The sequence below is a fragment of the Photobacterium sagamiensis genome, from assembly GCF_050337085.1.
Lineage (GTDB): Bacteria > Pseudomonadota > Gammaproteobacteria > Enterobacterales > Vibrionaceae > Photobacterium > Photobacterium sagamiensis.
This window is the reverse complement of record NZ_JAKJSP010000060.1, coordinates 1-40,847: the sequence shown is the minus strand read 5'-3', so window position 1 is coordinate 40,847 and position 40,847 is coordinate 1. Positions and strand designations below refer to the sequence as shown.

The following is a 40,847-nucleotide window of genomic DNA, read 5'->3' as shown; positions in this document are numbered from 1 at the left end:
GAGTCTTATCATGCTGGTTTTCAAGTTCTTGTTTCTGCTTTTGGGTTAGAGTCATTTTCATAGTGTGTAGCATGATCCTCATTATTAAAGAAATCAAGCATCATCAATGATCACGGGTATATATATTTTGTTAAATCATTTGTTGTTTACTATTTGCATGTCGAGTGTTTTCGAAATTTTGACGTTTTGATAAGAATAAACTTTTAATTATGATCGTTATCATAAGCCAATTATCATGGTTCAAATTATATTTCCACCATAGATTTTATTTCATGGAGGTTATTTTGGATATTATAACAAATCTTTTTCTAGATCTTTCTTTTTGGGATATAGCGATTAAATTGTTCTTTGGTGCGGTTATAGGCGTTTGCTTGGGTTTAACGGGTGTGGGAGGCGGCGTACTCATCATCCCAATCCTGCAAGTGGTTTTTGGTATGCATGCTGTGTTAGCTGTTGGTACTGCAAGTGTTATAGCTTCTCTTGTTAAACTTACTGCTGCATTTTCTCATATCCGAGTGGGAAATGTTGATTGGAAATATGTCATATATATGTTGATGGGAGCTATTCCAATCACATTAATTACTGCGCATTTTATTGTTGCTCTGAGTAATGCTCCTGAATATTCTGTCATCATGAATAATGTAATTGAAATACTAATTATATCAGTTATGTCATTTTCTATGATATCCATGATTATGAAAATGAAATCAATTAATGCAGAAGCGGTTGCTTCGACGCAAGATAACGGCTCACGATCTAAGGCTGTTTTTTCTGGTGCCTTTTGTGGTTCTGTATTAGGTTCAACAGGTATTGGTGGTGGAGTATTATTATTACCGATGCTCAATAGTGTGTTAGGTGTAAGTATCAAAAAATCGGTAGGTTCTTCAATTGTTATCGCGCTTGTGTTATCCGCAATTTGTGCATTTAACTACAGTCATGGTGGGCAAAGTGATATTCCAACAGCATTAATGTTGGTTTTGGGATCTTTGTTGGGTGTACCTTTAGCGATACGTTTGGTTTCTTGGTTTTCTGAGAAAGTGCTTTATCAAATTACTATTGCAATAATAGCCGTGAGCTTGTTTATTACTGTTATATATTAAATGACTTCAGACCAAATTATCATTGTACACTACATTTACACTATGGTTTGGTAGTGACTACAACTTGTTAATTATAGCTTTGGTTATTTTCTTATAGCCCTATTGTTCTCAGCTTGAGGTTAATCTCGAATTCAACTCCTAAGTGAGACACTCGCCAATATCAAGCAGCTAATGCCATTTCTTTGAAAATAACGGCTGACTGCTTGAACCATAAACACTTCTTTAGCCGATGATTTATCCTAGTTTGTGTAAATAGAATATTCTCGTTAGTTACCATTCTTAAGTCTGAAGTGGTCAAGTAAAACCGTGGCCAGTTTTACTTGATCACTTCAAAACCCGCAGCTACGCAGGGGTAACTCTCATAAATTTAACCGTGATAATGGTATGTGTAACTTTTTTACTCGACAAAAGTGAATTGAATTTTATGAAATTTGATGATCTAGATTTATTTCGTATAGTTGTTGACAACGGCAGCTATACTGCAACATCAAGAACAACTCAGGTACCAGTTGCAACCTTAGCCCGTCGAATACGGGTATTAGAAGAGTGCCTAAGCATTCGTCTGCTCAATCGCCATGCCCGAAAGTTATCTTTGACCGAAGCAGGTCAGAAGCTTTACGAGGAGTGTTCGCCATTACTCCAACAGCTAGTTCATACTACAGAATACATCAGCGAAGAGTGCGGTGGTGCAGCAGGTAAGCTCCGCATTGCAGCTCCTTCGAATATTACCAAGGTTATGTTGCAGCCAATGCTAAATGCTTTTATGACCAAGCATCCTGTAATTAACATCGAGTTGTTTATAAGCAACCAGTTTGAGCAGTTAAATCCAACGGACTGGGATGTGATCTTTTGGATCGGCCCCCAGCGAAACTCAACACTTATCGCCCGACGTATTACTGTTGTTGAAGACATTTTGGTTGCCAGCCCAAAGTACTTGGCACAGAATCCAGCACTCAAGCACGCCCATGATTTGTATTCTCATATGTTGCTTAAAGGTAATCCGCTGCTTCGTTGGCGCCTAGCTGACAATAATGGTGAAATCGTGACTATCAGTGGATGTGGTCGCTTTGAAGCAAGTCAACTCAATGTTGTACGTAAAGCTTGTATCGATGGTTTAGGGATCGCCCTAATGCCTGACGTGATACTGACAAAATATATAGAGCAGGGGCAGCTGGTACGCATATTAGATAACTGGTCAGCAAGCTCCCGTGAAGTTTACCTGCTTTATAACCATAGAGAATATAAGCCAGGGAAGCTGCGCTTATTTTTAGAGTTTGCAAGCCAGTACTTTGAGTTATAGGTCAGCAGGTATTCTCACCCATCGGGTTTAATGTAATGAACCATCCCACTCCATAACGTACCGCGAGGCTATGATTATGGTGAAAATAAAATCAGTCATTATTGATGGGTGGGAGGGGGCTGTTGCAAAAAAACTGATGAGGAAGATCTAGCCGGTAATTGACTTAAAATTACTAGTAAATCACTTCAACATTGAAGAGACGATTCATAAAGGCGGATCTTTCCCGCACAATGGTTTTACGTTCATCATGACGTAACCAGAAATCAAATTGCCCTTTGTTTAACATCCGCAATGACTCAAATCCCTGGAGGGTTGACCAGGCTCGCTTTCGTATTTTGAAACAACCAGTGGCTACAACGAGTTTCTTAATTGGGGCGTGATCGGATTCAATGCCATTATTGAGGTACTTAACTTGCCGCTGCTCAACATCAGCTCGCAGTCGTCCCTCCTTTTTCAAGCGGGCAATCGCATTGGCGTATGAGGGATTTTTGTCGGTATTTAACGTTTTAGGCTGATTATCTAAGTCATAATATATCAAGCACCGCCTTAGGAACTGATAAGCGGCTTCTTTATTACGTTTGTGAGAGAAATAGAAATCCAGCGTTTCGCCTTGTTTATTGATGGCTCGGTAAAGGTAGTGCCATTTCCCCTTCACTTTGACGTAGGTTTCATCGAGCTGCCACGAAGAGTCTGTCCGGATGAATTGATGGCGACGTAATTTCTTACGTAATGTCGGGGCATATTCAATGAACCAACGATAAATGGTCGAACGGTTAACCGAAATCCCTCACTCTCCCAGCATGCCGCTGAGGTTCGCGTAACTCATTGGGGTCGAACCATACCAACGAAGGCACCAAAGAATGATTTCAGGAGCAAAGTGTTTCCATTTAAATTCGGGGTTGGTCATTGAGTCGCTGGATTAGATGGGAAAGAAGGAATTCTGAGTCTTGGCTGAATTTTTTGCAACAAGCCCTAAGTAAGTTTTTCTATACTTTTGACATGACTAGTTCTAGGAGAGCAAGATGGAAAGTACTGATGATCAAATGCATGTAATTTTGTCGCCATCTGTAATTCGATGGGCAGGAGGAGAGTCTTTAGCGGAGAACTGGTATCTTACTCAGCCAATACCCCAGTTGGGAAACCTAACAGCGGAAGAAGCTGTACACCAGGGAAAATCTGCTTTAGTTATAAGCTATCTTGAGCAAATCATGCTTAACGGATACGCATAAGTATATGTTAATTATGTAGCTATAGTTAATGACTTTTAATGTTTGAGATAGGGCTTATTCGTGATTATTTCTCATTTAGCCTTATGAGAATATTGACAAAAAATATATTTTCTCGTAGAGTCAATTAGGTAAGTCAATCGTTTTTGTGATTTGACCATTTTAGATGAAAAAGCTTGATAAATAAGGCTTTTCTAAAAAGATTTCAGTAGAGATAGTCTTCAAATCCCTATCTCTCCGCCAAATTCAAAGAAGCCAGCTTAATTGCTGGCTTTTTTACGTCTATTGCTCGGAAGAACCAAGGGTTCAAATCCTCTAATACCCAAAGCACTCCGCCAAATTCTAAAGCCTCAGCAGAAATGCTGGGGCTTTTTTGCATCTGTTACTATCCCGTCCTGGTTCTTAACCTGACATAAAAACAGGCGGAGAGGTTTGTTTTTTAGGGTTTATCTTAGGCTTATGACACAAGCTCGTTTCTGACTTTAGTCGGACTGCTCATCAGGTTGTCGAGCACAAAGCGGTTAAAACTACTTTGAGAGTTAAAGCCGAGCATATCTGAAATTTCAATGATGGGTTTATTCGTCTCCCTCAATAAATTCCTGCTTTCACTCACTCTGACTGCCCGTAATAGATCCTGGAATTTAACCCCTTCTCTGGATAGTTTGCGGTTTAATGTCCAGCGGGAACAATTATTCAATTTACATATAAGCTCTAAAGAATTATGCAGCGAGTTGACATGAACCATCTCTTTTAAGTCACGGTATAACTTATCCTTTAGAGACGGTTGTTTAAAACGTGAATTAATGGATATAATTTTCTCATCGGCGATGTGTTTTAAAGTCGTATCTAAAAATGAGTTATGCTGTTCACTTGCCGTATATAACAATACAGTAGGAATGAATATTTCATCCTTTGAGCAATTGAGCTTAATAGCTGTAGCAAAGAAATCACTATACTCCCCTAAGTTATCAAGCTTTTTAAAAGCAAGCGAAACCGTGAGTCCTTGTATCGGTTTTGGAGAAAGGGAACGTAGTATTAAAATGATTATAACGAAATTTGCCAATGCTCTGAAGTCCTGACCTGGCATACAGCTATCTGAGATATAACGCAGAGCAATCCCGTCAGGTTGCTGAATTAAGAAGACATCGTCACAGTTACCAATAATAGTACGATACTGAATGAACCTCATCAGACAATCACGCAACGTGGGCCCATTAAAGACGTAGGCTAATTCACGAAAATCATCAAGAATAAAATCGACACCGTGCTCTAAAATCCTGGGGTGCTGAAGATTATTTTCAACGAGAAGCTGCGTTAGTTTATTTTGTCTGATCCCATCAATGTAACGTTCAGAGTTAAACAGCTCAACGTGATTTAATCCTGTGAACTTGTCAATATCATCGTCAGATAAGCCAATTCCTTTCAGTTTATTATATTGCAAGCACACGATCTTGCTATTGACGACCTTTAGCATAATCTCACGATATCCCATGAAAATAATATCAACAATCACTATGCTATATCAGAGCGAGAGATTGCTTTGTAACAAACAGTAACAAATCAGAACATTCCAGCCATTATTATAAATCGGTCACATTTTTGATTGTTGCACCCCAATGCAAAAAGTTTGCACCCAAATGTGAAGAGTGCATGCCGTGAGTCTGTAAATATTCTCACAACCCAATCAAGAGTTGTGTCACTCGGTGTTTTCAGTTGATAATCCTTATCGACTTTTATCGGGATTTCGTTATTTGTTTTGCGATGAGTTTCAGATCATGAAAGAAGCATTTTTCTGCCTTTTTGAATAAGACAGCGCTTAACACCCTGTCTAGGATAACCAATTACATTATGAAAAGAATTTCCAGTTTCGAATGGGGGCGACTGCTTGCCCTTTTGGCGATTATTACCATTCATGCCAAACCTTTTATGACCTTGCCCGTCATTGATGATCAACCATGGGCAGGCATGATCCTAAATCAACTTAGTCGTTTTGCCGTTCCGTTGTTTTTTTTGCTAGCAGGTTACTTCATTCAGCCTAGTTTAACGGTATCTCCCAAACAAACCCTGATCCGCTATTGTTCCCCTCTATTTAAGGTATGGGTAGTATGGAGCGTGATCAGCTTACTCACACCATTTAATTTAACGATAGTTGCAGAGCAAGGATACTTAGCGGAGCGTTCTGGCTACTGGAATTTTTTATTACAGAATCCGTTAAACACCCTTTTTGAAGGGGGCTTGGTTCACTTATGGTACATCCCGGCTCTGCTTTGTGCCGTCGCTATTGTCTCAGTACTCATGTCTTTCAAGCTTGAAAAATTGATTATTCCTGTTGCCTTGGCACTCTATGTATTTGGATTAATGGCGGGTAGCTATCAGCCGGTATTCGGGGTGGAACCTGCCATTATGACCCGCAATGGCCCCTTCTTCAGTACCTTGATTGTCGCATTGGGTTTTGAAATACGCCGTAACGACCTTCGGATACCATTACCTGCAGCGGTTACACTGTTATTTAGTGGCATGATACTGCACTTAACCGAAGCCTATCTGTTGATTGCAAAAGGTAGCCAATTCATCAGTCATGATTTCTTGCTGGGTACACCTATATGGGCGCTGGGGCTATTTTTTGTTCTCCAGGCAAAGCCTAGTTTCGGTGACAGCCCTCGGATCATGCAATGGAGCAAAGATGTGTTGGGAGTGTACTTGTGCCACCTTCTTATCATCATCTATCTCATGAATTTATCAGGGCTTCTGGGGATCAGTATACTGCTCAGAGATCTCACTATCATTCCACTGACTTTTGTCCTTTCGATGCTGCTGATCAAAGCTATCGACAAAACACCACTGAGAAATGTGTTACTGCGTTAACCATAACTCCGCGCTATTTAAGTTTTTCGCTGAAGAACAGCTCCTTCAAATTAGAATGGCCAGCAGAAATGCTGGCCTTTTTGCATAGTCAGCAGCCCACTGCCTCTCACTGCGTTATTGGCCTCTCAGGGGGCAATCAATGTAACTTGGGCCGACCGTGATTTTGCAATTTGTTGCTTCATGATTTATATATTTGCGAACCAGCCCGAAAAAGCGTGCGCTTACCATTGCCTTAGTTTGATGATAATGATGATCTTTGAGGTTTAAGGACAAAAGATATTTTTCTGCCTGAACCTTAAAGAGTCGTGAAATATATGAATCAAGAGGGTGGTTAAACTTAATAATGGTTAATAGCACCTTTGGGCAGCCTCTTGCCTACCATTTAAAACCAGTATCGAAAATAACTGGGCCTCCTAATGAATTGTACCGTTAAATGACGGCTTTCATATTTGTTCGGAGAATGCACCAGGCTGAGAAAATGACGTCACCTTCAATCGATGATTATATTTGGTCAGAATTGTTTCTTAATGGTCTGGATTATTTACACATGATGGTTGGAGTGATGGCTTCTCTTTAATGTTGCAGGCGTATAAATATAAAGACTATAGAGCTTCAAGGATGCTCAGTACAGATAAATCTTATTTCAATAGCGCGATATTGGAATGTGTTAAAAGAAATAGTTATTAACTTTGAAAATCTAATAGTAAAACTGAGGAATTAAATTAATGAGAAAGTTGGGCATATCTGTTTATCCTGAGCTGGCAAGTCTAGAGCGTAATAAGGAATATATCGAAACTGCGGGCAAATACGGTTTCAGCCGTATCTTTACCTGCCTGTTGTCTGTAGATGGTGATAAAGAGCAGATCATCGCAGAATTTAAAGACATGGTATTGTGTGCAAAAGAAAATGGTTTTGAAGTCATTGCTGATGTTGCGCCGCATATTTTCAAGGATCTGGGTATTAGCTACGATAACTTGAGCTTCTTTAATGATATGGGTGTTGACGGTATTCGTCTGGATGAAGGCTTCACTGGTAATGAAGAAGCCCTGATGACATTTAATCCATATGGCCTGAAAATCGAGCTTAATTCCAGTGTTGCAAATGGCTACCTGGACAACATTCTGTCTTTCCATCCAGATACTGATTACCTGATTGGTTGCCATAACTTCTACCCTAAACGTCGCTCAGGCCTGAGTCGTGACCACTTTATTGCCGGCTCAAAGATCTATAAACAGCATGGCCTGCGTGTCGCTGCTTTTGTTAGCTCGGGTGTAGAAGGCGCGAAAGGCCCTTGGCCGTTGGCAGATGGCCTGTGTACCATCGAAGAGCACCGTGACTTGCCGATTGATGTGCAAGCCAAAGATCTGTTTTATACAGGAGTGGTTGATGATGTGATTATTGCTAACTGCTTCCCAAGTGAAGAGGAGTTGAAAAAGCTGGGCGAGCTGCACAAAGGGTTAGTGACACTGGATGTCGAACTGGAAGTGGAGCTGAATGACGATGAGCAGGCTATCGCGTTTGAAGAGTTGCACTTCTTCCGAGGTGATCGTGGTGACTACACCGTTCGCTCTACCATGCCTCGCCTAAAGTTCAAGGATGCCGTTATCCCGGAGAAAAATGCCCGCAAGATCCGCAAGGGAGACGTGATCATCGAAAATGCAAACTTGCCACGCTATAAAGGTGAGCTGCATGTTGCACTGGTGGAATTTGAAAATGACGGCAACAGCAACGTGATTGGCCGTGTTTCTGATACTAACCTGCGTTTCATAGATCAAATCAAGCCTTGGCAGAAATTTAAACTGGCAAAAGCATAAGCTCGTTTAACCTAAACAGCACTTCAAGCTAGCGAATCGAGAATAGTTGTTAGTGGTGAAGTTATGTAAGGTGCGTTTTTTCATGAGAAGCAACCATACTGTCGTAATCTTACTCAAGCGTCGTACGCTGATTAAGCCGTTTCAAGTTATGGTTGCTTCTATTTCAATTTATGGTTGTTTCAACAACTTTTGTTGAAACAACCATAAGTTGATATTTGTGATTTGTTCACTATCAGTGCATTAGAAGAAAAACAACCATAACCTGATATGGGCTAAAACAACCATATGTTGATATTTTCTGACATTAATACGGCTGTCTCATATTTACATGAAAGTAAATTTCATACACTAGCTACTAAGTCGAGCTGATTTTTTAGTTGAGAAAAGATGGCTACTAGAAGTCGCCTCTAAGAAGTTGGTCAGGTACACCAAATCACTTCAATCAGAAATTTGCCAGCCATTCCTATAGCTCGGTTACTCCTATTTATAAGCGTTGCACAAAATTTTGTAGTTTTTGTGTCTTAGTGATTTTTTCGCTCGGTTTTGGGTAAATCGGGCGTGAGGAGCGACGACTCTCGAAGTTACGTTGAAGTGTTTCGGTAAGTTTCAATCCACGCCATCCTTGTTGGAAGCCACAGAGCCAGATAGCGAAGGAGTGTTAACCAGACCACAAAACGGATAGTTCGGATAAATAAATTATGGAATAAAAGTTTCATTTGACTATTATCTTGAACAGTTGGTTTTGTTTTGTGTCAATGCTGTGGTGGTGCCACAGCGCACTATGAGGTTTGATCATGTCTAAGCTGTTGTCGAAATACCAATCGCCTGATCACCAGGGCTGTAGCCAGAAGATCACACCGGCGTCCGCCGGTTGGGACTATGTAGGGTTTGAGACGTTTGAGCTGGACGCCGGCCAAAAACTACGGCTGGGCGGCTTGGATCAGGAGCTGTGTCTGGTACTGGTGGCGGGCAAGGCGACCGTTACCACGGCGTCACAGACGTTCGAGAATATTGGCGATCGTATGGATCCCTTCGAGCGGAAAAAGCCTTATGCGGTTTATGTCACTAGCGGGGAGGCTTGCACCGTGGTCGCCAACTCCCTACTGGAGCTGGCAGTGTGCAAGGCGCCCGGTAAAGGGACCTACCCAACCCGCCTGATCGCCCCGGAAGATATCGATGCCGAGCAGCGTGGCCAGGGTTTCAACAGGCGTTATGTTCACAACATTCTGCCTGACTATAAAGACGCAGACAGCCTGCTGGTAGTGGAAGTGTTCACCGATGAAGGCAATACCAGCTCCTATCCGAGTCACAAGCATGATCAAGATGCGGAGCCCAACGAAACCTACCTCGAGGAAACCTACTACCACCGTTTGAACCCGTCCCAGGGATTCTGTCTGCAGCGGGTCTATACCGACGATCGAGCGTTGGATGAGTGCATGGCGGTCTACGACAAGGATGTAGTGCAGGTACCTAGAGGTTACCACCCAGTGGCGACGGTGGCGGGTTACGATAACTACTACCTGAATGTGATGGCCGGGCCGGTGCGCAAGTGGCTGTTCAGTTGGGAGCCCGCTCATAACTGGATCAACGCGCAAGCCTATGCCGATAAGAACGGTAAATAGCCGCTGTTGCTGACGGTCGGTTACAGCCACAGAGAATAACAAAGAGTAGTCAGCGCTTGCCGCATGTTGAAGCGGCGAGCCCCCTTTTTTTAATTTCGTGAAATCAGACACCCAGTGTCATTAAGGAGTGAGCTATGTTCAATATCGCGCTGTTCGGTGCAGGCCGGATTGGTCAGGTCCATGCGGTCAATATTGCCAATCATCCGGAAACCACGCTTTATTCTGTGATTGATCCCTATCGTGAGGGGGCAGAAAAGCTGGCTGAGCGCTATCAAGCGCGGGTCCAGTCGGTTGAAGAGGCGATGGCGGATCCTAATGTCCATGGAGTGTTGATCGGCTCCGCTACCGATACCCATGCGGATCTGGTTGAGCTGGCAGCCCAACACGGTAAAGCGATCTTCTGTGAAAAGCCGGTTGATTTGGATATCAGTCGGGTGCGGGATTGTCTTGCCGTGGTTGCCGAGCATCAGGTGCCGTTGTTGGTGGGTTTCAACCGCCGCTATGATCCCCATTTCCGTCAGCTGAAACAGCAACTCAGCGCGGGCAGTATCGGCCAGGCGGAATCGCTGTTGATCACTTCTCGGGACCCGTCGCCGCCACCGGCAGAGTATGCCCAGGCCTCGGGAGGCATGTTCCGCGACATGACTATTCATGATCTGGATATGGCGCGCTTTATTATCGGCGAGGATCCTGTCACCATTTCGGCTCTCGGTAGTTGTATGGTGGATCCGGCTATCGGTGAGGCGGGGGACATTGACACTGCTGTGATCGTAATGGGCTTCCCCTCCGGGGCGATAGCCACTATCAGCAACAGTCGTCGTTCCGGCTATGGCTATGATCAGCGGATTGAGCTGCACGGCGAGAAGGGCTTGCTGCAGGCAGGGAACGTAACTGAGAATCTGGTACAGCATTGGGGCGAGCAGGGCTGTGTCAGCGCCAAACCGCAACATTTCTTCCTGGAGCGCTATCAGGCGGCATTCGTGGCTGAATGGCAGCACTTTGTCGATGTGCTGGCTGGCCGCTGTCAACCTGAGTGCAGCGGCGCTGATGGTGAATTGGCCCTGATGCTGGCCGATGCGGCGTTGGAATCGATGCGTACTGGCCAGACTGTCACCTTGTAAATCAAAGTGCTAGATACAATTAATCTGCGAGAGCATAAAACTGCTCTCAAGGTGAATAAGAAAAGATGTTTGCTATACACCTAAGCTAAGTTGAGTCTGAATTTCACAAAAAAGCCCGCCGGGCATAGACCGGGCGGGCTTTGTTTATCCGATACTGCTACTTCGCTGTTCGTTTTTCCAGTTCGAACGCCAGCGAGACCGTCAGGGTCTGTGCCAGACACAGTGAGGCGGATTGTGAGCGGAAGGCGTCGACCTGGGCCTCCTTTACCACAAAACAGACATCGCTAAACGAGGCCAGCGGGCTGATCTGGCTGTCGGTGATGGCGATCTGTTTGGCGCCCGCGTCGGCCGCGACTTCATTGAGCATTATTGTTTCCGGGGCGTATGGCGAGAAGCTGATGGCGATCACCGCATCGTTTGGCCCGATCATACTCAGCTGTTCCTTATACATCCCGCCCAACCCGTCGATCAGAAAGGCACGGCGCTCCAAGTGGCGCAGCGCATAGGTCAGGTAGGAGGCGATACTGAAAGAGCGGCGCAGACCGATCAGGTAGATGTTGTCGGCATTGGCCAGTAGCTCCACCGCCTGCTCTAGCTTTTCCTGTGGGGTGTGGGCCGCCAGCTGCTGCATCGCCTGGGCATTGGCGCGGGCGAACTCCTGCAGGATCGCTTGGGGCCGCTCCGGTGGCGTTTGCTCTGCTTCCAGCTCCTTAAACAGTCTGACCCGATCGGTATAGTTGGCCGTCTCCTCCACCAAGTTGCGGCGGAATAACTGTTTCATTTCGTTAAAACCACTGAAGCCAAAGGCATTGGCAAAGCGAATCAGGGTCGAGGGCGGTACATCCGCCTGCTGGGCGATCACTGCAACAGTATCAAATGCGATGCTATTGGTATTGTCGAGCACATAGCCGGCGACCTGCTGCAGGCGCTTGCTGAGGTTCCCGTAACGGCTGCGGATCTGATCTTGCAATTCGGTCAGGTTGGTTGCGGCAGACATAAAAAACTCCTTAAGGTGGAACCGCTCGATTGTATTGATTTCTGGCCGTGGATGAAATTAATTTTTTGAATGTCGGCCAAATCGGTCACAGTTTGGAATGGATATTTCGCTATGATGACGGCCTGAAGTGACGTTCCTACGGTCTTTGACTGGTTTGCCCAGACCCGCTCACGGGTTCAGCTTTTTCATATAACCTTTTCCTAACCAGTCGTTTCATAAGCTATTAATGGTGCGAATGGGACGTTGGGCGACGCGTTTCCCCTTAAGTCTGTAGGGCTTGCGGTTGACTTTCTATGATCGCCGCCGTGGTGCGGTGGAGAGCAGATGATAAGGATCACAGGCTCATGCTGCAGGAATAAATTCCAACCAGATCACATTGCAAACTTAATGTTTCATTTTAACTTGAAAATGAAACGAATGTTTCGTATAACTAGTGCATCTGCCGAGTAGCGGTAGAATGATCCGCAACAGACAACCCATGCACTGGTGTCGACGGCCATTAGCAGCCAGCCGGTATCGAATTGATTTTATAGGCAAAGCAGATTGGCTTTGCTTCGGGGAGGAGAAACAGATGATATCCAGCAGTAAGCCGTTAGATCTTATTTGTATGGGACGGGTAGCGGTTGATCTTTACGGTCAACAGATCGGCGCTCGTCTGGAAGATATGGGCAGCTTTGCCAAGTACCTTGGCGGCTCGTCGGGCAATGTTGCTTACGGTACTGCGCTGCAGGGGCTTAAATCCTCAATGCTGGCCCGCGTGGGCGATGAACACATGGGGCGTTTTCTGCGTGAAGAGCTTGAAAGTGTCGGGGTTGATACCAGTAGCCTGATCACAGACAAAGAGCGTCTGACAGCATTAGTCATTTTGGGCATTAAAGACGAAGACACTTTCCCGCTGATTTTCTACCGTGATAACTGTGCAGATATGGCCATTACTGCCGACGATGTAAAAGAGGAATATATCGCTTCTGCACGTTGCCTGGCGATCACCGGGACTCATTTGTCGAACCCTCAAACCCGAGAAGCGGTGCTGACCGCACTGAAATATGCCCGCCGCAACGGTGTTAAGACGGCGCTGGACATTGATTACCGCCCGGTATTGTGGGGCTTGACCTCTTTAGGCGATGGTGAAACCCGGTTTGTCGAATCGCAGCAAGTGACGGAGCAATTGCTTGAGGTGCTGGGCCTGTTTGACATCATTGTTGGTACGGAAGAAGAGTTCCATATTGCTGGTGGTTCTACCGATACGGTTGAAGCCTTGCGGGAAGTGCGCAAAGTATCTGATGGTGTGTTTGTCTGTAAGCGCGGTCCATTAGGCTGCTCGGTCTTTGAAAACGCGATTCCTGATGATCTGGATGATGGCATCACGGTTAAGGGGGTGCGTGTTGAGGTACTTAATGTACTGGGTGCAGGCGATGCCTTTATGTCTGGTTTACTTCGTGGCTACCTCAATGACGAAGGCTGGGAAAAAGCCTGCTCATATGCTAACGCCTGCGGTGCTTTGGTGGTCTCCCGCCATGGTTGTGCGCCTTCGATGCCGACAAGAGAAGAGTTGGACAACTACTTGTCTCGTGCCCATGAAGTGCCTCGTCCGGATTTAGATGAGCATCTTAACCACCTACACCGAGTTACCACCCGCAAGGCAGAATGGGATGAACTGTCCATTCTTGCCTTCGACCATCGTATCCAGCTTGTGGATATGGCCCGAGAAGCCGGTGTTTCGTTAGACCGAATCAAGCCGTTGAAAAAGTTGATCCTGCAAGCGGGTCAGGAAGCGGTCGAGAAAGCCGGACTGAAAGGCAAAGCCGGTATTCTTTGTGACGGCACATTCGGTCAAGACGTATTGAATGAAATTACCGGCCAAGGCTGGTGGATCGGTCGTCCTATCGAGCTTCCGGGATCGCGTCCGCTGCGGATGGAGCACGGCAATATCGGCTCGCAACTGATTGACTGGCCACTTGAGCAAATCGTTAAGTGCCTGGTTTTCTTCCATCCGGAAGATGATCATCCTCTACGCCTGGAACAGGAAAAAACGGTCAAAGAAGTGTACCAGGCATGCTGCAAGTCAGGTCATGAGCTGTTGGTGGAGGTCATCCTTCCGGCTGATATGGAGCGCAATGATGAGCTCTACGCCCGTGCGCTGAAACGCTTTTACAACTTGGGTGTGAAACCCGATTGGTGGAAGCTGCCGCCGTTGAGTTCTCAGGGCTGGGATGAGCTTAGCGGTGTAATTTCCGAGCGCGATTCACATTGCCGGGGCATTGTTATCTTAGGTCTTGATGCACCAGAAGACGAGCTGAAGGCTGCTTTTGCCCAATCGGCAGGTAAGCCGCTGGTTAAAGGTTTTGCTGTGGGACGTACTATCTTCGGCCAGCCATCTCGCGAATGGTTAGCTGGCGAAATCGATGATCAGGGTTTAAAGGACAAGATCAAACAAAATTACCTGAATTTGGTAGCAATGTGGCGTCAGCGCGGTTAAGGCAAAGGGAATACTGGCCCGGCAGTTTGGAGTAACTAAGCCTGTCAGGCCATTATTGTCCCCAGCCAGGAAATAAATACAGAACTCAATTTGCTGAATAATATTTTAATTTTTAAATCAAAAGATTAAGACGGTGTGTCCACGCCAGTAATTTCTGACAGTATTTTTATTTACGCTTGATAACACAGGCGTGAAGGAGTCAGCTAGCTCAAAAAGGCCAGGGCATCAATAAAAAACTTTTTAATAATGAGGATAGCAAGATGGCTGTTCAACTCGGTATTAACCCTCTAACTTGGACCAATGACGACCTTCCATCTCTAGGTGCTGATACACCGTTGGAAACCTGCCTGACTGAAGGCCGCCAAGCTGGTTTTGTTGGTTTTGAATTAGGTAATAAATTCCCTCGTAAAGCTGAAATCCTTGGCCCGATCCTGGAGCAGCATGACCTGAAACTGGTTTCTGGCTGGTATTCCGCAGAGTTGCTGACCCGCTCTGTAGAAGAAGAAATTGAAGCAGTACAAGACCATCTTACCCTGCTCAAAAAGCTGGATGCGAAAGTGATGGTGCTGTGTGAAGTGACTAATTGCATTCACGGCGACCAATCTAAGCCTGTACGTCTGCGTCCTCATTTCCCGGCAGAGCAGTGGGAAGAATTCGGCAAAAAGCTGACTGAGTTTGCCCGTTATACCCAAAGCCAAGGCGTTCAGGTTGCTTACCACCACCACATGGGCACAGTGATAGAAACTGAACAAGATGTCGATAACCTGATGCAGCATACAGGGCCAGAAGTTGGCCTGCTGTTAGACACCGGGCATTTAACCTTCTCTGGCGGAGATCCGCTTGCAGTTGCAGAGCGTTGGGCTGACCGCATCAACCATGTTCACTGTAAAGATATCCGCAAAGACGTACTGGCCGATGTACTGAACCGTAAAACCAGCTTCCTTGATGCGGTATTGGAAGGGGTATTTACCGTACCGGGTGACGGCTGCGTGGATTATCCCGGCATCTTTAAGCTTCTAAAGAAACACGAGTACACAGGATGGCTGGTTGTTGAAGCCGAGCAAGACCCGGCCATCGCGAATCCGCTGAAATACGCGACCATGGGTCACAACAACCTTCAAATGCTGGCAGCAGATGCCGGTCTACTTTAATCAGGGGAGCAAAACAGATGCAATTGTTACAGAACTTTATCAATGGACAAGTCAGTGGCAGTAAAAGTGAGCGATTTGCCCCTGTATTTAACCCTGCAACAGGTGAGCAGTCGGCTCAAGTCGTTCTGAGTTCGGCCGATGAGGTGCGTGAAGCGATCGCGGTCGCCCATGAAGCTTTCCCTGCATGGTCTAAGACCACCCCGCTGCGTCGTGCCCGTATTATGTTCAAGTTCAAAGCCTTGCTAGAAGAGAACATGGTTCGTTTAGCCGAAATGATTTCCAGCGAGCACGGCAAGATCTACTCAGATGCTGTGGGTGAAGTGACTCGTGGCTTGGAAGTGGTTGAGTTTGCCTGCGGTATTCCTCACCTGCAAAAAGGCGAGCATTCGGCTAACGTCGGTACCGGGGTTGACAGTCATTCACTGATGCAGCCACTGGGCGTGTGTGCCGGCATTACGCCATTTAACTTCCCGGCGATGGTGCCAATGTGGATGTTCCCGGTGGCATTAGCGACAGGTAACACATTTATCCTTAAGCCATCGGAAAAAGATCCATCTGTGCCACTGATGCTGGCGGAACTGCTGAAAGAAGCCGGTCTGCCGGACGGCGTATTTAATGTAATTAACGGCGATAAGGAAGCGGTGGATGTATTGCTGACAGACTCACACGTTCAGGCCGTTAGTTTCGTCGGCTCAACTCCGATTGCCGAGTATATTTATTCAACCGCCTCTGCTCATGGCAAGCGATGTCAGGCACTTGGCGGTGCGAAAAACCACTGTATTGTCATGCCGGATGCAGATCTGGATATGACAGCCGGCGCCATCATGGGGGCAGCGTACGGTGCTGCCGGTGAGCGTTGTATGGCCATCTCGGTGGCAGTGGCTGTGGGTGATGAAACCGCAGATCGTTTGATTGGTAAGCTCAAGCCTATGGTTGAAGGCTTGCGCATCGGTCCTGGTGTGGTGAATGGCCAGGAAAATGAAATGGGTCCATTGGTGTCAAAAGAGCACCGCGAAAAAGTCTTGGGCTATGTCGATACAGGTGTGGGAGAAGGCGCAGAGCTGGTTGTTGACGGTCGTAACTTCACAGTAGAAGGTCATGAAAATGGCTTTTTTGTTGGCGGCTCTCTGTTTGACAAGGTCACGCCTGATATGACTATCTACCAGGAAGAGATCTTCGGGCCCGTGCTTGCGGTTGTTCGTGTGCCTGATTACCAGACTGGCGTTGACCTTATCAACCAGCATCAATATGGCAACGGTACTGCCATCTTTACCCGCGACGGTGATACGGCACGTCAATTCGGTGAAGAAGTGCAGGTGGGTATGGTGGGAGTCAATGTGCCAATCCCTGTCCCAATGGCATTCCACAGTTTTGGCGGCTGGAAACGTTCCGTATTTGGCCCGCTGAATGTACATGGCCCGGATGGTGTGCGCTTCTATACCCGTATGAAGACAGTAACCAGCCGTTGGCCGAAAGGCATCCGCGTTGGCTCTGAGTTCAGCATGCCGACTATGTAATTTCTTTTTATTGTTTGAATCCTTGTTTGTTACAAATTTTGGCTGCGGTTCGTCCGCAGTCTTTTTTATTACACATCATACCTAATGACGATAGAATCATCATTCTCTACATTTATACCGTCTGGCTTTTTACTCAATACGCTGTTCAGGAACGAAATGACTCAGGATCGTCGTGCTGATCTTATTCTTGTTGCTACCACAATGTTGGCAGCCGCCGGATGGATTTTTTCAAAAGAAGCTATTCAAGGCCTCCCCCCGTTTGGCTTTATTGGCTTACGTTTTGTGCTAGCTTCATTTTTTCTTCTCCCTTTTTGTTACTCGTCATTAAGAAAGGTTAGCCGCGGCGATCTTGGCCGAGCAATGGGCGTTGGCTGTTTGTTGGCTAGTGCCTTGCTGTTGTGGATCTATGCCATTTCCGAGAGTGATACCCTGGGAGAAGGGGCTTTTATTATGAGCCTGTCGATGCTTTTTGTTCCGTTAGTGGCTTGGCCCTTGTTCAAACATCGACCTCCCCGGATGTTTTGGTTTTCCTTACCGTTTGCCGTTGCGGGTTTAGTGTTGTTATCGCTGGGCAATGGGTGGCAGCAGTCGGCAAGTCAGATATGGTTTGTGCTTGCGGCAGTCATGTTGGCCGTCCATTTCAATTTCAACAGCCGTTTTGCCCAACGTATACCGACCTTGTTGCTGACCGGCATTCAGTTATTTGTTACCGGTATTATGGGGTTAGGGGTATCACTTAGCATTGAAACCTGGCCAGAGCAGGTAAACATCGATATCTGGGGTTGGTTTGCCATGAGTGTATTGATAGCAACGAGTTTGCGTTATGTCATGCAAACGACAGGTCAAAAGAATACCACGACGGCCAATGCAGCCATTATTATGGTATTAGAACCGATGTGGACGGTGTTTCTCAGTATCATATGGTATGGCGAACAAATGCCATTAAATAAATGGTTAGGCTGCACCATGATTTTACTTGCTCTGTTGGTTTATCGGGGTGGAACGAAGATAATGGCGAAATTGTTAACGTGATAAAAATGGCCTCTGAAGGGCTTTGTTGCAAAAAATTCAGTCAAGGTTCAGAATTTTATTCTTCCCCACTAAATCTAGCGACTCAATGACCAACCTCGAATTTAAATGGAAACACCTTGTCCCTGACATAATGGCTTCTGGATAATAATTGAGTATTTTGATCATTAATGAATTAGTGTTTTCTTGCTATGGAAATAATTGATGAATCATCATATTTAAAATCAATAATGTGATTGTTATCTAATAATATTTAGATATTGCTTGTTACTATTGTTGTAACAAATTCACCTACGGATGATAGATATATAAATGAGTATGTCATTTGATTTCTGGAAAGCACTCAATAAGCATCTAGCTAGTTTTCTAGCTCTGTGCCAGTGTCTGATTTCTGAAATCATGGAATTTTCATTTATACCTCCTCAACTTGATTTGAATATTGTCCAGCAAGGGAATGACTTCGATGAGAAAGAACTTGATGAGATAAGTTCCCAGTGGGAGTTGCTGTGGAGCAGTGTCGGCCGTCAATTATCCCCTCGGTATCGTTATCCGTTTGGAAAGAATAAGGTTGGCCTGGTTACCTCCTCAAAGGTAGTGGTAGTTAGGCTTTGTGCTGTAAGACGATCCTTGTTGGCTCATGCCTGTATTGATGCGGCTTCCAGCCAGATGTTGACTTGCTATCGTAACGCTGGTGAACCTGCGGCTGATAGTATCATGCCTTGTTCTGTTAACTGTCATGCCGTCACCTCGTTTAATAAAATCATTCTCAGTAAATTAAAAAAGCACAGCCAGCAATATTGCGGCTGTGCTTTTTTTATGCCCTGTTGTCAAAATAAGATAAATAAAATAAGGAAAGAGCTATGTTTTTTGTTTGCGTTGCTGCGTGCCCGGCGGGTATTGCTCATACTTATATGGCTGCCGAGTCACTATCAAAAATTGGTGAGTCATTAGGTCATGAGGTTAAAGTGGAAACCCAGGGTAGTATGGGGGCCGAAAATATAATAACTGAAGAAGATATGAAACGTGCAGATGGTATTATTATTGCGTCGGAAGTGGCGATTAATGATAAGGAGAGGTTTGTTGGTTTACCGATGTTAGAGTGCGCAGTATCGGATCCAATTAAACATGGTGAAGCTGTTTTTGAAGCCTTATGTGAGGAAATAAATAATGGTTAAGTTCAATGCGAATAAAAATGGGAAATCAACGGGTGTTGAAATAAAACAGGCCATAATGACAGGCGTATCTTATATGCTGCCTTTCATCATTGCTGGTGCCGTAATTATGGGGATATCCCGTATTGGCGCTTCATTCTACGGTATCGATAATATCTGGGATGGCAGTCATGCAGAAGCTGGTAATGCGCTGATCAGAATGTTCCATGCCTTTGATGGATTCGGCGGAATGGCGCTTGGCTTGATGCTGCCCGTAGTGGCTGGTTATATAGCATACTCGTTAGCCGATAAGCCGGGTATTGGTCCAGGTATGATCGCGGGCCTGTTGGCAAAAGATCTGGGTACAGGCTTCCTGGGTGCATTAGCTGCAGGTTTTGTTGCTGGCTATATTGTCCGCTATCTTGCGAAAAACATTAAGCTACCGCAATCGCTGGCGTCTGCGGGGCCCATTTTTATTATCCCGGTCGGCGGTACATTGTTGGCATGTATCATCATGATGTATGTGATTGGTGACCCTCTTGCCGCAATGAATCGTGGTCTGGAAGCCTGGCTACTCAGCATGTCCGGCACCAACAAAGTTATCTTGGCAGCCATTATCGGCGGCATGGTGGGGTTTGACCTGGGCGGTCCAATTAACAAGGCGGCAGTGACTACGGCAATGGCGATGCTGGCCTCCGGGATTTACGATCCGAATACGGCGGCACAGGTTGCCATCATTATCCCACCTATCGGTATTGGTATTGCTACCCTGATCTGGAAATCCCGTTTTCCTGAGTCACTGCAAGAAGCCGGTAAGGCATCCACTCTCATGGGACTTATCGGTGTCTCAGAAGGCGCGATCCCTTTTGCCTTAGCAAACCCGAAAATAATTGTTATCAATGTGATTGGCTCAGCAGTGGGCTCGGCGATGGCTGTTGGCTTAGGTGCGGTTAACCGTGCTCCAATCTCCGGGTTTTATGGCTGGCTGGCGGTAGAAAACTGGTTGATCTATGTCCTGGCTATTGCCGTGGGTTCGGCCATTATCACCTTAGGCTCACTGGTAGTCTTCAAAGGCGAAGAAGTGCCGGCAAAAAAAATCACAACAAAGTCGGACAAGCCAAGTTTTAATATCACTAAAGCTTAATTATTACTCATTCAATTGCGTGGAATAATAATGAAAAAGATAACGAAACTAAGCATGGCCGTCATGCTCGCCTGCGGGGTCTGTACCTCTGCTGTCGCCGAAGAAATGAAAGTGGCATTTATGCCGGATATCCACTTTCATGATGTGTATGGCTCCTTTGACGACGGTTCATATCAAGGGCCTAAAAACAGCAAAAGCGGCAAGAATGCAACCATTCGCAGTATGCAAGCGCAACTGACATCGACCCGATTGTTTAATGAAAACTATTTTGCATTAATCGCGGCTCTTGACGATGCTGTAGCGCGTGGAGTCAAGTACGTCGCCTTACCCGGTGACTTTAGCGATGACGGTCAGCCTGTCAATGTGCGCGGGCTTCAGAAAGTACTTGATCGCTACAGTAAAAAATACGGTATCGAGTTCTTTGCCGCTCCGGGTAACCATGATCCGGTTAGACCTTTTGGACGGCCTGGTGGTAAATCTGACTTCTTGGGCGATGACGGAAAAACCCAGCGGATCTTTAGCAAAGGCGCAAAAGAGTGTCAGGGGTATGACGGTGCTTCTGCCGTGATCGATGCAGGGTATGAACTACCGACGGTATGCAGTGAAGAGATCCGTGAGCTGGGTTACGAAGGCCTGATGTCATCATTGGCTGATTATGGTTTTTCCCCGCAAAAGTCCAATGTCTATTGGGAAACGCCGTACTCGGACTACAACCAGGAAAGCTACAGCTTTGCCAAAGCAAGCAAAGCGGCAGGTTACCAGCAACGCCAGTATGAAATTTGCAATCAGGGGACGGGAGGTGAATATAAAAAAGAGGGCTACACCTCATGCATGAACGTGCCGGATACCAGCTATCTGGTGGAACCAAAACCTGGCTTATGGCTGCTTGCGATTGATGCCAACGTGTATGTACCAAAAGCCAATGCTGACATTAGCAACCCCGAAGCGTCCGCTAACTATTCAGGTTCTGGCAATGCGGGCTATAACAAAATGCTGACCCATAAACAGCAGGTTATTGACTGGATACGTGACGTCGTCAAGCGAGCAGAGCAACAAGGCAAGACCCTTGTTACCTTCAGCCACTTCCCGATGACCGAGTTTTATAATGGTGCTGCAGAAACTATTGAAGACATCTTCGGACAAGGTAACTTCCAGCTGAAACGCTCGCCGAGAGAAGATGTCAGCAAAGCTTTGGCACAAACCGGCATCAAGCTTCATGTCGGCGGCCACATGCACTTCAACGATACCGGGGTTAAGTATTACGACGAGAACACCTTCCTGTTTAATGTTCAGGCACCGTCAATGGCGGCTTATGTGCCGGCCTATAAACTCCTAACGTTTAAAGATCAGCAGCAGGTTGAAGTGGAAACCGTGATTCTGGATGAGGTTCCGCGCTTTAACGAGCTGTTCGAGCACTATGCGAAGGAGTGGGATCACCTTAAGCAGACTGGAGCTGATAACATTTGGAATAAAGAGGTGCTCAGTGCCAAAAATTATTATGAGTTTACTAACTGGCACATCACCGAGCTGACCCGGATGCGTTTCCTTCCCGAAGAGTGGCCTTGTGACTTAAAACAGATGCTTTTTGCCCTGGATGGTAAGAGCATGCTGATCTTGAGCCAGCTGGACAGCTCCATTAGCAATGAGCAAATTGCAACACTGACCAAAGGCCAGCAGGCCATTGAAATCTGCCAGCAAGGTGAGGGCGAAACCTACTTCACACCGGCAGACATCAATGATCCCGAGTTTGCAAAAGCTTGGCAGCAAGCCAGCATTAAGGCATCTGAGCTGGCAAAACAGTCGAACCTGAGCCTGGACGACTTTGCGCGCTGGAACGGCTTTGATCTTGCTGTTGATTTCTACCGCTTGCGAAATGCCGATGAGCTTGCTTTTAAAGATATCGAGAAGCAGCGCATTCCTCAGTACAGCCTGTTGGCACAAACCTTGGCCAAAGATTTGCGTCCACAGCCAATTGATGCTTCCAGCGCCTTTGGCGAGGTCTTTAAGCAGCGTTTCGGCAGCCTGTTTGGTATTTTGACCAAGTTTGCCAACGGTAATGCCAGCCGTCACTTTATGATCGATCTTGAAAAAGGCGAGCTGACCGATTTGGCACCTGAGCTGAAGCGTATTGACTCCCTTAACTAAGCTGTAGGAACGCACTGATACCCGAGTTATTTGCCTACAAGCTGCAGCCGTTGTTCTACTGTGTGCTGATGAGCTGTACTTTCGGCTCACCAGCCCAGGCAGTCACAGTGCGTATGCTTTACCTGTCTCAGACAAAGATCGACGGAGCAGAAAAAGAAACCTGCCAGGTACGGATGTTCTGGCTGTAGATGTTTACATTTTATTACGTGAGAAAGTGCAACTCTTTATATTTAAATTCCAACTTAAATAAGGAAACTAACCAATGAAAAAGATAGCTGTATTGCTGCTAGCTGCGCTGGCACTACCTGCAATTGCTGATGACTTTAATGTTATGTCATTTAATATTAGAAATAGTAAGGATAGTGTTGATGGTAGTGTATATGATGGAAATAACACTTGGGCAAATCGTAAGGAAATAGTGACATCAATATTCAGTGAACAGAATATTGATATTGCAGGTTTGCAGGAAGCTTTTAATGATCAGATTATTTACTTAGCCAGAAATTTATCTAACTATGGCTGGGTCGGGGTTGGGCGAGATGATGGTAAAACAAAAGGTGAGGCTGTCCCTATTTTTTACCGGGCTGATAAGTATGTAAAACTTGGTGGTGGTACATTTTGGCTTTCTGAAACCCCTGAGGTTGTTGCTAGTGTTGGTTGGGATGCAGATCTAACTCGTATTACAAGCTGGGTAAGGCTTGAAGACAAAGAGTCAGGTAAACGTGTACTCGTATTTAATGCTCATTTTGATCACATTGGGAAAGTCGCGCGGCAACAGAGTGCTAAGTTATTAAGTAAGAAAGCAAAAGAAATTATTGGTGATGATAATGATGCAGTCATTGTTTTAGGTGACTTAAACTTCGAAAGAAGTGACGTCGCTTCATATGAAGCATTGACGACTTTATTTAATGATGCAAGGTCAACAACTAAAAAACCATTTGAGGCTATTGATGGTAAGGAATATACATACCATGGTTATTTTAAAGAACCTACCGAGGATATTGACTATATTTTTGTGAATGATAAATTGCGCGTTAACACATTCAAATATGTCAATGTCATTAAAGATGGGGTTTATTCCTCCGATCACCTATCTGTTATTTCAAATGTCGAGCCAAAATAGTATTGATGGTATTTAAGCGTTCAACATTAACCCGTAACTAAACATGTTAGGAATACAATGATATTACCTGCCTACAAGCTGCTGAAGATATTAAGTCTAATGCTGGTGAGCCGTGCTTTCGGTTGGCTCCAATTATGGCAGGTACAGTGCACCTTGCCCTGCCGGGCTCAAACCGAGCTCGGCATCGCAGAAAAAGATCGCAACGACGTGCGAGTGTCCTGGCTGCAGATGTGGCAGCAGGAAGTTCATGCACCTCGCGTGGTGCCACACCGACATTGTGTCTCTAAGATCAGACTCAGCACCCAGGGTTCCAATGAAAGTAAACTGCAGTACTCGGTACTGAGGATGCGTGTTTTCTCATATCCGCCTTGCGGCAATGCGCTGGAGCAATGGGTATGTTGTTATGCTCATGCCAGCGAGCCTGATGCAGAGGGAAACTCAGCTCATCTACTTTTCCTTTCTGTAATTACCTCTGGTTACTGTCTGAACTACTGCCACTCTGTCCCTGCCGGTCTGACTGCCCGGTATAGCGCTATTCGAGCGCGATTTACTTTCTTCCTTCAATTGCCGATTACTCCGGCTTACAGAGTACCTTTCCTATGAAAATGGTTCATTTAATCCAGCACACTCACTGGGATCGCGAATGGTATTTCACCGAGAACGACTCCCAGGCATTACTTTATTACTTTATGGAAGATCTGATGGCGAAGTTGGAAGCCGATCCGGATCTGGGTCCCTTTGTACTTGACGGGCAAACGGTGGTGGTGGATGACTACCTCGAAATAGCGCCTGAAAACCAAACGCGTCTGGCCAGCCTAGTGCAGCAGGGACGCATCTTGATTGGGCCTTGGTATAGCCAGACTGATTTTATGGTGGTGGGAGCAGAGTCCATCACCCGAAATTTACTACTGGGGATCAACCGTGCGCAGCAGATCGGCCCGGTCATGAAAGTCGGTTATGTGCCTGATTCATTCGGCCAAACGGAACAGCTGCCGATGTTTTTGAATCAGTTTGGGATTGATAGTGCCGTGTTCTGGCGTGGCTGGAGTGAAAACGAGGTTGCTCATACCGAGTTTAACTGGCGCAGCCCCAGCGGCAGTGAAGTGATCACCGCCGTGCTGCCTTGGGGCTACGGCTGTGCCAAGTGGCTGCCGACCGATGCTGACACGGCGCAGCCTCGGGTCGTGAAGGCCTGTGATGGCCAGGCCCGGTTTAGCGCTACTGATCATCTGTTGTTGCCCAACGGTAACGATCAGTCGCCGTTTGAACACCGGGTACCGGCGATGCTGGCTGAGTTGAATGGCTATCAGAATAACTACCGCTTCAAGAACAGCAGTTTTAGTCAGTTCTTCGCCGATATTGCGGCCTCTGGAGTGGAGCTAGCCAGTTATAGCGGTGAGTTTCTGGCGCCGAAATATATGCGGATCCACCGCGGGATCTTTTCCACCCGGATGGATATCAAACTGGCCAATGCCCGGTTGGAGCAGCGTGTCAGCCAATACCTTGAACCTTTGTTGGCGGTCAACTGGACCCTGGGCCTGCCGTATCCGGCCAAAGCGGTGGAGAAGATCTGGTTGGAGGCGATGAAGAGCCACCCCCACGACAGCATTGGCGGCTGTAATTCCGATCGTGTTAACCAGATGGTGTTGGGGCGGTTAGCGTCAGGCATTGAGATGGCCGATCAGCTGATCGAGTTAAACCTGCGCAAGCTGTGCGAAGGGATCGAGGCCCAGCAGGAGGGCACCAAGATCCTGTTGTTCAATAGCCTGCCGTTCGTCCGTGACGGCGTGATTGAACTGACGCTACTTACGCCTGAGACCGACTTCCAAGTGGTCGACAGCATGGGTAATCCTTGCCGTTATCAGGTGGTGGCTGAGGAGCTGCAGGATATGTCAACCATCGTCCAGGAGCTGTCCAACGACACCGAGCCCACTTGGTATCACAAGCTGACCCTGTTGCTGGAAGTGCCAAAGGTGCCGTCAGCGGGCTACCTGACCCTCTATCTACAGGAGGGCGTGGTGTCTGACAACGCTACGGTGAGCCGTGTCGAAAGCAGAGTGATTGCCAATGATTGGCTGGAGTTGACACTGCAAACCGATGGCCGCTTGAGCCTGCTGGATAAGCGCAACCAGACTAGCTACGACAATATCATGCAGCTGGTGGACGGCGGCGATGACGGCGATAACTACAATTACTCGCCGCTACGTGATGACTGGCTGATCCAAGCCGCCGAGCACCTGACTGAATGGCGGATTGAACAGGGCGAGCTGGCAAGCACCTTACATCTGTCTTATCAGCTGCCGGTCCCCGCCGATCTGGCAAGCCGGACTCAGCGACAAGCCAACGCGCTGATGCCGCTGACCATGACGGTCACACTTCCGCATCACGCCGCCCAGTTGGAGGTGGAGGTTGAGCTGGATAATCAGATCTGCGATCACCGCTTACAACTGCTGCTACCTACCGGGCTCGTTACCGACCAGCATTATGCGGATCAACCTTTCGGCCTGATCGCCCGCGATAACGTGCCTGCCGCCATGGCGTGCTGGCAGCAACAGGGCTGGACCGAAGCACCTGCGGCGCTCTATCCGATGCAGTCGCTGGTGGCCATGAACGACGGTCAACGGGGCTTGGCGGTGGTGACCGAGGGGTTGAGGGAATATGAGATCCCACAGCAGGCCACGGACACCCTGGCGATCACCTTGATCCGCAGTGTCGGCTGGTTGGGCAAGGCCGATCAACTCTATCGGCCTGGCCGGGCGTCGGGAATGGCGCTGCCGTCACCGGATTCGCAGCTACCGGGCCAATGGCGCTTCAAGCTGTGCGTGATCCCACAGCAGGGCGGTATCAATCAAACTGAGTTCTGGCATCAAGTCGAGTGCTGGCGTACGCCGCTGATGAGCCATATCGGCACCGACTGGGCGCGATTCAGGCTAAACCCGCACGGCATGGTATTCCCCGCTGAGTCTAGTGTGCTGAACTGGGATACCCCGCTGTGTTTCAGCAGCATGAAAAGAGCCGAAGATGGTAACGGCCTGATCCTGCGCGGCTATAACCCTACCCGAACCCCGCTCGATGGCGGCACTATTCAGAGTGAGAGCCCTGTTAGCCATTCAACCCTGGCCGAACGTATCGGCGAACCTGTGATCAATCAACAGATCGGTGCGGTGACGGCCTGCGCTCCTGTGACTCTTTACCTTGACCATGAAGGAAAATAATCATGCTGAGCTTTGAATTTATCTGTGTGCTGCCAAACGGTGTTCACGCCCGCCCGGCCAATGAGCTGGAGCTGCGTACCACGCCATTTAGCGCCAACATTACACTGATCAACCACAGCAAGCAGACCCGGGCTGATGCCAAAAGTGTGCTGTCGTTGGTGAGCGCTGATATTACCGAACAGGATCGTTGTGAGCTGCAGTTTGTCGGCGACGATCAGCTGCTGGCCTTTGATGCGTTGAAGGCGTTTATCGACCATGAGTTTGCCGATTGTGATGAAGTGCTGCCGTCTGCTGTCAGCAGTGAAGCGAAGCGGTTGCCGGTGTCACTGGCGCAGGCTAAGCCTGAGTATCTGAGGGGTCGGCCAATCAGTGCCGGGATGGGTGAAGGTAAACCTGTGGTGGTCGGGGCGGTGGATCTGCATCGGCTGGCCGATGGGCTGGGCAACGGCGGGAGTCTCTGTATGGTTCAGATCGAGGCGGCGTTGTTAACCGGTCTTGACAGGCTCCTGGTATCACTGGAAGAAGCCTTTAACAAGGCCGATGACATCAGTTGTGGCATGCTCGAAGCCCACCTGAAGATCGCCAGAGACAGTAGCTTTAAGAAAGCGCTGTTGAATCAGCAGGCGTGTGCCCATCCAGTTGAGGCGATCGCCAATGCCAGTGATCAATTGCGTAGCAAGCTGCTCGCTAGCTCAAGCCGTTATCTGCAGGAGCGGGCACTGGATATCGAGGATATCTGTATTCAGCTGGCCGAGCAGGTGGTGGGGGAGTCCATTCAGGCCGAACTGGTCCTGACTCAGCCCAGTATCTTGGTAGCGCAAAATCTTACTCCTAGTCAGCTGCTGTCGCTGCCCCGCGAATATGTGAAAGGGATGGTGCTGGAGCAGACGGGAGAAACCTCCCACACAGTGATCCTGGCACGATCCTTTGCCATTCCGGTACTGACCGCCACCGACAATGCCGTTGCTTTTGTGGCCGGTTGTGAACGGGTGATCCTGGATGCCGAGCAGGGTGTGTTGGTGCGTTCACCTAATCAGGAAACCGACCGTTTTTATCAGCTGGAACGGCATAAAGCGATCGCCAAGCAAGCGCGGCTGGCACCGTTTCGCAACGGTAAAGGCCGGTCGAAGGACGGCGTCGCCATGGAGATCGCCGCCAATATCGCTATCGGCTCCGAAGCGGTTTCTGCGTTTGATGCCGGTGCCGAGGGGATAGGGCTGTTCCGCACCGAGATGCTGTTTATGGAGCGGAGCCAGCCGCCGTCTGAGCAGGAGCAGTACCAGATCTACGCCGAGGTGCTGCAGGCTGCCGAAGGCCGGCGGGTGATCATCCGTACCCTGGATATTGGCGGCGACAAGCCGCTGGACTACCTGGGATTGCCGGAGGAGGAGAACCCCTTCCTCGGCTACCGGGCGGTTCGGATCTACCCAGAATTCATCGAGCTGTTCCGTCAGCAGGCGCGGGCGTTGCTGAGAGCCAGCCATCAGGGGCCGTTGGACATCATGGTGCCCATGGTCTCCACCCTGGAGGAAGTGCAATGGCTGCATCAGCAGTTCAGTGAGTGCGAGCAGGCACTAAAACAGGAGGACGTCGACGTGGGCCACTGGCGGTTAGGGATCATGGTCGAAGTGCCGTCGACTCTGTTCCTGGTCGAGCGCATCGCCCCTTGGATCGATTTTATCTCCATCGGTAGCAACGATCTGACCCAGTACTTTATGGCCTGTGATCGTGGCAACGACAAGGTGGGCTATCTCTATAACCACCTGCAACCCGGCTTTATCCAGTTACTGAAAGAGATCGTGCAGCGGGCAAAGGCGGTCGGTCTGGAAACCGGACTATGCGGCGAGATGGCTGCCGATCCACAGGCGTTGCCGTTGCTGTTGGCGATGGGGCTAGATGAAATCAGTATGGCGTCACCCAAGATTGCCCATAGCCGGGCGATGCTCAGCAACCTGACCCAATTCACCTGTCAGCAGCTGCTGGAAGAAGCGATCGCCGCGCCATCGGTGGCAGCGGTGGAGCGCCTGCTCAGCGATTGTCTATCGAGTCTGAAAAAACCTGAGGTGCTGGCACCCGAGTTGGTGTTGTCGCAACTCAAGGCCGGCAGCAAGGCCGAGGTGATCAAGGCGCTGACCGACAATCTTGAGCTGCATGAACGGGTCTCCTGCGGTACGGATGTCGAGCATGATATCTGGGCCAGGGAAGAGGTGTTCTCCACCGCATTGGGCTTCTCGTTTGCGATACCGCACTGCAAGTCCCCTCATGTGCGTCATAACAGCGTGTCGGTAGCGCAGCTGGCTGAGCCGGTCTGCTGGAACGAAGCCGACGATGTGTGGGTGTCTACGGTGATCATGCTCACAGTCGATGAGCAGGATGCCCAAGGCAGCCATATGCAGCTGTTCTCGCGGCTGGCGCGCAAGTTGATCCACAAGCCGTTCCGGGAGCAGCTGGCCGCTTCACCATCCGGTGAGCAGACGGTGGCGCTGTTGCATCAGCATTTGATTGAGCAAGCGGCCTAACGCCGCCCCTTAGTTGGGCGAGATTAGCGACGCCTTAATCAGCCTTACATGCTGGTGCAGCGTCCTTAGTTTCGGCCCTCTCACAGCATTGCTTAGCTAGTTCCCTATGAATGTGACTAGCAGGATTTCGTTAGCGATTTTGGATTTAACACTATGAACAACCTATCTATCCTTGGCCTGAAAGGCCCTTTCCTTGGACTTGTTACCGTGCTGTTGGCATCAACGGTACTGGTGGAACTGTTGAGTCAACCTCAGCTGCTGGGGTTTGTGGCGGCATCATGTACCACACTGTCGTTCCTGCCTCAGGTGATCCATACCCTCAAAACCAAAAATACCGACGGGATATCGCTGACCATGTACATGATGTTTCTGGTTGGTATTTTTTGCTGGTTGATGTATGGCATTAATGCGCGGGATCTGCCGTTGATCATCGGTAACGGTATTACCCTGATGCTGGCCAGCGTGGTGTTTGGCTGCAAGTTGAAGTCTACCATCAGGGAGCGGGTACAATGAGCGATCCTACCTTGTTGTCTCAAGCGCAATTGGTGTCCCAGCGTCCATCGCAGCCTCACTTGCCATTGCTGTGCCAGTCACCTTTGCTGATCAGGGGCGAAGTACAGCACTATCAATGGGGCGGTAACGCCTTTATTCCAGAGGTGCTGAATATTGAGCAAACCGATAAGCCATTTGCCGAACTGTGGTTCGGCACCCACGGCAGCGCACCGTCAACCATCGTCGGTGGCGCAACTAATTTGCTGAACTATATTCAGGCCAATCCGCAAACTAATGGCGGTCAGGATAAGGGCTTAAACTTTCTGTTGAAGATTTTGGATGTGCGCTCCCCCCTCTCTATTCAGGTGCACCCTAACAAGAGCCAGGCCGAGCAGGGGTTTGATCGGGAGAACCGCCAGGGGATCAGCTTAAAGGCGTTTGATCGTAACTATCGGGACGACAACCATAAGCCGGAGATCATGGTGGCATTAACTACCAGCTACCTGCTCTATGGCTTCAGCGAACTGGGACTCGCCATCAACCGTTATCAGCAGTATCCGTCGTTGCAATCGCTGGCGTGGCGGTTGCGCTCCGACGGATTCGAGCGGTTTTACCCCTGGCTGATGCGGCTGAGCAAGACGGAGCTGCAAGGCTACCTTAATCCTCTGTTGGCGCAGGTGATCTCTGACTATCGACAGGGACAACTCCGTAAGAACGATCATGGTTACTGGGTGGCCAGAGCCGCATTAGAGCACGGCGGTAGCGATGCTTGCGATCCTGGTTTGCTGTCGATGTTGGCGATGAATCTGGTGCGGGTGGAACCGGGGAAGGGGATCTTTCAACCAGCGCAGTTGCCCCACGCTTACCTTGAGGGCGCCAACATTGAGCTAATGGCCAATTCTGATAATGTGCTGCGAGGTGGCCTCACCCCTAAGCATATAGATATCGAAGAGTTGCTGACGGTGGTCGCCATTGAGCCTTGTACGCCCGAGATCATCACTCCACAAAAGGAGAGTGAGGGAGTAAACCGCTATCCGATTCCGGACTGCGAGTTTAGTTTGTCTCACCTCAGTGGTGACAGCGCGATCCCGCTACCGGCGCACACCGGGGCCGCGGTGTTATTGAATATGGGGGCGCCGTGCCGGGTGGTGTCCAACCAGTTCCAGAAAAAGGTGCCTAAGGGCCACGCCGTCTTTATTCCCGCCGGGACTAAGGTGACAGTGAGTGCTCTATCACTTGATTGCTATTTGGCCAGATAAGCGAGAAGGTCAAACAGGCCTTCTCGTTTTCACGCCTCCTAGTCTTCGATGGCCGTTTTGTGAATCTTCTTGCATAATTAAAAATTAATGAAACGAATGTTCCACTTTTCCTTGATGGTGAAATATAATTTCATATCATTGATTGCAACCCTATTTGTTCAATGTCAATACAACGTATTCTGGTGGAGAAATAATGAAAACCATTCGTATGACCACTGCTCAGGCCCTAGTGGCGTTTTTAAAGAATCAGTATGTCGAGATCGACGGCGTAGAGCAGCGCTTCGTTAAAGGTGTCTTTACCATCTTCGGCCACGGTAATGTGGTGGGCCTGGGTCAAGCGCTGGAGCAGGATGGGGAATTTATCATCCACCAGGGTTGCAACGAGCAGGGGATGGCCCACAGTGCGATGGGCTTTGCCAAACAGCGGCATCGCAAGCAGATCTACGCGGTCACCTCGTCGGTGGGTCCGGGGGCTGCCAATATGGTAACAGCGGCGGCGACAGCGACGGCCAACCGTATTCCTGTACTGTTCTTGCCGGGCGATACTTTTGCCACCCGCCAGCCGGATCCTGTATTGCAACAGGTCGAGCATTTCCATGATCTGACTCTCTCTACCAATGACAGCTTCCGCGCCGTGTCCAAATACTGGGATCGCGTTAGCCGTCCCGAGCAGCTAATGACCGCAATGCTTAATGCCATGCGGGTGTTGACCGATCCCGCCGATACCGGGGCGGTTACGGTATGTTTGCCTCAAGATGTCCAGGGTGAAGCCTGGGAATTCCCGGCCCATTTTTTCAACAAGCGGATACACAGGATAGAGCGTCGTCCGGCTACCGAAGCGATGTTGCAGGATGCGGTTTCACTGATTAAACGAAAGAAGAAACCGTTGCTGATCTGTGGCGGCGGCGTGCGCTACTCCGAAGCCCATCAGGCGTTTCGGGCTTTTGCGGAAAAATTCAACATTCCTTTCGCCGAAACCCAGGCCGGAAAAAGTGCCATCCCTTACCACCACCCGCTTAATTTGGGCGGTGTAGGGACGACAGGCTGCCTGGCGGCCAACCTGATCGCTAAAGAGGCGGATCTGATCATCGGTGTGGGAACCCGCTTCACCGACTTTACCACCGCCTCTAAGTGGCTATTCCAGGGGGATGGGGTAGAAACCCTGACCATCAACGTGGCTGGCTTCGATGCGATGAAGTTGGACGCCACACCTGTGGTGGCAGACGCTAAAGCAGCACTGGAAGCCTTGGTCGAGCGGCTGGAGGCCGAGGGCTATCGCTCCGGCTATGACAATGAGGTCACTCATGCCCGTCAGGCTTGGGATGACGAGTTGCAACGGCTGTGGGCCATCGAATATACAGGTCACGACTTTGTCCCCGAAGTCGCCGGGCAGTTGGACGACCGGCTGGCGGAGTATATCGAAGCGCACGGCGGCAGTCTGATCCAGACGCAGGTGCTGGGCGTGTTGGACCAGTCGCTGGATGACGATGCCATCATCGTCGGAGCAGCGGGCTCGCTGCCGGGGGATCTGCAGCGGATGTGGCGGCCGAAAACCGCTAATACCTATCATATGGAGTACGGTTACTCCTGTATGGGCTACGAAGTAAACGCGGCCTTGGGGGTGAAAATAGCCTGTCCGGATCAGGAGGTGTATGCGCTGCTGGGTGACGGCTCTTTTATGATGCTGCATTCCGAGCTGCAAACCTCGATCCAGGAGAACCGCAAGATCAACCTGATCCTACTCGACAACATGGGCTTTGGTTGTATCAACAACCTGCAGATGGGTTTTGGTATGGGCAGTTTTGGTACTGAAAATCGTGCCCGACACCCGGATACTGGTCGGTTGAACGGCAATCTGGTGCCAGTCGACTTTGCCAAGATCGGTGAAGGATACGGCTGTAAAACCTACAGTGTTCGCACGGTCGAGGAGCTGACAGCGGCGCTGGCCGATGCCAAGCAACAGACGGTGTCGACCCTGATCGACATTAAGGTGCTGCCCAAAACCATGACAAACGGCTACGAGTCGTTCTGGCGAGTCGGTAATGCCCAAGAGGCCGATATGTCCTCGGTGCTGGATGCGACGGCGGCAATGGAGTCGGAACTGGAAAGGGCGCGACGTTACTAAGTTCCTGTGTAGTTGTTCCTGAATAAATCGGATGTTAAGTTAACCTGTGCCGGACCCGCGCCGGCACAGTGATCAAGTGGACCTTGTTAAGCCGGCCTGTTGTGCTTATATACTCCGGACACATACATTTCAACTTATGGTTGTTTCTACAAGTTGTAGAAACAGCCATAAGTTGATATTTATGATTAGTTCACCATCAATGCCTTAGAAGAAAAACAACCATAATCTGATATGGGCTAAAACAACCATATGTTGATATTTTCTGACATTAATACGGTTGTCTCGTATTTACATGAAAGTAAATTTCATACATTAGCTACTAGGTCGAGCTGATTTTTTTAGTTGACAAAAAACTGGTAGCTAGAACTGCCTCTGAGAAGTGTAATGAAATCGGCATTACTATCTTTATATTGCATGAATTGATAGAGATTGTTGGTTTATAAGAAAGGTAGGGAGCAGCACTAGTTGCAGTTCCCTAAGTTGTATTTTGTTTAATCTACCTATTCGGCAGTAAATACTTTGGCGACACCGTCGTTGTTATTAGTGTCATTATCAGCTACCTATGCGGCAGTGAACTAGACATTTCCGAAGAATATGCCATTCAAGAAATTATCAGCTACCTATGCGGCAGTGAACCGTTGTCGTTTTAAGTATAAGCTAATTATTTCAGTTGGTTAGTTTTGGTTTGTCAAAAATCCCCTTTTTTATTGCTGAACTATAAATGGATATAAATCAATGTGTTAAAGACGTGTGAAAATAAAGGGTCAGATTACTGGGACTGAGCACTGCGTATCGGATTTATTCGACAATCCATAGCTTGTGAACTCTCCATCAATTGGCGCGTTGGGCTTTACCATTTGTATATTTAGTCGGAAGTTGGTTCGTTTGCTACCACTACTGACTGCGATTGTGTGGTAGTGCTCTTGTTCATAATGTGTTGGAGCATAAGTGGCGGTATATTCTTCCCCCCGCTCGAATGCTCTTCTTTCAGCACGTTTGATATCCCGTCGCAATGCACCTGGAAAGCTGTTATCAATGGCTTGATTACGAATAAAAAGAACATCATCTTCAGGTTGTGTATTAACAGGATGCGTTTCTGAAATGTTGAAATACCCAAGGCGTTCCATCTGGAAGAAGTACTGTTGGTTTAACAGAAACTCTAGGTTCCTTTTGTCTTTGGAGATGAATGAGATTCGTTCACCAACTGTCTCAATACACCAATTCGGAAATGAAAGGCCAATATCATTGATTTCGTTATTCATGCACACGCCATGAAGGATATGAATACAGCGCCCAACAAGGACCTCATTATTCCTGTCCTCGGGTAAAAATGTCACAGTCTTGAAAAAACGAGTCATTTTATCTTCCTCCTAGTTGAAACAGACCACCTTTGATCAAGTTTGCTATTATGAAATGGAGCTGGTTTGTACCACCATTCTGTGTGAACGTATTGTTTTCTAGCTGTTCTATTAGCTCTTCAGATCTCATCAGCAATGAGTAGATATCTAGTTCTGTATCAGGGTGGCGATGAGCAATGGAATGCTTTTTGTCGACACCATAGCTACTCACTCTCAAAGGGTATTCCGCATCGGGGTACCAGTCATCAATCATGGCAATTGCAGCCCCCGTTTTATACGCACCAAAGATAGGGCTTTCATCATCGTCAATCTCTGTTGTCTGATAGGTTCGCCCCTTTGTACCTTTTTTGCTTTCTTTAAACACTTGGCTTGGATGAAACTGAGCGTTTGTTGGAAGACTCAATACCGCTTTGATTTCGAGTATAAAATATTTTTTGGGATCTTGAAGCGCATCTGTAAAAGCTTGAACGAGCAGCTTCCAACCGAGTAAATCATTCTCCCAGCCTTCTTCGAACCGTTTTCTTTGTATATCTTCAGCTGTTATCGGTGTGAGTTTCCATGGCGAGATTGTTATTGTTGTTGAGTAAGTTTTTTGATTTCGCCACAACCATGTACCCTTAATGATGTTCTTTAAGTACCGTTCGGCAAGGTATTCAAATCCAATTTTTTCGCTATATAACTGTGTTAATCTTTCGAGCATATTGGTTACTTCTCGATCATTGCAACACTTTGAGGAGCCTGCATTTGCTTCAATCGTAACTGAAAATTCGCCAATAGTTTCTTTTACGCCATGGGGTATATGGCAGTAGTCAATCTCATGTGGATTACCTTCAGCAAGATTGGCCCGAGTAACATTTTCCTTTCGGCTGCCATCTTTATTAAACCCTTCTTCGGCATTGCCTTTATTGCCTAACACGACTCGACTATGAAGCCGCAAAGGTTTGATTTCCCCTGATGGCCAGATGGCATGAAAAGTGATGATTGATGGGTCAATTGAGCCTTGGTAGGAGAGGCGATTAGGTAGTTTCATCATGACTCCTTATGGAAGTAATCAATGGACCAGAGCCAGCCCAACGATAAGTCCAGAGAAATTGGTTTTGATCTGTTGAGGATGTGAACGGTACTAGTTGAACCGCAGAAATAATTGGTTCACAAAATGCGTGTAAGTTGTTATCTAATGCGTGATTACGGTTTTGAGGCTGTTCCAGCAGGTGGTAGCCTGTGCATGTCAAAATTCGATTCTTTCGATTATTGCAATATTCGATTAGTGACTCAGCTGAATCCTGTGTACAGCTCGTATCTTGGCTTAACCACCGTCCGCTTTCTATTTGAATATGCTTAACCGCATCACGAACAGTGGATTGCAAACTGATGTCAGGAATGTCTGCAATTTTTATATGAAGATTACCGCGACAAAGGCGTTTAGGTAGAGATGACAGTATCGCGTCGAGATCAAATTCAATAAGGGATTCTAATTTTAAAACCAGACTGAACGTAAAGTCACATTGCCATCCATCTACGATACCTGGGCTTTTAATATGACCACCCACATACTTAATCGCTTCTTTGGTTAATCCTCTTTTTTGAAGATGATAGGTATGCATACATATTGCAAAAGCATTTGCTCTGGTTTTGATGGCGTGTTTTGATTCTAACCGGCGCTCAAATGCGTGAATAAAGCCATAGAACCCTATCAGTGAGGGCAGGCCGACAGTGTAAGCACTGCTTTCTGCATTAGCGTTAGAGACGTGTATATTGGGGATAACGAGATATTTTTTCTGAACTAATTTCTGCGTAGGTGAAATTGCAGATGTGTCTGTCGATGCAAAAACATGCTCGAAGAATTGGATAAGCGCTGGTTGATAAGACACACGGTGTCCTTGCTTGAGTTTTGATAAATCAAAATTGAATGTCTGGGCCAGTGCTGAAGGTGTAGTGTTTTGGGGTATACCTCTATCTGCTACCCATTCTAAAAGCATCGCTTTAATCAGCATTTGATAATGAATTTTGAGCTGTTTGTGCTTGTTGCTTGTTGTCAGCCAATCCCTTTGTCGATTAAGCTCAATGAGTGCATTGAACCTTTCTCGGTTCATCCATTGTGACTGATTCTGGGATACATCTTGTTGGGTATATCGTAGCTTAGGTGGTGTTCTGATTTGATTAATTTTAGCGCCAGTTGCAGTCACTAAGTTGCCCACATTGGTAGCTCTTGAGCACCGATGGAATCCTGTTATACGAGATGAAGGTTCCAGCACGCGATGTATGGCTGCCTGAACACGATGTGAGGCCACTGGAGTGAGGGAGATATACTCGTGCTCATCTAAAGGAAGTCTAACCTGAGGCAAATAGTTAGGATACAGATTGACAGATGCACATTTTGCCGGGATCCTTGCTAAAAGCCTCAGTGCGAATTTCTTATTTTTCTCTGTACAACCGAGTTTTTTTAACAGCTTCCAGAACGAGTGGTTAGTGTCAGTAAGGGCTAAAGCGAGTGAAAGAGTTGCACCTTGCCAAATGAAATCGCTACACAATAAAATAGCAGCATTGATGTCCCGAGAGTTTTGCGCGTAGCCAAACGTGTTGTCGTCATTTTTTGAAGAAGAAAACATAAAGTCAGGAAGCTTATTAATAGGCTCCAGTCGAATGACTCCGGTTGCACGATAATCCGGAAACTTGAGGTTATGGGTGTGCCGAAATTTAGCCGTCTTTAAACAACGTCGCCACCATGCTTCGTTTCTAAGCTTCTCTTTGCAAGTGTTTTTATCCAAAAGGTCCTTTTGTCTTTCTCGCTTTTCAGTAAGGTTCACTAACACGGTTAAAGCTATGTTTGGGTTTTCAGTGATATCGACAGTAAGTGTTGCCGGTTCAAAAGCGCTTCTCAATGCTTTTATTTTGTTTTCATCATTTGGTAGTTCGATTAACTCATTAAAGTTTGTCATGGCTACCACCGTGAGACGTATACAGAACGGTTGTAGGTCTCTGATTGGAAGTCAGACAGCCAGAGGCAAAATATATCTCCCAGATAAAACACATATGATTTGATTGATAACGTGCTGTTAGATTTCAAACGTACGTTGGGTTTGAGAAGGCCTTGCTCAACTAAGGATGCAACTTGATCTAAAGACGTTGCCAGCAATAGCGAAGCCTCAATACTGTTTATGCGAAGGTTAGCGATGAAACCATTGTTGTCTAGCATGTGTTCATCAAGGTAGCGAACGACGTGTTTAAAAATGATGTTATTGTGAAAATTGCGATTAGGAAGCAACACTGTATTGAACAGAATTGCCCCCATTACCTCTCGACAGGTCAACTCATTGAGATCCTTTACTCGAAATTCAATTGCATTTTGAATTTGTTGATCTAGCTCTTCATCAAGTGATTGAGGCCAGTTGCTCCAGAACGTATTAAATTCACTAACGTTAATTTTCAAATCGTGCTGTGTGTACCACCAGTGTGCAATACCCCAGCGATGACTTCTTGATACATCAGGGTAAAGGGAAGATTGAGCACCGGATAGCCAAAAAGAAAGTTCTAAGACATCAGCGCTAGTTGATTGTTGCTGCTCTAAATAGCTAACTTTGCACTTGGGGCAGTGAGGGAATAAACCATCATGACGGTAATCAATTTCATGCCCGCACATGCACTGAGTGAGCAGCTCAGAGTTATGTATATGACAGCTTGAATAGGGGAGGAAATGCCACCAATATCGTGCGTATCCGTTTTCTGCTAAACACTTTGGGCAAATCGGTACATTCGTCTTTCTGAGTAAAGACCGTGGGAATAATTCTGCCTGTCGAATCAAAGCTGTAGTACTAGGTGAAAATTTTGCGTTGGCTCGATTGAGCGTGAGTTGTTGAAGTTCGACTGGCTCTTTGAAAACCAAATGACTCAGCGCCCGAATAGCATGTGTACGACTGGCACTATTTTGTCTTGAATAGCAGGGATTAAAAACAGTCAGGTCAGTTGGGAGAGATTCGAACCGTAATTCATCAATATTGCATAAGTATCGTTTTAATGCTGATAAAAAAGGCTTTGATTGCTTATATCCGTTAACGTTTCCCACTCTTATCAGATAGCTCTCTAGCGTTTCATCTGTACGTGGTTTCGGGCGAGCTAGCAGCATCCTAAAGTACCTATGTTGTAAACACCCTAACGGGGGGAATAAAAGTATGAATGGAAAACGAGCGGAGTGAGTTGCTTATTCCCGCCGAAAAAAATTCTCATTCCAGAGATAGCTTACTTTGGCGAATCAGCATGCAGAATCGCTCATAGTCATGGCTGTAAACATAGATTGGATGAGGTGTCGCTGAACCAGCGATAAATTGTTCAAATGCCGCCTGTATGTTTTCAGGTAACTCACGTGGATCAACAACGGCAAAAGGGATATTGGGTATATAAAAGGGCGTTAATGTAGGGAGTGGTGGTTTAATACTCTTAATCATGCTGCTGCTCCTGTTTATGACATAAAGCCTATGTACAAAAGCTGAACCGTACAAGGAAGAAGTCTTAAATCAGGAAAAGTTTCATAGATTTAATCCACATCATAGATTTAATCCACATCATAGATTTAATCCACATTTACATTGACGAATAATTTACGTGAATGTTGATTATGGTGAAATAAATGTATGGGGCTTAGCTTTGCCCGCGATTTCTCCCAATACCGAGTGAAAATGCATTATGTTGACCAAAAGTGCATTTTGCATTTTATGCAGTGACCAATTGCTGCGCTAAATCGCAGTTGCCCCATTGTGTGTTAGTGCTAAAACTCATTCACAGGCTGTTAATGCTGGTTTGCGATACATTTTCTAATCGCTTTTTCTGAGCGTGATACAGCACAAGGTCGATCAGTGGCAGACCTTCATTCATGGCCATTGGCGACTCTGTGCGTTAAGTGCGTTATATGTTAAATAGGCGAGTTAGCAGGGGGTTTTGAGCAGTTGAGCCAGCATCTATGTATAAATACAGATAAAGGGTCGCTAAGTGGGTTTCAGGAGGCTTTTTGATAGGTTGTAGATTTGTTACAGAATGAGCGGGTTTTAAGCGGGGATTTAGCGGGGTTGGGTAGGCGGCGATTCCGGCACGAAACCGCCAAAAGATCAGGTTTACCCTTCAAGCATGCCGACAACCTCTTCAATGCCTTCGGCCACTATGTATTTCGTGCCTGTACTCAATTCAATTTCGACCACTCCACCAATTGCCAAAACTGCAGCCACCTGAGTGGGGTTTATGTAAATGACGCCATCTCTATATGTGAATTTTTCTAGTATGGATTTCATATTTTTCTTTCCCTTAATCTTTAATTTGGTTTTTGATTGCCCGGGTGGCAACACCCAGCAATAGCATATCTTCCGTGACTTTTCCGCGACGGTCGTCGGTTACTGCGTACCATTGCCCATTTTGCCAATACAGCTGGGCACAGAAGATCTCGCCGTCCAATTCCATCATGGCCGTGCAGCCATCATGCGGGTTCCGGCCCTGCTCGATAACCAGGGGGATAACAACGATTGATTGATTTGGCCGGCTAATCCTGCCATTTTGATAGGTAGGTATAATTATTCTAAAAGTTGACCTTTAACGATGATTTGTGTGTGAGTTCTCGGAGGAAAATATCAATATGTAAATCGGCCCAAAACCGTCACAAACTTACAGACAGTTTCGGAAGCATATCGCCTTGATCAGTTGCCTGAAATCGTCACTACAGGCTTATGAGGGGCAGGAAAGGGTAAAATCAGGGGCTAACTGGCGTATTTAACGTAATGGGCATAATGACTACCGATTTTTGAGAGTGAGATCATCAATTATCGGCCATGGGTTTGTTAGGTTAGTGTGCTCACCGTGATGCATATGGATGCAAGTTTTTATTAACAACTCATTGCGGGTTTCGAGATGTCCCTGAATTTGTCTGAAAGGTGCTTTGGGTAAGGGATAGAGAGTAGACTTCCGACTTTTGCCAACAGACAGGAACGTTCATGGCCAAAAAACCGGGAAGTCAGCGGTGGCAAAGGATCCCGACCAATTTAACACCTCAGCAGTTCGATGAATTTATCTTACCCCACCTCAAGCAACCCAAGTCTGGACCATCCCCCAAAATC

The 40,847-nt window shown here is 47.3% G+C and carries 30 protein-coding genes and 1 pseudogene; 21 read left to right on the top strand and 10 right to left on the bottom strand.

Going from position 1 to position 40,847, the window contains the following annotated elements; genetic code table 11:
* Nucleotides 1–284: 284 nt before the first annotated feature.
* On the top strand, nt 285–1,100 hold the full coding sequence (locus L4D76_RS23830; protein WP_428443355.1) for a sulfite exporter TauE/SafE family protein: 816 nt from the start codon (nt 285–287) through the stop codon (nt 1,098–1,100).
* Nucleotides 1,101–1,524: 424 nt separating this feature from the next.
* Nucleotides 1,525–2,400 (top strand): LysR family transcriptional regulator, encoded by an 876-nt coding sequence (locus L4D76_RS23825; protein WP_428443354.1) that lies wholly within the window; start codon nt 1,525–1,527, stop codon nt 2,398–2,400.
* 172 nt (nt 2,401–2,572) lie between these two features.
* Here the strand turns inward: L4D76_RS23825 and L4D76_RS23820 are convergent.
* Nucleotides 2,573–3,307: pseudogene (locus tag L4D76_RS23820) on the bottom strand (IS6 family transposase).
* Between the two features lie 115 nt (nt 3,308–3,422).
* Between L4D76_RS23820 and L4D76_RS23815 the strand changes: the two are divergent.
* Entirely contained in the window at nt 3,423–3,629 is a 207-nt protein-coding gene (locus tag L4D76_RS23815; protein ID WP_428443353.1) for a hypothetical protein, read from the top strand.
* Between the two features lie 454 nt (nt 3,630–4,083).
* Here L4D76_RS23815 and L4D76_RS23810 read toward each other — a convergent pair whose 3' ends face one another.
* Nucleotides 4,084–5,139: an AraC family transcriptional regulator gene (locus L4D76_RS23810; protein WP_428443352.1), complete on the bottom strand. Its 1,056-nt coding sequence runs from the start codon at nt 5,137–5,139 to the stop codon at nt 4,084–4,086.
* Nucleotides 5,140–5,474: 335 nt separating this feature from the next.
* On the opposite strand from L4D76_RS23810, the gene L4D76_RS23805 reads away from it, so the two are divergent.
* The 4 genes from L4D76_RS23805 (at nt 5,475) to iolG (ending at nt 11,048) form a co-directional block, all read left to right on the top strand.
* Nucleotides 5,475–6,491 (top strand): acyltransferase, encoded by a 1,017-nt coding sequence (locus L4D76_RS23805; protein WP_428443351.1) that lies wholly within the window; start codon nt 5,475–5,477, stop codon nt 6,489–6,491.
* A gap of 725 nt (nt 6,492–7,216) precedes the next feature.
* Nucleotides 7,217–8,305, top strand: coding sequence for a DUF871 domain-containing protein (locus L4D76_RS23800; RefSeq protein WP_428443350.1), 1,089 nt, complete (start codon nt 7,217–7,219; stop codon nt 8,303–8,305).
* Between the two features lie 794 nt (nt 8,306–9,099).
* Entirely contained in the window at nt 9,100–9,927 is an 828-nt protein-coding gene (iolB, locus tag L4D76_RS23795) for a 5-deoxy-glucuronate isomerase (protein WP_428443349.1), read from the top strand.
* 134 nt (nt 9,928–10,061) lie between these two features.
* Nucleotides 10,062–11,048: an inositol 2-dehydrogenase gene (gene iolG, locus L4D76_RS23790; protein ID WP_428443348.1), complete on the top strand. Its 987-nt coding sequence runs from the start codon at nt 10,062–10,064 to the stop codon at nt 11,046–11,048.
* A 157-nt stretch (nt 11,049–11,205) separates the two neighbouring features.
* Here iolG and L4D76_RS23785 read toward each other — a convergent pair whose 3' ends face one another.
* A complete protein-coding gene (locus L4D76_RS23785; RefSeq protein ID WP_428443347.1) occupies nt 11,206–12,045 on the bottom strand; it encodes a MurR/RpiR family transcriptional regulator in 840 nt (279 codons plus the stop codon).
* A gap of 571 nt (nt 12,046–12,616) precedes the next feature.
* On the opposite strand from L4D76_RS23785, the gene L4D76_RS23780 reads away from it, so the two are divergent.
* The 14 genes from L4D76_RS23780 (at nt 12,617) to iolD (ending at nt 33,394) form a co-directional block, all read left to right on the top strand.
* Nucleotides 12,617–14,524 carry a bifunctional 5-dehydro-2-deoxygluconokinase/5-dehydro-2-deoxyphosphogluconate aldolase gene (locus tag L4D76_RS23780; RefSeq protein WP_428443346.1) on the top strand — a complete coding sequence of 636 codons (1,908 nt, stop codon included), beginning with the start codon at nt 12,617–12,619 and terminating at the stop codon, nt 14,522–14,524.
* 260 nt (nt 14,525–14,784) lie between these two features.
* Nucleotides 14,785–15,675, top strand: a complete 891-nt coding sequence (gene iolE / locus L4D76_RS23775) for a myo-inosose-2 dehydratase (RefSeq protein ID WP_428443345.1) — start codon at nt 14,785–14,787, stop codon at nt 15,673–15,675.
* A 17-nt stretch (nt 15,676–15,692) separates the two neighbouring features.
* Complete coding sequence (locus L4D76_RS23770; RefSeq protein ID WP_428443344.1) at nt 15,693–17,192, top strand: CoA-acylating methylmalonate-semialdehyde dehydrogenase; 1,500 nt, start codon at nt 15,693–15,695, stop codon at nt 17,190–17,192.
* 156 nt (nt 17,193–17,348) lie between these two features.
* A complete protein-coding gene (locus L4D76_RS23765; protein ID WP_428443343.1) occupies nt 17,349–18,224 on the top strand; it encodes a DMT family transporter in 876 nt (291 codons plus the stop codon).
* A gap of 857 nt (nt 18,225–19,081) precedes the next feature.
* Nucleotides 19,082–19,396, top strand: coding sequence for a PTS fructose transporter subunit IIB (locus L4D76_RS23760; RefSeq protein WP_428443342.1), 315 nt, complete (start codon nt 19,082–19,084; stop codon nt 19,394–19,396).
* On the top strand, nt 19,389–20,516 hold the full coding sequence (locus tag L4D76_RS23755) for a PTS fructose transporter subunit IIC (RefSeq protein WP_428443341.1): 1,128 nt from the start codon (nt 19,389–19,391) through the stop codon (nt 20,514–20,516). Before L4D76_RS23760 ends, L4D76_RS23755 begins: the two co-directional genes overlap by 8 nt.
* A gap of 30 nt (nt 20,517–20,546) precedes the next feature.
* The gene (locus L4D76_RS23750; protein WP_428443340.1) at nt 20,547–22,661 is read left to right on the top strand and encodes a metallophosphoesterase; all 2,115 of its coding nucleotides are present in this window, start codon (nt 20,547–20,549) and stop codon (nt 22,659–22,661) included.
* 262 nt (nt 22,662–22,923) lie between these two features.
* A complete protein-coding gene (locus L4D76_RS23745) occupies nt 22,924–23,784 on the top strand; it encodes an endonuclease/exonuclease/phosphatase family protein (protein ID WP_428443339.1) in 861 nt (286 codons plus the stop codon).
* Between the two features lie 57 nt (nt 23,785–23,841).
* Complete coding sequence (locus tag L4D76_RS23740; RefSeq protein ID WP_428443338.1) at nt 23,842–24,387, top strand: hypothetical protein; 546 nt, start codon at nt 23,842–23,844, stop codon at nt 24,385–24,387.
* Nucleotides 24,384–26,999, top strand: coding sequence for a glycoside hydrolase family 38 N-terminal domain-containing protein (locus tag L4D76_RS23735; protein WP_428443337.1), 2,616 nt, complete (start codon nt 24,384–24,386; stop codon nt 26,997–26,999). Before L4D76_RS23740 ends, L4D76_RS23735 begins: the two co-directional genes overlap by 4 nt.
* Before the next feature lie 2 nt (nt 27,000–27,001).
* Nucleotides 27,002–29,518 carry a phosphoenolpyruvate--protein phosphotransferase gene (ptsP, locus tag L4D76_RS23730; RefSeq protein WP_428443336.1) on the top strand — a complete coding sequence of 839 codons (2,517 nt, stop codon included), beginning with the start codon at nt 27,002–27,004 and terminating at the stop codon, nt 29,516–29,518.
* A 153-nt stretch (nt 29,519–29,671) separates the two neighbouring features.
* Complete coding sequence (locus tag L4D76_RS23725; protein ID WP_428443335.1) at nt 29,672–30,031, top strand: SemiSWEET transporter; 360 nt, start codon at nt 29,672–29,674, stop codon at nt 30,029–30,031.
* Nucleotides 30,028–31,269, top strand: a complete 1,242-nt coding sequence (gene manA / locus L4D76_RS23720; RefSeq protein ID WP_428443334.1) for a mannose-6-phosphate isomerase, class I — start codon at nt 30,028–30,030, stop codon at nt 31,267–31,269. Before L4D76_RS23725 ends, manA begins: the two co-directional genes overlap by 4 nt.
* Before the next feature lie 193 nt (nt 31,270–31,462).
* Nucleotides 31,463–33,394, top strand: a complete 1,932-nt coding sequence (gene iolD / locus L4D76_RS23715) for a 3D-(3,5/4)-trihydroxycyclohexane-1,2-dione acylhydrolase (decyclizing) (RefSeq protein ID WP_428443333.1) — start codon at nt 31,463–31,465, stop codon at nt 33,392–33,394.
* 764 nt (nt 33,395–34,158) lie between these two features.
* Here the strand turns inward: iolD and cas6f are convergent.
* The 7 genes from cas6f to L4D76_RS23680 all read right to left on the bottom strand — a co-directional run bounded on the left by cas6f (nt 34,159) and on the right by L4D76_RS23680 (nt 40,200).
* Complete coding sequence (gene cas6f / locus L4D76_RS23710) at nt 34,159–34,752, bottom strand: type I-F CRISPR-associated endoribonuclease Cas6/Csy4 (RefSeq protein WP_428443332.1); 594 nt, start codon at nt 34,750–34,752, stop codon at nt 34,159–34,161.
* Between the two features lies 1 nt (nt 34,753).
* A complete protein-coding gene (gene csy3 / locus L4D76_RS23705; protein ID WP_428443331.1) occupies nt 34,754–35,782 on the bottom strand; it encodes a type I-F CRISPR-associated protein Csy3 in 1,029 nt (342 codons plus the stop codon).
* Complete coding sequence (locus L4D76_RS23700; protein ID WP_428443330.1) at nt 35,769–37,691, bottom strand: type I-F CRISPR-associated protein Csy2; 1,923 nt, start codon at nt 37,689–37,691, stop codon at nt 35,769–35,771. The genes csy3 and L4D76_RS23700 overlap by 14 nt, the downstream gene beginning before the upstream one ends.
* Before the next feature lie 2 nt (nt 37,692–37,693).
* Nucleotides 37,694–38,875: a TniQ family protein gene (locus L4D76_RS23695; protein WP_428443329.1), complete on the bottom strand. Its 1,182-nt coding sequence runs from the start codon at nt 38,873–38,875 to the stop codon at nt 37,694–37,696.
* 97 nt (nt 38,876–38,972) lie between these two features.
* Nucleotides 38,973–39,194: a hypothetical protein gene (locus L4D76_RS23690; RefSeq protein ID WP_428443328.1), complete on the bottom strand. Its 222-nt coding sequence runs from the start codon at nt 39,192–39,194 to the stop codon at nt 38,973–38,975.
* Nucleotides 39,195–39,857: 663 nt separating this feature from the next.
* Nucleotides 39,858–40,031 carry a hypothetical protein gene (locus tag L4D76_RS23685; RefSeq protein WP_428443327.1) on the bottom strand — a complete coding sequence of 58 codons (174 nt, stop codon included), beginning with the start codon at nt 40,029–40,031 and terminating at the stop codon, nt 39,858–39,860.
* A gap of 13 nt (nt 40,032–40,044) precedes the next feature.
* Entirely contained in the window at nt 40,045–40,200 is a 156-nt protein-coding gene (locus L4D76_RS23680) for a hypothetical protein (RefSeq protein ID WP_428443326.1), read from the bottom strand.
* Nucleotides 40,201–40,847: the final 647 nt, after the last annotated feature.

What these genes read in the sequence shown, in the direction of transcription:
- L4D76_RS23825 (WP_428443354.1), top strand. Translation starts at nt 1,525, where the DNA reads ATGAAATTTGATGATCTAGATTTATTTCGTATAGTTGTTGACAACGGC.
- L4D76_RS23815 (WP_428443353.1), top strand. Translation starts at nt 3,423, where the DNA reads ATGGAAAGTACTGATGATCAAATGCATGTAATTTTGTCGCCATCTGTA.
- L4D76_RS23805 (WP_428443351.1), top strand. Translation starts at nt 5,475, where the DNA reads ATGAAAAGAATTTCCAGTTTCGAATGGGGGCGACTGCTTGCCCTTTTG.
- L4D76_RS23800 (WP_428443350.1), top strand. Translation starts at nt 7,217, where the DNA reads ATGAGAAAGTTGGGCATATCTGTTTATCCTGAGCTGGCAAGTCTAGAG.
- iolB (WP_428443349.1), top strand. Translation starts at nt 9,100, where the DNA reads ATGTCTAAGCTGTTGTCGAAATACCAATCGCCTGATCACCAGGGCTGT.
- iolG (WP_428443348.1), top strand. Translation starts at nt 10,062, where the DNA reads ATGTTCAATATCGCGCTGTTCGGTGCAGGCCGGATTGGTCAGGTCCAT.
- L4D76_RS23785 (WP_428443347.1), bottom strand. Translation starts at nt 12,045, where the DNA reads ATGTCTGCCGCAACCAACCTGACCGAATTGCAAGATCAGATCCGCAGC.
- L4D76_RS23780 (WP_428443346.1), top strand. Translation starts at nt 12,617, where the DNA reads ATGATATCCAGCAGTAAGCCGTTAGATCTTATTTGTATGGGACGGGTA.
- iolE (WP_428443345.1), top strand. Translation starts at nt 14,785, where the DNA reads ATGGCTGTTCAACTCGGTATTAACCCTCTAACTTGGACCAATGACGAC.
- L4D76_RS23770 (WP_428443344.1), top strand. Translation starts at nt 15,693, where the DNA reads ATGCAATTGTTACAGAACTTTATCAATGGACAAGTCAGTGGCAGTAAA.
- L4D76_RS23765 (WP_428443343.1), top strand. Translation starts at nt 17,349, where the DNA reads ATGACTCAGGATCGTCGTGCTGATCTTATTCTTGTTGCTACCACAATG.
- L4D76_RS23760 (WP_428443342.1), top strand. Translation starts at nt 19,082, where the DNA reads ATGTTTTTTGTTTGCGTTGCTGCGTGCCCGGCGGGTATTGCTCATACT.
- L4D76_RS23755 (WP_428443341.1), top strand. Translation starts at nt 19,389, where the DNA reads ATGGTTAAGTTCAATGCGAATAAAAATGGGAAATCAACGGGTGTTGAA.
- L4D76_RS23750 (WP_428443340.1), top strand. Translation starts at nt 20,547, where the DNA reads ATGAAAAAGATAACGAAACTAAGCATGGCCGTCATGCTCGCCTGCGGG.
- L4D76_RS23745 (WP_428443339.1), top strand. Translation starts at nt 22,924, where the DNA reads ATGAAAAAGATAGCTGTATTGCTGCTAGCTGCGCTGGCACTACCTGCA.
- L4D76_RS23740 (WP_428443338.1), top strand. Translation starts at nt 23,842, where the DNA reads ATGATATTACCTGCCTACAAGCTGCTGAAGATATTAAGTCTAATGCTG.
- L4D76_RS23735 (WP_428443337.1), top strand. Translation starts at nt 24,384, where the DNA reads ATGAAAATGGTTCATTTAATCCAGCACACTCACTGGGATCGCGAATGG.
- ptsP (WP_428443336.1), top strand. Translation starts at nt 27,002, where the DNA reads ATGCTGAGCTTTGAATTTATCTGTGTGCTGCCAAACGGTGTTCACGCC.
- L4D76_RS23725 (WP_428443335.1), top strand. Translation starts at nt 29,672, where the DNA reads ATGAACAACCTATCTATCCTTGGCCTGAAAGGCCCTTTCCTTGGACTT.
- manA (WP_428443334.1), top strand. Translation starts at nt 30,028, where the DNA reads ATGAGCGATCCTACCTTGTTGTCTCAAGCGCAATTGGTGTCCCAGCGT.
- iolD (WP_428443333.1), top strand. Translation starts at nt 31,463, where the DNA reads ATGAAAACCATTCGTATGACCACTGCTCAGGCCCTAGTGGCGTTTTTA.
- cas6f (WP_428443332.1), bottom strand. Translation starts at nt 34,752, where the DNA reads ATGACTCGTTTTTTCAAGACTGTGACATTTTTACCCGAGGACAGGAAT.
- csy3 (WP_428443331.1), bottom strand. Translation starts at nt 35,782, where the DNA reads ATGAAACTACCTAATCGCCTCTCCTACCAAGGCTCAATTGACCCATCA.
- L4D76_RS23700 (WP_428443330.1), bottom strand. Translation starts at nt 37,691, where the DNA reads ATGACAAACTTTAATGAGTTAATCGAACTACCAAATGATGAAAACAAA.
- L4D76_RS23695 (WP_428443329.1), bottom strand. Translation starts at nt 38,875, where the DNA reads ATGCTGCTAGCTCGCCCGAAACCACGTACAGATGAAACGCTAGAGAGC.
- L4D76_RS23690 (WP_428443328.1), bottom strand. Translation starts at nt 39,194, where the DNA reads ATGATTAAGAGTATTAAACCACCACTCCCTACATTAACGCCCTTTTAT.
- L4D76_RS23685 (WP_428443327.1), bottom strand. Translation starts at nt 40,031, where the DNA reads ATGAAATCCATACTAGAAAAATTCACATATAGAGATGGCGTCATTTAC.
- L4D76_RS23680 (WP_428443326.1), bottom strand. Translation starts at nt 40,200, where the DNA reads ATGATGGAATTGGACGGCGAGATCTTCTGTGCCCAGCTGTATTGGCAA.